At 68.0% G+C, this 54141-nt stretch carries 58 protein-coding genes and 1 tRNA gene (2 of these 59 only partly in view); 36 read left to right on the top strand and 23 right to left on the bottom strand.

The features are described 5' to 3' along the window. From AC3EF3_RS13765 to AC3EF3_RS13745, 5 genes are all read right to left on the bottom strand, one after another. A protein-coding gene (locus AC3EF3_RS13765; protein WP_488532716.1) for a prepilin peptidase crosses the window boundary here: on the bottom strand, positions 1-840 show its 5' portion. 3 nt of this gene lie to the left of the window's left edge; 840 of the gene's 843 nt are visible here — the first part of the coding sequence; it begins with the start codon at positions 838-840; its stop codon lies off the left edge, out of view. Next, a complete protein-coding gene (locus AC3EF3_RS13760; protein WP_488532715.1) occupies positions 840-2054 on the bottom strand; it encodes a type II secretion system F family protein in 1215 nt (404 codons plus the stop codon). Before AC3EF3_RS13760 ends, AC3EF3_RS13765 begins: the two co-directional genes overlap by 1 nt. Positions 2055-2077: 23 nt before the next feature. Further along, positions 2078-3811 carry a type IV-A pilus assembly ATPase PilB gene (pilB, locus tag AC3EF3_RS13755; protein ID WP_488532714.1) on the bottom strand — a complete coding sequence of 578 codons (1734 nt, stop codon included), beginning with the start codon at positions 3809-3811 and terminating at the stop codon, positions 2078-2080. A 151-nt stretch (positions 3812-3962) separates the two neighbouring features. Then, a tRNA-Pro gene (locus AC3EF3_RS13750) sits at positions 3963-4039 on the bottom strand. 33 nt (positions 4040-4072) lie between these two features. Continuing rightward, positions 4073-5056 (bottom strand): polyprenyl synthetase family protein, encoded by a 984-nt coding sequence (locus AC3EF3_RS13745; protein ID WP_488532713.1) that lies wholly within the window; start codon positions 5054-5056, stop codon positions 4073-4075. Between the two features lie 135 nt (positions 5057-5191). Between AC3EF3_RS13745 and rplU the strand changes: the two genes are divergently transcribed. From rplU to proB, 4 genes are all read left to right on the top strand, one after another. Beyond that, complete coding sequence (gene rplU, locus AC3EF3_RS13740; RefSeq protein WP_488532712.1) at positions 5192-5503, top strand: 50S ribosomal protein L21; 312 nt, start codon at positions 5192-5194, stop codon at positions 5501-5503. Between the two features lie 12 nt (positions 5504-5515). Then, entirely contained in the window at positions 5516-5773 is a 258-nt protein-coding gene (gene rpmA / locus AC3EF3_RS13735; protein ID WP_488532711.1) for a 50S ribosomal protein L27, read from the top strand. A 65-nt stretch (positions 5774-5838) separates the two neighbouring features. Beyond that, entirely contained in the window at positions 5839-6900 is a 1062-nt protein-coding gene (gene cgtA / locus AC3EF3_RS13730) for an Obg family GTPase CgtA (protein WP_488532710.1), read from the top strand. Then, positions 6893-8035 (top strand): glutamate 5-kinase, encoded by a 1143-nt coding sequence (proB, locus tag AC3EF3_RS13725; protein ID WP_488532709.1) that lies wholly within the window; start codon positions 6893-6895, stop codon positions 8033-8035. Before cgtA ends, proB begins: the two co-directional genes overlap by 8 nt. Here the strand turns inward: proB and AC3EF3_RS13720 are convergent. Beyond that, positions 7940-8554: a CNP1-like family protein gene (locus AC3EF3_RS13720; protein WP_488532708.1), complete on the bottom strand. Its 615-nt coding sequence runs from the start codon at positions 8552-8554 to the stop codon at positions 7940-7942. The two genes, proB and AC3EF3_RS13720, sit on opposite strands and share 96 nt — an antisense overlap. Next, the gene (locus tag AC3EF3_RS13715; protein WP_488532707.1) at positions 8544-9194 is read right to left on the bottom strand and encodes an RNA pyrophosphohydrolase; all 651 of its coding nucleotides are present in this window, start codon (positions 9192-9194) and stop codon (positions 8544-8546) included. Before AC3EF3_RS13715 ends, AC3EF3_RS13720 begins: the two co-directional genes overlap by 11 nt. Before the next feature lie 96 nt (positions 9195-9290). On the opposite strand from AC3EF3_RS13715, the gene AC3EF3_RS13710 reads away from it, so the two are divergent. Both AC3EF3_RS13710 and AC3EF3_RS13705 read left to right on the top strand, forming a co-directional pair. Beyond that, positions 9291-11048 carry a proline--tRNA ligase gene (locus AC3EF3_RS13710; protein WP_488532706.1) on the top strand — a complete coding sequence of 586 codons (1758 nt, stop codon included), beginning with the start codon at positions 9291-9293 and terminating at the stop codon, positions 11046-11048. Further along, a complete protein-coding gene (locus AC3EF3_RS13705; RefSeq protein ID WP_488532705.1) occupies positions 11045-11680 on the top strand; it encodes a lytic transglycosylase domain-containing protein in 636 nt (211 codons plus the stop codon). The genes AC3EF3_RS13710 and AC3EF3_RS13705 overlap by 4 nt, the downstream gene beginning before the upstream one ends. Here the strand turns inward: AC3EF3_RS13705 and AC3EF3_RS13700 are convergent. The 5 genes from AC3EF3_RS13700 to hemA form a co-directional block, all read right to left on the bottom strand. Further along, positions 11670-12668 carry an AAA family ATPase gene (locus AC3EF3_RS13700; RefSeq protein WP_488532704.1) on the bottom strand — a complete coding sequence of 333 codons (999 nt, stop codon included), beginning with the start codon at positions 12666-12668 and terminating at the stop codon, positions 11670-11672. The two genes, AC3EF3_RS13705 and AC3EF3_RS13700, sit on opposite strands and share 11 nt — an antisense overlap. Positions 12669-12795: 127 nt before the next feature. Beyond that, positions 12796-13119 carry a Grx4 family monothiol glutaredoxin gene (gene grxD, locus AC3EF3_RS13695; protein WP_488532703.1) on the bottom strand — a complete coding sequence of 108 codons (324 nt, stop codon included), beginning with the start codon at positions 13117-13119 and terminating at the stop codon, positions 12796-12798. Between the two features lie 32 nt (positions 13120-13151). Then, the gene (gene prmC / locus AC3EF3_RS13690; protein WP_488532702.1) at positions 13152-13970 is read right to left on the bottom strand and encodes a peptide chain release factor N(5)-glutamine methyltransferase; all 819 of its coding nucleotides are present in this window, start codon (positions 13968-13970) and stop codon (positions 13152-13154) included. After that, positions 13967-15046 carry a peptide chain release factor 1 gene (gene prfA, locus AC3EF3_RS13685; protein WP_488532701.1) on the bottom strand — a complete coding sequence of 360 codons (1080 nt, stop codon included), beginning with the start codon at positions 15044-15046 and terminating at the stop codon, positions 13967-13969. Before prfA ends, prmC begins: the two co-directional genes overlap by 4 nt. 4 nt (positions 15047-15050) lie before the next feature. Then, a complete protein-coding gene (hemA, locus tag AC3EF3_RS13680; RefSeq protein ID WP_488532700.1) occupies positions 15051-16310 on the bottom strand; it encodes a glutamyl-tRNA reductase in 1260 nt (419 codons plus the stop codon). 66 nt (positions 16311-16376) lie between these two features. Here hemA and AC3EF3_RS13675 point away from each other — a divergent pair, with 66 nt between their 5' ends. From AC3EF3_RS13675 to queF, 4 genes are read left to right on the top strand one after another with little or no spacing between them, the layout of a single operon-like run. Continuing rightward, positions 16377-16637 (top strand): hypothetical protein, encoded by a 261-nt coding sequence (locus tag AC3EF3_RS13675; RefSeq protein WP_488532699.1) that lies wholly within the window; start codon positions 16377-16379, stop codon positions 16635-16637. Positions 16638-16667: 30 nt separating this feature from the next. Next, positions 16668-17528 (top strand): 2OG-Fe(II) oxygenase, encoded by an 861-nt coding sequence (locus AC3EF3_RS13670; RefSeq protein ID WP_488532698.1) that lies wholly within the window; start codon positions 16668-16670, stop codon positions 17526-17528. Positions 17529-17538: 10 nt separating this feature from the next. Then, complete coding sequence (locus AC3EF3_RS13665; protein WP_488532697.1) at positions 17539-18423, top strand: alpha/beta fold hydrolase; 885 nt, start codon at positions 17539-17541, stop codon at positions 18421-18423. Then, a complete protein-coding gene (gene queF, locus AC3EF3_RS13660; RefSeq protein WP_488532696.1) occupies positions 18420-19265 on the top strand; it encodes an NADPH-dependent 7-cyano-7-deazaguanine reductase QueF in 846 nt (281 codons plus the stop codon). The genes AC3EF3_RS13665 and queF overlap by 4 nt, the downstream gene beginning before the upstream one ends. Here the strand turns inward: queF and AC3EF3_RS13655 are convergent, their stop codons facing one another. The 3 genes from AC3EF3_RS13655 to AC3EF3_RS13645 form a co-directional block, all read right to left on the bottom strand. Beyond that, positions 19266-20096, bottom strand: a complete 831-nt coding sequence (locus AC3EF3_RS13655; RefSeq protein WP_488532695.1) for an enoyl-CoA hydratase-related protein — start codon at positions 20094-20096, stop codon at positions 19266-19268. Positions 20097-20142: 46 nt separating this feature from the next. Continuing rightward, positions 20143-20412 (bottom strand): hypothetical protein, encoded by a 270-nt coding sequence (locus AC3EF3_RS13650; protein WP_488532694.1) that lies wholly within the window; start codon positions 20410-20412, stop codon positions 20143-20145. Between the two features lie 155 nt (positions 20413-20567). Continuing rightward, positions 20568-21584: a hypothetical protein gene (locus AC3EF3_RS13645; RefSeq protein ID WP_488532693.1), complete on the bottom strand. Its 1017-nt coding sequence runs from the start codon at positions 21582-21584 to the stop codon at positions 20568-20570. A 126-nt stretch (positions 21585-21710) separates the two neighbouring features. Here AC3EF3_RS13645 and AC3EF3_RS13640 point away from each other — a divergent pair, with 126 nt between their 5' ends. Next, positions 21711-22151 carry a DUF1569 domain-containing protein gene (locus AC3EF3_RS13640; RefSeq protein WP_488532692.1) on the top strand — a complete coding sequence of 147 codons (441 nt, stop codon included), beginning with the start codon at positions 21711-21713 and terminating at the stop codon, positions 22149-22151. A gap of 3 nt (positions 22152-22154) precedes the next feature. Here AC3EF3_RS13640 and AC3EF3_RS13635 read toward each other — a convergent pair whose 3' ends face one another. Then, positions 22155-23336, bottom strand: coding sequence for a Y-family DNA polymerase (locus AC3EF3_RS13635; RefSeq protein WP_488533791.1), 1182 nt, complete (start codon positions 23334-23336; stop codon positions 22155-22157). Positions 23337-23481: 145 nt separating this feature from the next. On the opposite strand from AC3EF3_RS13635, the gene AC3EF3_RS13630 reads away from it, so the two are divergent. After that, complete coding sequence (locus AC3EF3_RS13630; protein WP_488532691.1) at positions 23482-24375, top strand: c-type cytochrome; 894 nt, start codon at positions 23482-23484, stop codon at positions 24373-24375. Here AC3EF3_RS13630 and AC3EF3_RS13625 read toward each other — a convergent pair whose 3' ends face one another. Both AC3EF3_RS13625 and argH read right to left on the bottom strand, forming a co-directional pair. Beyond that, entirely contained in the window at positions 24376-25521 is a 1146-nt protein-coding gene (locus AC3EF3_RS13625) for an alpha-hydroxy acid oxidase (protein WP_488532690.1), read from the bottom strand. Between the two features lie 104 nt (positions 25522-25625). Then, on the bottom strand, positions 25626-27053 hold the full coding sequence (gene argH / locus AC3EF3_RS13620; RefSeq protein ID WP_488532689.1) for an argininosuccinate lyase: 1428 nt from the start codon (positions 27051-27053) through the stop codon (positions 25626-25628). Between the two features lie 29 nt (positions 27054-27082). Between argH and AC3EF3_RS13615 the strand changes: the two genes are divergently transcribed. From AC3EF3_RS13615 to AC3EF3_RS13605, 3 genes are read left to right on the top strand one after another with little or no spacing between them, the layout of a single operon-like run. Then, positions 27083-28114: a sensor histidine kinase gene (locus tag AC3EF3_RS13615; protein WP_488532688.1), complete on the top strand. Its 1032-nt coding sequence runs from the start codon at positions 27083-27085 to the stop codon at positions 28112-28114. Then, entirely contained in the window at positions 28111-28842 is a 732-nt protein-coding gene (locus AC3EF3_RS13610; RefSeq protein WP_488532687.1) for a LytR/AlgR family response regulator transcription factor, read from the top strand. Before AC3EF3_RS13615 ends, AC3EF3_RS13610 begins: the two co-directional genes overlap by 4 nt. A gap of 4 nt (positions 28843-28846) precedes the next feature. Continuing rightward, entirely contained in the window at positions 28847-29929 is a 1083-nt protein-coding gene (locus AC3EF3_RS13605; protein WP_488532686.1) for an AI-2E family transporter, read from the top strand. A 2-nt stretch (positions 29930-29931) separates the two neighbouring features. On the opposite strand, the gene ppc is transcribed toward AC3EF3_RS13605, so the two are convergent. Continuing rightward, the gene (ppc, locus tag AC3EF3_RS13600; protein ID WP_488532685.1) at positions 29932-32742 is read right to left on the bottom strand and encodes a phosphoenolpyruvate carboxylase; all 2811 of its coding nucleotides are present in this window, start codon (positions 32740-32742) and stop codon (positions 29932-29934) included. 61 nt (positions 32743-32803) lie between these two features. On the opposite strand from ppc, the gene hemC reads away from it, so the two are divergent. The 4 genes from hemC to AC3EF3_RS13580 are packed head-to-tail and all read left to right on the top strand — an operon-like array spanning position 32804 to position 36798. Continuing rightward, on the top strand, positions 32804-33721 hold the full coding sequence (gene hemC / locus AC3EF3_RS13595) for a hydroxymethylbilane synthase (protein ID WP_488532684.1): 918 nt from the start codon (positions 32804-32806) through the stop codon (positions 33719-33721). Between the two features lie 10 nt (positions 33722-33731). Next, a complete protein-coding gene (locus AC3EF3_RS13590; protein ID WP_488532683.1) occupies positions 33732-34490 on the top strand; it encodes a uroporphyrinogen-III synthase in 759 nt (252 codons plus the stop codon). Continuing rightward, positions 34487-35539, top strand: coding sequence for a uroporphyrinogen-III C-methyltransferase (locus tag AC3EF3_RS13585; protein ID WP_488532682.1), 1053 nt, complete (start codon positions 34487-34489; stop codon positions 35537-35539). Before AC3EF3_RS13590 ends, AC3EF3_RS13585 begins: the two co-directional genes overlap by 4 nt. A 5-nt stretch (positions 35540-35544) precedes the next feature. Next, on the top strand, positions 35545-36798 hold the full coding sequence (locus AC3EF3_RS13580) for a heme biosynthesis HemY N-terminal domain-containing protein (protein ID WP_488532681.1): 1254 nt from the start codon (positions 35545-35547) through the stop codon (positions 36796-36798). 15 nt (positions 36799-36813) lie between these two features. Here the strand turns inward: AC3EF3_RS13580 and AC3EF3_RS13575 are convergent, their stop codons facing one another. Together AC3EF3_RS13575 and AC3EF3_RS13570 are read right to left on the bottom strand one after the other, a co-directional pair. After that, complete coding sequence (locus tag AC3EF3_RS13575) at positions 36814-39597, bottom strand: Rne/Rng family ribonuclease (RefSeq protein WP_488532680.1); 2784 nt, start codon at positions 39595-39597, stop codon at positions 36814-36816. 93 nt (positions 39598-39690) lie between these two features. After that, positions 39691-39906 carry a hypothetical protein gene (locus AC3EF3_RS13570; RefSeq protein ID WP_488532679.1) on the bottom strand — a complete coding sequence of 72 codons (216 nt, stop codon included), beginning with the start codon at positions 39904-39906 and terminating at the stop codon, positions 39691-39693. 158 nt (positions 39907-40064) lie between these two features. Here AC3EF3_RS13570 and AC3EF3_RS13565 point away from each other — a divergent pair, with 158 nt between their 5' ends. The 4 genes from AC3EF3_RS13565 to AC3EF3_RS13550 are packed head-to-tail and all read left to right on the top strand — an operon-like array spanning position 40065 to position 43061. Then, complete coding sequence (locus tag AC3EF3_RS13565; RefSeq protein WP_488532678.1) at positions 40065-41045, top strand: RluA family pseudouridine synthase; 981 nt, start codon at positions 40065-40067, stop codon at positions 41043-41045. Then, entirely contained in the window at positions 41017-41685 is a 669-nt protein-coding gene (locus tag AC3EF3_RS13560) for an HAD family hydrolase (protein WP_488532677.1), read from the top strand. Before AC3EF3_RS13565 ends, AC3EF3_RS13560 begins: the two co-directional genes overlap by 29 nt. Beyond that, entirely contained in the window at positions 41682-42053 is a 372-nt protein-coding gene (locus AC3EF3_RS13555) for a Rieske (2Fe-2S) protein (protein WP_488532676.1), read from the top strand. The genes AC3EF3_RS13560 and AC3EF3_RS13555 overlap by 4 nt, the downstream gene beginning before the upstream one ends. A gap of 18 nt (positions 42054-42071) precedes the next feature. After that, positions 42072-43061: a S49 family peptidase gene (locus AC3EF3_RS13550; protein ID WP_488532675.1), complete on the top strand. Its 990-nt coding sequence runs from the start codon at positions 42072-42074 to the stop codon at positions 43059-43061. Between the two features lie 8 nt (positions 43062-43069). Here the strand turns inward: AC3EF3_RS13550 and AC3EF3_RS13545 are convergent, their stop codons facing one another. Together AC3EF3_RS13545 and AC3EF3_RS13540 are read right to left on the bottom strand one after the other, a co-directional pair. Then, positions 43070-43834 (bottom strand): SAM-dependent methyltransferase, encoded by a 765-nt coding sequence (locus tag AC3EF3_RS13545; RefSeq protein ID WP_488532674.1) that lies wholly within the window; start codon positions 43832-43834, stop codon positions 43070-43072. Then, complete coding sequence (locus AC3EF3_RS13540) at positions 43831-44433, bottom strand: Maf family protein (RefSeq protein WP_488532673.1); 603 nt, start codon at positions 44431-44433, stop codon at positions 43831-43833. Before AC3EF3_RS13540 ends, AC3EF3_RS13545 begins: the two co-directional genes overlap by 4 nt. A gap of 26 nt (positions 44434-44459) precedes the next feature. On the opposite strand from AC3EF3_RS13540, the gene AC3EF3_RS13535 reads away from it, so the two are divergent. The 13 genes from AC3EF3_RS13535 to AC3EF3_RS13475 form a co-directional block, all read left to right on the top strand. After that, on the top strand, positions 44460-45011 hold the full coding sequence (locus AC3EF3_RS13535; protein ID WP_488532672.1) for a YceD family protein: 552 nt from the start codon (positions 44460-44462) through the stop codon (positions 45009-45011). Between the two features lie 115 nt (positions 45012-45126). Continuing rightward, the gene (gene rpmF, locus AC3EF3_RS13530) at positions 45127-45309 is read left to right on the top strand and encodes a 50S ribosomal protein L32 (protein ID WP_488532671.1); all 183 of its coding nucleotides are present in this window, start codon (positions 45127-45129) and stop codon (positions 45307-45309) included. Between the two features lie 76 nt (positions 45310-45385). Continuing rightward, entirely contained in the window at positions 45386-46435 is a 1050-nt protein-coding gene (plsX, locus tag AC3EF3_RS13525; protein ID WP_488532670.1) for a phosphate acyltransferase PlsX, read from the top strand. After that, a complete protein-coding gene (locus AC3EF3_RS13520; RefSeq protein ID WP_488532669.1) occupies positions 46435-47412 on the top strand; it encodes a beta-ketoacyl-ACP synthase III in 978 nt (325 codons plus the stop codon). Before plsX ends, AC3EF3_RS13520 begins: the two co-directional genes overlap by 1 nt. A 40-nt stretch (positions 47413-47452) precedes the next feature. Then, on the top strand, positions 47453-48394 hold the full coding sequence (fabD, locus tag AC3EF3_RS13515; protein ID WP_488532668.1) for an ACP S-malonyltransferase: 942 nt from the start codon (positions 47453-47455) through the stop codon (positions 48392-48394). Continuing rightward, the gene (gene fabG / locus AC3EF3_RS13510) at positions 48394-49137 is read left to right on the top strand and encodes a 3-oxoacyl-ACP reductase FabG (protein ID WP_488533790.1); all 744 of its coding nucleotides are present in this window, start codon (positions 48394-48396) and stop codon (positions 49135-49137) included. The genes fabD and fabG overlap by 1 nt, the downstream gene beginning before the upstream one ends. 83 nt (positions 49138-49220) lie before the next feature. After that, positions 49221-49460 carry an acyl carrier protein gene (gene acpP / locus AC3EF3_RS13505; RefSeq protein ID WP_145895081.1) on the top strand — a complete coding sequence of 80 codons (240 nt, stop codon included), beginning with the start codon at positions 49221-49223 and terminating at the stop codon, positions 49458-49460. 8 nt (positions 49461-49468) lie between these two features. Beyond that, the gene (gene fabF / locus AC3EF3_RS13500; RefSeq protein ID WP_488532667.1) at positions 49469-50716 is read left to right on the top strand and encodes a beta-ketoacyl-ACP synthase II; all 1248 of its coding nucleotides are present in this window, start codon (positions 49469-49471) and stop codon (positions 50714-50716) included. Positions 50717-50731: 15 nt separating this feature from the next. After that, positions 50732-51196 carry a hypothetical protein gene (locus AC3EF3_RS13495; protein ID WP_488532666.1) on the top strand — a complete coding sequence of 155 codons (465 nt, stop codon included), beginning with the start codon at positions 50732-50734 and terminating at the stop codon, positions 51194-51196. Beyond that, positions 51193-51831, top strand: a complete 639-nt coding sequence (gene rpoE / locus AC3EF3_RS13490) for an RNA polymerase sigma factor RpoE (protein WP_488532665.1) — start codon at positions 51193-51195, stop codon at positions 51829-51831. The genes AC3EF3_RS13495 and rpoE overlap by 4 nt, the downstream gene beginning before the upstream one ends. A 23-nt stretch (positions 51832-51854) precedes the next feature. After that, a complete protein-coding gene (locus tag AC3EF3_RS13485; RefSeq protein WP_488532664.1) occupies positions 51855-52430 on the top strand; it encodes a sigma-E factor negative regulatory protein in 576 nt (191 codons plus the stop codon). An 11-nt stretch (positions 52431-52441) separates the two neighbouring features. Continuing rightward, entirely contained in the window at positions 52442-53464 is a 1023-nt protein-coding gene (locus AC3EF3_RS13480) for a MucB/RseB C-terminal domain-containing protein (RefSeq protein WP_488532663.1), read from the top strand. Positions 53465-53505: 41 nt separating this feature from the next. After that, positions 53506-54141: the start of a DegQ family serine endoprotease gene (locus AC3EF3_RS13475; protein ID WP_488532662.1), read on the top strand. 843 nt of this gene lie beyond the right edge of the window; only the first 636 of its 1479 coding nucleotides appear in the window; its start codon is at positions 53506-53508; its stop codon lies off the right edge, out of view.

The following is a 54141-nucleotide window of genomic DNA, read 5'->3' as shown; positions in this document are numbered from 1 at the left end:
AAGTCCGATGGCGGAGAGGATCGAGGCAGGGCCGAAGATCATCGCCGTCAGCCCCGCCGCGGCGAGGAACGGGCCGAAGGGCACGTAGCCGCCCTCGCGCAATCCGCTGGAGAACTTCATCGCGATGCCGATGATCGCGCCGATCACGGAAGCCATGAGGATGATGGGGATGAGTGCCTGCCAGCCGAACCAGGCGCCGAGCGCCGCGAACAGCTTGAAGTCGCCATAGCCCATGCCTTCCTTGCCGGTGAGCAGCCTGAAGGCGTGATAGACGAGCCAGAGCGACAGATAACCCGCTACTGCGCCCCACAGCGCCTGGGTCAGGGGCAGCGGAGTGAAGCGCAGCGTCGCGGCCAGCAGGCCGGCCCACAACAGCGGCAAAGTGATGTCGTCCGGCAGGAGTGTCGTGTCCCAGTCGATGAAGGCGAGCGCCACGATGGCCGCCGAAAAGAGGCACCAGGCACCCGCCTGGGCCGTCACGCCCCAGCGGTGGACCGCGAAGAAGAAGAGGGCGCCGGTCGCGAGTTCGACCAGCGGGTAGCGCGGCCCGATCGCGGTGCCGCACTGGGAACACTTGCCGCGCAACGCCAGATAGCTCAGGACCGGGATGTTCTCGTACCACCGGATCACGTGGCCGCATTTCGGGCAACGCGAACGCGGGCGCATGAGGTCGAGCGCCTCACCTTGGGGCGGGGCCGTGCCGGCCAGCTCGGCGCATTCGGCGGCCCATTGCCGCTCCAGCATCTTCGGCAGCCGGTGGATCACCACGTTGAGGAAGCTGCCCACGAGCAGCCCGAAGACGCCGCCCAGGGCGGCGTCCACCAGGGGCGACACGATCATCAGACGACTTGGCCCAGCTTGAAGATAGGCAGGTACATGGAAACGACGATACCGCCGATGATGGTCCCCAGGAAGACGATGATGATAGGCTCCATGAGGCTCGACAGACCCGCGACCATGTCGTCGACCTCGGCTTCGTAGAAGTCGGCGGCCTTGCCCAGCATGTGGTCCAGCGCGCCGGACTCCTCGCCGATCGCGCACATCTGCAGCACCATGTTCGGGAAAACGTTCGCGTTCGTCATCGCAGCCGTCAGGCTGGTGCCGGTGGCGACCTCCGTCTGGATCTTCTCGGTGGCGGTGAGGTAGACGTGGTTGCCTGAAGCGCCGCCCACGGAATCGAGCGCCTCCACGAGCGGCACGCCCGCGGCGAACATGGTCGAGAGCGTTCGCGTCCAGCGCGCGATCACCGACTTGTAGATCAGGTCGCCGAAGACCGGAAGCTTGAGCAGCAGGCGATCCATGAAGATCTGCATCTTCTCGTTGCGCTTCCAGGCCTGGAAGAAGAAGTACAGGCCACCGCCGACGCCGCCGAAGATCAGCCACCACCACTTCACGAAGAACTCGCTCATGCCGATCACGAACAGCGTGGGCGCGGGCAGGTCGGCGCCGAAGGACGTGAACACCTCCTTGAACGCCGGGATCACGAAGATCATGATGACCGACACGACGACGAAGGCCACGACCAGCACGGAGGTCGGGTACATCAGCGCCGACTTGATCTTGGACTTGATGGCCTCGGTCTTTTCCATGTAGACCGCCAGCCGGTCCAGCAGCGTCTCCAGGATACCGGCGGCTTCGCCGGCCTCGACCAGGTTGCAGTACAGGTTGTCGAAGTACAGCGGGTACTTGCGGAAAGCTCCCGAAAGCGACGTGCCGGTCTCGACGTCGGTGCGCACGTCATTGAGCAGCTTGGCCACGCTCGGGTTGGAGTTGCCGCGGCCGACGATGTCGAAGGCCTGTAGCAGCGGCACGCCCGCCTTCATCATCGTCGCGAGCTGGCGCGTGAAGATGGCGATGTCCTTCGGCTTGATCTTCGCACCTGCGCGCATCTTGCGCTTCTTGACCTTGGCGGGCGTGATGCCCTGCCGGCGCAGGAAGGACATGACCTGGTTTTCGCCGGCCGCGCGGGTTTCTCCGCGCACGGCCTTGCCATTGCGGTCGCGGCCTTCCCATTCGAAGACGAACTCGGTGACTTTTGCGGCTGCAGTTGCCATACGCGACTCCTCTGACTCCTCACCTACACATTCGTGCAGCCCAGCACCTCTTCGAGCGAGGTGACGCCGAGCCTGACCTTGCTGAGGCCCGACTGCCGCAGGCTCTTCACGCCTTCGGCCTCGGCCTGCCTCGCGATGTCCAGTGCGCTGCCATCCGCGAGGATGATGCGCTGGATTTCCTCGCTGATCGGCATCACCTGGTAGATGCCGACGCGACCCTTGTAGCCGTTGTTGCACGCCGAGCAGCCCACCGGGCGATAAGGCGTCCAGGTGCCGTCGACGTCTTCTTCCTTGAAGCCGGCGTCCAGCAGCGTTTCGTGCGGAATGTCGGCCGGCGCCTTGCAATTGGGGCACAGGCGCCGCGCCAGGCGCTGCGCGGTGATCAGGATCACGCTCGACGCGATGTTGAACGGCTGGATGCCCATGTTGCGCATGCGCGTGAGCGTGGTGGGCGCGTCGTTGGTGTGCAGCGTCGAGAGCACCAGGTGGCCGGTCTGCGCCGCCTTGATGGCGATGTCGGCCGTCTCGAGGTCGCGGATTTCACCCACCATGATCACGTCCGGGTCCTGGCGCAGGAAGGACTTGAGCGCCGCCGCGAAGGTCAGGCCGGCCTTGTCGTTGACGTTGACCTGGTTGACCCCGGGCAGGTTGATTTCGGACGGGTCCTCGGCCGTCGAGATGTTCACGCCCGGCTTGTTCAGGATGTTCAGGCAGGTGTAGAGCGACACCGTCTTGCCCGAACCCGTCGGGCCGGTGACCAGGATCATCCCGTAGGGCCGGCCGATGGCATCCAGCAGGCGGGTCTTCTCTTCCACCTCGTAACCCAGCGCGTCGATACCGAGCTTGGCGCTGGACGGGTCGAGGATACGGATCACGATCTTCTCGCCGAAGAGCGTCGGCAAGGTGCTCACGCGGAAATCGATCACGCGATCGGGCCCGACCTTGAGCTTCATCTTGCCGTCCTGCGGCACGCGCTTCTCCGAGATGTCCATCTTGGAGATCACCTTGATGCGCGAAGCCAGCTTTTCCTTGATCGCGACCGGCGGCGACGCGATCTCGCGCAGCTCGCCGTCGATGCGGAAGCGCACGCGGTACGTGAACTCGTAGGGTTCGAAGTGCAGGTCCGACGCGCGCATGGAGAACGCGTCGAGCAGCATCTTCTGCAGGAACTTGACGACCGGAGCGTCCTCGACTTCGGATGTCGCGGCCTCGGTTTCCTCGTTCGCCGTCTCGATCGACGATTCGTCGAACTCGAAATCCTCGCCGACGATGCTCTCCATCGCCTCGCTCGCCGTGGTCGCGTTGGCCTCGACCATCTTCGTGAGCTTGTCGTACTCGGCGATGATCCAGTCCACGCCCATCTGCGTGGAGAACTTGATCTTCTCGGCGGCCTGCTGGTCGGACGGGTCGGCGGTGGCAACGATCAGGCGGTTGTTGCGCTTGGCGAGCACGACCACGCGCAATGCCTGGCACAACTTGGTGTCGAGCAGGTTCCTGGGCAGGCGTTGGGGGTCCACCGCGGACAGATCCAGCAGCGGCGCGCCGAACGCCGTGGACATCGTGTGGGCGAGGTCTGCGGCGGACACGGCACCCGAGCCCACCAGCTCGGCAATGAAGCTCGCGCGGTTCGCCTGGGCCTTGCGCGAAATGTCTTCGGCGGACTTCTGGCCGAGCTTTCCTGCAGAGATCAGGGCCCGGGCCAGGCCCGGCAGCGCCATCTTGGAGGGTTCGGTAATGACGGAATCGACAGCGGCCATGGGCGATGTAGGCAGTCAAAAGCCTGCTTCACCAAGCTCAGCAGGGGCTGCTGGATCATCGCCGATTGACCCGGGGCTGTAAATCTTTGCAGCCCGCGTATCTGTAACGCAGTTGGTACGAAGACACGCGGGGAAGTACGGAGGGAAAAACTGGTCGGGGTGAGAGGATTCGAACCTCCGGCCTCTACGTCCCGAACGTAGCGCTCTACCAGGCTAAGCTACACCCCGTCTGCTCGACTCGTCCGGCAGTCCCGATGGGCATCAGGCGCGGCGCGAAAGCAGTTGAGCCGCCAATTGTAGCAGGCCCTCGCTGTACGAATTCACCGGCAGGTGACGAGCCGCATCCATCGCGCGTGCCGCCTCCGCCGCGGCCGCCTCGCGCGTCACCTCCAGCGCACCCGTGGAACGCACGATCGCGACGATCGCATCGAGTTCCTCCGCACCGCCGGTCTCGATCGCGTGCCGGACCAGCGCGGACTGCTCGCGCGTGCCGCGTTGCATGGCAGCGATCAGTGGCAGCGTGGCCTTGCCCTCGCGCAGGTCGTCGCCCAGGTTCTTTCCCATCTCGTCGGCGTCGCCGTCGTAATCGAGCACGTCGTCGATCACCTGGAACGCGGTGCCCAGGGCCTGGCCATACGTCGCGCAAGCATCTTCGAGTTGCGCGTCCGCGCCGGCGAGCACGGCGCCCAGGCGCGCGCTGGCCTCGAACAGCTTCGCCGTCTTGGAACGGATGACGCGCAGGTAGGCCGCTTCGTCCAGGCCCGCGTCGTGCATGTTCATCAGCTGGAGCACTTCGCCCTCGGCGATCACGTTGGTGGCGTCGGCCAGGATCTCCATGATGCGCATCTGGCCCGCCCCGACCATCATCTGGAACGCGCGCGAATAGAGGAAGTCGCCCACCAGCACGCTCGCCGGGTTGCCGAAACGCTCGTTCGCCGTCTCGCGTCCGCGCCGCATCGTGGACTCGTCGACGACGTCGTCGTGGAGCAGCGTCGCGGTGTGGATGAACTCGACCACCGCCGCGAGGTTGAAGCGCTGCTCGCTTCGGCAGTCCAGGGCGCCGCACACGAGCAGCAGCAGGGCCGGGCGCAGGCGCTTGCCCCCGGCGCTGATGATGTATCGGCTGACCTCGCCGACCAGCGGCACGCCCGAATCGAGCCGCCGCGCGATCACGGCATCCACCTCGGCCATGTCTTTGGCGATCAGGGAGAGCACGGAGGCGGTGCTGGCGGAAGAGGCGGTCACGGTGCACCGATTATAGGAAGCGGGTTGCACCCCCTCGGGCCCACCGGAGGCGGTCCGGTGAGTAACTGCAAACTATGCTATCATCGCGGGCTCTCCGGGAATCCGCCTGGGGAGACTCATTTTCTCGAGGTCAACATGTACGCGGTCATAAAAACCGGGGGCAAGCAGTATCGCGTTGCTTCCGGCGAAAAAATCAAAGTAGAACAGATTGCTGCGGACGTAGGCCAGGAAATCGTGATCGACCAGGTGCTCGCCGTCATCGACGGCGACAGCCACAAGGTCGGCACTCCCCTGGTGTCCGGTGCGACTGTCAAAGCCACCATCCTGGCCCATGGCCAGCACGACAAGGTGCGCATCTTCAAGATGCGCCGTCGCAAGCACTACCAGAAGCGCCAGGGCCATCGCCAGCAGTTCACGGAACTGCAAATCGGCGCAATCGCCGTTTAAGGAGCAGGACACATGGCACAGAAAAAAGGCGGCGGCTCTACGCGCAACGGGCGGGATTCCCAGCCCAAGATGCTCGGCGTGAAGGCGTTCGGCGGTGAGCTGATCAGCGCCGGCTCCATCATCGTGCGCCAGCGCGGCACCAAGTTCCATCCCGGAACGAACGTCGGCATCGGCCGCGACCACTCGCTGTTCGCGCTGGTCGACGGCCACGTGAAGTTCCAGACCAAGGGTGCGCTGAACAAGCACACCGTCAGCGTCGAGCCGGCGTAAGCCCCAGGTCTTCAACCGAAGGCCCTGCGCAAACACGCAGGGCCTTTTTGTTTTAATCGACGATCATGAAATTCGTGGACGAAGCCTTCATCGACATCGCCGCCGGCGATGGCGGGAACGGCTGCGTCTCGTTCCGGCACGAGAAGTACAAGGAGTTCGGCGGCCCGAACGGCGGTGACGGAGGCCGCGGCGGCCACGTGTACGCCTTCGCGGACCCAAACCTCAATACCCTGGTCGATTACCGCTATTCGCGCCGCCACGAGGCCAGGCGCGGCGAGCACGGCATGGGTTCGGACATGTTCGGCGCGGCCGGCGACGACATCGTGCTGAAGATGCCCGTGGGCACGATCATCAGCGATGCCGAGTCCGGCGAGGTGCTCTACGAGCTGCTCCAGCCCGGCGAGATGGTGATGATCGCCAAGGGCGGCGACGGCGGCTTCGGCAACATGCGGTTCAAGAGCTCGATCAACCGTGCGCCGCGCCAGAAGACGCCCGGCTGGCCCGGCGAGAAGAAGCAACTGAAGCTCGAGCTGAAGGTGCTGGCCGACGTCGGCCTGCTCGGCATGCCCAATGCCGGCAAGTCCACGCTGATTTCGGCGATCTCGAACGCCCGGCCGAAGATCGCGGACTACCCCTTCACCACGCTTCACCCGAACCTCGGGGTCGTGCGTGTGGGGCCGGAGCAGAGTTTCGTCGTCGCCGACGTGCCGGGCCTGATCGAAGGCGCGGCCGAGGGCGCGGGCCTGGGCCACCAGTTCCTGCGCCACCTGCAGCGCACGCGCTTGCTCCTGCACCTCGTCGACATCGCGCCTTTCGACGAAGGTGTGGACCCCGTGGCACAGGCCAAGGCCATCGTCGCCGAGCTGAAGAAGTACGACCCGGCCCTGTACGAGAAGCCCCGCTGGCTCGTGTTGAACAAGGTCGACATGATCCCGGCCGACGAGCGCGAGGCGCGCGTGAGGGATTTCGTCAAGCGCTTCAAGTACAAGGGCCCGGTGTTCCAGATTTCGGCGCTCACGCACGAGGGCTGCGACACGCTCGTCAAGTCCGTGTTCGAGCATGTGCATGCACTCCAGCTCTCGGAGCAGCCGCCGGTCGAAGTCGACCCGCGCTTCACCGATGCCTGATCAAGCCCGGTCCCAGTCCCCCGTGCTGCGCGACGCGCGGCGCATCGTCGTCAAGGTCGGCTCCAGCCTGGTGACGAACGAAGGCCGCGGCCTCGACGAGCAGGCCATCGGGGAATGGTGCCGCCAACTCGCCGCACTGGCCCGTGAGGGGCGCGAGGTGATCATGGTGTCCAGCGGCGCGATCGCCGAAGGCATGAAGCGCCTGGGCTGGACCACCCGACCGCACGACGTCAGCGAATTGCAGGCTGCCGCCGCCGTCGGGCAGATGGGACTCGCGCAGATGTACGAGACCAAGCTGCGCGAGCAGGGCATGGGCTCGGCCCAGGTGCTGCTCACGCATGCGGACCTGGCCGATCGCGAGCGCTACCTCAATGCACGATCGACGCTGCTCACGCTGCTGCGCCTGAACGTCGTGCCGGTGATCAACGAGAACGACACGGTGGTCAACGACGAGATCAAGTTCGGCGACAACGACACGCTGGGCGCGCTCGTGGCGAACCTCGTCGAAGCCGACGCGCTCGTGATCCTCACGGACCAGAAGGGCCTGTACACGGGCGACCCGCGCAAGGACCTGGGTGCGACTTTCGTGCACGAGGCGCGCGCCGGCGATCCTGCGCTGGAGGCGATGGCCGGCGGGGCGGGATCGACCATCGGCAAGGGCGGCATGATCACGAAGGTACTGGCCGCCAGGCGCGCGGCCGGATCGGGCGCTTCCACCGTGATCGCGTGGGGCCGGGAGCGTGATTGCCTGCTGCGTCTCGCGCGCGGGGAGGCGATCGGCACCCTGCTGGTCGCGCCCACGCAAAAGAGCCAGGCCCGCAAGCGCTGGATGGCAGACCACCTTCAGCTGCGCGGTGCCGTCACGGTGGATGAGGGCGCGGCCGAAAAGGTGCGCGCCGAAGGCAAGAGCCTGCTGCCGATCGGCATGACCGCGGTGGAGGGCGAGTTCTCGCGTGGCGACGTGATCGCGGTGCGCGACCCGGCCGGCCGCGAGATCGCCCGGGGCCTCGCGAACTACGCGAGCGCGGAAGCGCGGCTGCTATGCCGCAAGCCTTCGGCCGAAATCGAGAAGCTGCTGGGGTACGTGGCGGAGCCGGAGATGATCCACCGCACGAACCTCGTGGTCACGCGCTAGTGCCACAGCGCTAAGGCGCGCCCCGGCCACCGAGCATCCGGTCCGGCGTCGCGCCCAGATTGCGGACGATCTGGGCGGCCGACGTCCCGCTCGGGGAATGACCGAGCAGACGCCGGCGCGCGCCACTGTGCGCACGTGCACGGCTTCGAGGCCTTCCTTGAGCGACTTCCAGTCGCCTTCCACGGCACGCCAGCCCTGGCCGGGCGTGTGGCGCGCGAAGACACGGTATTCGCCGCGGTCGCAGAGGATGCCTTCGTACATCGCGTTGACGGCGCCCGAACGGCTTTGCGCGACGACGACGTAGCGCACGACGCGGTCCGCGCCGAGGCCGACCGACGCGGGATCGATGCCCCACCGCAGTGCGGAGCCGCCCATGTCGATCGGGACCAGTCCTTCGGTTCGCACGGGGGGCGGAGGCGGCACATGCAGCTCGCGCCAATCGGGACCGCGCGGCACGAGTTGCGCGAAGGCCGCCGAGCCGAGCGACGCTGCGATGAACGCAACGGCGCTACGGCGCATGCTTGTCCTTGGCGCGGTTCTGCAGCGCGGCGTCCGCTTGCGGATCCGGCTCGAACGTCGCGCCGGGCGGCAGCTCGAACCCCGCCGCCGGCATGTGCTCCGGCGCGTGATCGTGCTCATGCTCGCGGGCCCGCATGCCGCTGCGCAGGTAGCGGTTGCGGTGGTCGTGCCGCGGCACGTAGCGCGCGAGCTCCGTCAACGCCATCTCGTACACGCCGCGCTTGAATTCGACGACGACGTCCAGCGGCACCCAGTACTCGTTCCAGCGCCAGGCGTCGAACTCCGGATGGTTGGTGGCGCGCAGGTTCAGGTTCCAGTCGTGGCCGATCAACTGGAGCAGGTACCAGATCTGTTTCTGGCCCTTGTAGTGCCCGCGCGCGTCGCGGCGGATGTACCGGTCCGGCACCTCGTAGCGCAACCAGTCGCGGGTGCGGGCGATGATTCGCACGTGTTCGGGCATGAGCCCGATCTCCTCGTGCAATTCCCGGAACATCGCCTGCTCCGGGGTTTCGCCCCGGTCGATGCCGCCCTGCGGAAACTGCCAGCTGTGGGTGCGAATGCGCTTGCCCCAGAACACCTGGTTTTTCTGGTTGAGCAGGATGATGCCGACGTTGGGCCGAAAGCCGTCCCGGTCAAGCATAATCAAACCCCGATTCTTAAACTGAGTTCATTATGCACGGCGCCACGCGGCGCCGCCACGGGCTCAGCGGCAGTGGTTACCCGCTCCACAACTCGAATGAAAGCCTCCCAGTTCCTCATTTCCACCCAGAAGGAAGCCCCCGCCGACGCCGAAGTGACCAGCCACAAGCTGATGATGCGAGCCGGCATGATCAAGAAGCTCGGCGCCGGCATCTACACCTGGATGCCCATGGGCCTGCGCGTCGTCCGCAAGATCGAAGCGATCGTGCGCGAGGAGATGAACCGCGCCGGGGCCGTGGAGCTGCTGATGCCGGTGATCCAGCCGGCGGAGTTCTGGCAGGAAACCGGCCGCTGGGACAAGATGGGCCCCGAACTGCTGCGGCTGAAGGACCGGCACGAGCGCGATTTCATCGTGCAGCCGACCAGCGAGGAAGTCGTGACGGATGTCGCACGGCAGGAGCTGCGAAGCTACAAGCAGCTGCCGAAGAACCTGTACCACATCCAGACGAAGTTCCGCGACGAGCGCCGGCCGCGCTTCGGCGTGATGCGCAGCCGCGAGTTCATCATGAAGGACGCGTACAGCTTCGACCGCGACGAGACCGGCGCGAAGCAAAGCTACCAGGTGATGGCGAAAGCGTACCGCGCGATCTTCGACCGCTTCGGCTTGCGCTACCGCGCCGTCGCGGCGGACAGCGGCGCGATCGGCGGCGACCTCTCGGAGGAATTCCAGGTGATCGCCGCGACGGGTGAGGATGCGATCGTCTACAGCCCGGCGAGCGATTACGCGGCCAACATGGAAAAGGCCGAGGCGCTCGCTCCTGCGGGGCCGCGTCCGGAGGCACGTCGGGCCATGCAGAAAACGCCCACACCGGGCAAGAGCACGTGCGAGGACGTGGCGGCGCTGCTGGGCGTGCCGCTGCAGACGACGGTGAAATCCATCGTGCTCGCCACCGATGAATTGAACGAGCGTGGTGAAGTGGCCAAGACGCAGGTGTGGCTGTTGCTGCTGCGCGGCGACCATGACCTGAACGAAGTCAAGGCGGGCAAGGTGCCGGGCCTGAAGAACGGTTTCCGCTTCGCGACCGTCGGCGAGATCGTGGACCACTTCGGCACGAAGCCGGGCTACCTCGGCCCGATCGGCCTGAAGAAGCCGGTGAGGATCGTCGCCGACCGCGAAGTCGCGGTCATGGCCGACTGGATCTGTGGCGCCAACGAGGAAGACTTCCACACCACCGGCGTGAACTGGGGCCGCGACCTGCCCGAGCCCGATCTCGTGGCCGACATCCGCAACGTGGTCGAAGGCGATCCCTCGCCGGACGGCAAGGGTAAGCTCGCGATCGAACGCGGCATCGAGGTCGGCCATATCTTCTTCCTCGGTGCCAAGTACAGCGCGCCGATGAACGCCACCTTCCTCGATGAAAGCGGCAAGCCGCAGCTGATGCAGATGGGGTGCTACGGCATCGGCATCACGCGCCTGCCCGCGGCGGCGATCGAGCAGAACAACGACGAGCGCGGGATCATCTGGCCGGACGCGATCGCGCCGTTCACCGTAGTGGTCTGCCCGATCGGCATGGACCGCAGCGCCGACGTGAAGGCGGCCGCGGAGAAGCTGCACGGGGAACTGCTCGCGGCCGGTGTCGACGCCATCCTGGACGATCGGGGCGAGCGCCCCGGCGCGATGTTCGCCGACTGGGAATTGATCGGGGTGCCGCACCGCGTGGTCATCTCCGATCGCGGGCTGAAGGAAGGCGTAGTCGAATACCAGCATCGCCGCGATACCGCGACGAATGGGACGGCGACCAAGGTGGCGGCGAGCGAAGCGTTCGGCTTCGTGAAGGGCCGCTTGCAGGCGTGATCGGCCGCCGCGCCTGCCTTCGCGCGGCACCGTTCGCGCTCCTCGCGCCGGCGCGGATGGCACTCGCCGGCGCGCAGGTCGAGGAGCCCATCGCCGAGAGTGCGCTCACCGGCTTGCGCTCCGCGATCGCGGGCGATCCTGTCGAATTCCATCGCATCCCGCAACCTTATTTTTCTGACACCGACGCACGCCTGTCCTACCTGCGCTGGCTCGGCGCGATGAGCAAACGGCTCGTGCGCTGGATGGACTGGGAGCAGCGGCGCGACTTCCTGCAGACCGTCTGGTACGAAGCCCGCCGTGCGAGCCTGGAGCCGGCGCTCGTCATGGGGTTGATCCAGGTCGAGAGCAACTTCAACAAGTTCGCCTTGAGCCGGGTCGGCGCGCGCGGCTACATGCAGGTGATGCCGTTCTGGCCGCGCCTGATCGCAGGCACCGATCCCTCGGTGCTGTTCCACATGCAGACCAACCTGCGCTTCGGCTGCGTGATCCTGCGCTACTACCTGCGCGATCGCGAGGGCGGCGACCTGTTCATGGCGCTGGGTCGCTACAACGGCAGCCGTGGCCAGGCGCAGTACCCGCGCGCCGTGCTCGCTGCGCGCCGCGCATGGGAGTGGAAGGACGCTACTGGATGAAGCCGACCTTGCCCTTGCCCGACGCGGGTTTGGGCAGGTCGTCCACCAGGATCTCGCCGCGCGATTCAAGCCGCGCATTGCCGAACCCGGTCATCAGCGCGCGGCGCATGTCGCGCGGTGCGAGCTCCGCGAGCTGGTCCAGCACGTCGTCGCGCGGCTGCGGCTCGAAGTGCCCGCCCCAGCCATGTTCGCGGCGGATCGCCATGTAGAGATTGCGTGCGATCACGCGCGCCATGTCGAGGGAGGGAGCCTCGACCTCGAACACGTTCATCCGGTTCAGGATGGGCTCGGGAATCATCCGGTCGTCGTTGGCCGTCATGATCCAGATCACCTGGCTCGCGTCGATCGCGACTTCGGCGAATTCGTCCATGAAGGCGCCGGCGGTGTCGTGCTCCAGCAGCGAGTACATCGCGCCCAGCGGGTCGTACTGCGCGTCGGCGCTGGCCTTGTCGATTTCGTCGATGACGATCACCGGGTTCGCGTACTGGCCATCGACCAGCGCTTCGAACACCTTGCCCGGCTTCGCACCCTTCCACTGCGATGATGCCCCGGAGAGCAGCCAGCCCGCAGTCATGGAACTCATGGGCACGAGGTTCATGCCGGTGCCGAGCAATTCGGCGAGCTTGCGCGCGAAGTGCGTCTTGCCGATGCCCGGCGGGCCGAGCAGCAGCATCGGCGTGACTTCCAGCCCGTCGCGCGAATCCTGCGACAGCGCGACGTGGCGCCTCACGTCATCGAGCGCCTCGGTGAAGTTGGGCAGTTCCTCGTAGAGGTGCGCCATGTCCGGGAGCCCACTGGGCTTGACCTGGAAGCGCTCCGGCCCGCGCTCGAGCATGCGCTCGTAGGTGGTGCGAAGGCTTTCGTGGTCGCGCGGCGGCAGCTTGGCCAGCTTGCGTTCGACCTCGTGCGGGCGGAACACGTCGCGCAGGTTCGCGATCGGCAGCTTGAAGGACGATGATTGATGAGGAACGAGACTGCGTGTTTCCATGACCACCTCCGCTGTCCATTCCAGCATAAGGTGTGCCGCTCATCAACAGATGGCCGTGGAAGCTCGAGGTATTGTCAGTTCCTGCCGACAGGAACAGCAGCCGCATGCGGCGGCTGCCAATGCGCGATCAGGCGGTGGTACCGAGGACCTGCTGCAGTTCGCCGCTCTGGTACATCTCCATCATGATGTCCGAGCCGCCGACGAATTCGCCCCGCACATAGAGCTGCGGGATCGTCGGCCAGTTGCTGTACTCCTTGATGCCCTGGCGGATCTCGTCGTCCTCGAGCACGTTCACGGTGGTGACCGCCTTCGGGTCCACGCCGCAGGCCTTGAGGATCTGGATCGCGCGGCCCGAGAAGCCGCACATGGGAAAGCTGGCGCTGCCCTTCATGAACAGCAGGATGTCGTTGCCCTTGACCAGTTGGGCTATGCGTTCTTGCACGTCGCTCATACGAATCTCCGAATTGGGGAACATTATCCCAGTTAGGGCCACGTGCCGCCCGAGCAGCGCTCGATACCCGCAAGGTCCCTGCGGCTGGCCACGCGGGCGAAACCGGCCGACCGCAGCAGCTCCCGCACGGGCGTTGCCTGGTCCCAGCCGTGTTCGAGCAGCAGCCAGCCGCCGGGCGCGAGCCGCGCCGGCGCCTGTGCGACGATCCGGCGAATGTCGGCCAGGCCGTCGGCGCCCGAGACGAGGGCGGACGCGGGCTCGTGGCTCAGCGCGGGCAGGTGCGGGTCGCGCTCCGCGATATAGGGAGGATTGGAGACGATCAGGTCGAAGCGGCCTTCAGCACTGTCGAGCCAGGACGCCTGTCGGAACTTCACATCGAGGGCGAGGCGATGCGCGTTCGCGCGGGCCACGTCGAGTGCGGCGGCGCTCGCATCCGTGGCTTCGGCGACGGCCTGCGGGCGGGCCTTCTTGATCGCCAGCGCGATCGCGCCGCTGCCCGTGCCGAGATCGACGATGCGCGGCGCTTCGAGGGCCTGCGCGATCTCGATCGCCCAGTCCACCAGCGTCTCCGTGTCCGGCCGCGGCACCAGCACGCGCGGATCGACCTGCAGGTCCAGGCCGTGGAATTCCTTGTGGCCGACGATGTAGGCGAGCGGCTCGCCCGCGGCGCGCCGCTCGCAGGCGGCGACGTATGCGTCCCGTGCCGGCGCAGGCACGTCGTCCGTGTCGTGCGCGAGCAGCCAGCCGCGGTCGGTTTCGCTGCGGCCGAGTGCGTGCAGGAGGAGCAACTGCGCATCGAGCCGCTCGAGGCCCAGTGCGGCCGCGGCCGAAAGCGCTTGCGCCACGTTCATGCGAGGCCCAGTTCCTCGAGCTGTTCGGCCTTGCGCGCGAGCAGCAGCGCCTCGATGACTTCGTCGAGCTCGCCTTCCATGACCATCGCCAGCTTGTACAGCGTGAGGTTGATGCGGTGGTCGGTGAGCCGCCCCTGCGGGAAGTTATAGGTGCGGATGCGGTCGCTGCGGTCGCCGCTGCCGATCAGGCCCTTGCGGGTGGCGGCTTCCTTGGCGGCGCGCTCGGACCGCTCCTTCTCCTGGATGCGCGCGGCCAGCACCTGCATCGCCTTGGCCTTGTTGCGATGCTGCGACCGGTCGTCCTGGCATTCGGCGACGATGCCGGTCGGGATGTGCGTGATGCGGACGGCCGAATCGGTCTTGTTGATGTGCTGGCCGCCCGCGCCGGAGGCGCGAAAGGTGTCGATGCGCAGGTCGGCCGGGTTGATCTGCACGGCCTGCGCTTCGTCGGGCTCGGGCAAGGCGGCCACGGTGCAGGCGCTGGTGTGGATGCGGCCCTGCGTTTCGGTCGTGGGCACGCGCTGGACGCGGTGGCCGCCCGATTCGAATTTGAGCTTGCCGTAGGCGCCCTCGCCCATCACGCGGACCACGACCTCCTTGAAGCCGCCGACTTCGCCCGGGCTCTCGCTCATGAGCTCGGTGCGCCAGCCCTGGCGCTCGGCGTACTTCGTGTACATGCGCAGCAGGTCGCCGGCGAAGAGCGCCGCCTCGTCGCCGCCCGTGCCCGCGCGGATTTCGAGGAAGCTGTTGCGCGCGTCGTCCGGGTCCTTCGGGATCAACAGGCGCTGCAAGTCGTCCTCGAGTTGCGGCAGCTCCGCTTCGATCGCCGCGATCTCCTCGCGCGCCATCTCCGCCATCTCGGCGTCGCCTTCCATGTCGCGTGCCGCGGCGAGGTCGCTCTCGCGCTGCAGGTACTGGTTGTACCGGTCCGCGATCTCGCTCACTTCCGCATGCTCGCGCGTGAGCGCGCGGTAGCGCTCCATGTCGTTCGCGATCTCCGGCTGCTGCAGGAAGAAATCAAGTTCCTGCAGGCGGACGGGGTAGCGTTCGAGTTGCTGGCGGAGGAAGGGTTTCAACGAGCTAGCGCTCTTTGCGAAGGAAGAAGTGCTGGATCGCGCTCATCGCGCGTTCGCGCGAGGCGGGATCGGCGCTGTGAAGTTCGGCCATCGCGCCGTGCAGCATCTTCTGCGTGAGGCCCTTGGACATGGCCTCGAGCACCGCGTCGACGTTGTCGCCGCGGGCGATCAGCTTTCGGGCGCGCGCGAGTTCGGCGGCACGCCACTCGTCGGCCTGCGCGTTGAGCTGCAGGATCAGGGGCACGTTGCCCCGCTGGTCCAGCCAGTGCAGGAAGCTCTGGACACCGGCGTCGATGATCGCTTCGGCCTGCGCGACGGCGGCCTCACGGTTCTCGCGCCCGGTCTGGACGACGGCGGCGAGGTCATCCACCGTGTACAGGTACACGTCCTCGAGCGCCTTCACTTCCGGCTCGATGTCGCGGGGTACGGCGAGGTCCACCATGAACATCGGCCGGTGCCGGCGTGCTTTCACCGCGCGTTCCACCGCGCCCAGGCCGATGATCGGCAGCGTGCTCGCGGTGCAGCTGATGACCGCGTCGAATTCGTGCAGGCGCGCCGGCAAGTCCGCCAGGCGCATCACTTCGGCGCCGAAGCGCGTCGCGAGCTTCTCGCCGCGCTCCAGCGTGCGGTTGGCGATCGCCATGCCCCTGGGCTCGCGCGCGGCAAAGTGCGTGGCGGCCAGCTCGATCATCTCGCCGGCGCCGACGAAGAGCACGCGGATCTTGTGCAGGTCCTCGAACAGCTGGCTGGCCAGGCGCACGGCGGCGGCGGCCATGCTGATCGAATGGGCGCCGATCTCGGTGGAGGTCCGCACCTCCTTGGCCACGGCGAACGAGCGCTGGAACAGCTGGTTCAGGGTGGTGCCCAGCGCGCCGGCCTGGTCGGCCACGCGCACGGCGTCCTTCATCTGGCCGAGGATCTGCGCTTCGCCCAGCACCATCGAATCGAGGCCGCTGGCGACACGGAACGCGTGACGGGCCGCATGCGCGTCCTTGAGGGTGTACGCGTGCGAGCGCAGCAGGTGGGGCGAGACGCCGCCGGAATGCGCGAGCCAGTCGAAAGTGCGCTCGATATCGCTGTGCTCCCCGGCACAATAGATTTCGGTGCGGTTGCAGGTGGACAGGATCGCGGCCTCCGGCTTGCGGGCCAGCGCGTCGCGCAGGGCGCCCAAGGTGGGCTCGAGCTGGTCGATGGCGTAGGCGAACCGCCCGCGCAGGTCGAGCGGCGCGGTGGTGTGATTGATGCCCAGGGTCCAGACCGCCATGGCCGTGATTATAAAATTTGTCGAAATTTCAAGCACTTGCGGTACCGCAAATGCCCCCCGGTTGACATGCTGCTGCACTTTGTTGGTTTCGTCGCGCCGGCGTTCTTCGTCTCACTGGCCGTGGTTTTTGGCGCACGGCTGGTCATGGGCGGGGCGCCGCCGTTGCCCTGGTGGACGCAGTTCGGGATCAATTTCACGGTCGGCATCGCGGTGCTGGCCGCAGGCCTGTGGCACTTCGGGGTCGACGGCAAGATGGCGACCTATGCCGCGCTGGTCGTCACCGTCGCCTCCGCCCAATGGCTGGGCAGCCGCGCCTGGAAACCTTGAGTTCGTGCGCGCAGGACGCACAATGATTCCATGACGACCGCCCAAAGACAGCAAATCACCCCCCAGCTGCGGCAGTGGATCATCGAGCAGGCCCAGGCTGGCCACAGCGCCGAGTCGGTCCTGAAGTCGATGCTGGCCTCCGGCTGGAGCGAGGACGTGGCCATCGAAGCCATGGAAAGCACCTTGCGTGGGCACCTCGAACAGCAGGCAGTGGCTCAGGGCCTGCCGCCGGCGGCGCGCGTCCCCGAGCCGCCACTGGATGAATCGCCCTTGTACATCGATGCGGGCGACCGCCGCGTGAGCGTGCTGCAGGCCATGTACAACCCGCGGGTCATCGTGTTCGGCGACCTGCTCTCAAGCCAGGAATGCGACGAGCTCATCGCCCTCGCGACGCCGCGGCTGGCCCGTTCGCTCACGGTGGCGACGAAGACCGGCGGCGAGGAGGTCAATGCCGACCGGACGAGCAACGGCATGTTCTTCCAGCGCGGCGAGAACGAGCTCGTGCGGCGCATCGAGGCGCGGATCGCGCGCCTCCTGGGCTGGCCGGAGGAAAACGGCGAGGGCCTGCAGGTGCTGCACTACACGCCCGGCACCGAATACAAGCCGCACTACGACTATTTCGACCCGAAGGAGCCCGGCACGCCGACGATCCTGCGCCGCGGCGGGCAACGCGTCGCCACGGTGATCATGTACCTGCATGAGCCGGAAAAGGGCGGTGGCACGAGCTTCCCCGACGTCCACATGGAAGTCGCACCCAAGCGCGGCAACGCCGTGTTCTTCAGCTACGAGAGGGCGCATCCGTCCACGAAGACGCTGCATGGTGGCGCGCCGGTGCTCGCAGGGGAAAAGTGGATCGCGACCAAGTGGCTGCGCGAGCGGCGGTTCGAGTGAAACGCTGCGAATGAGGGTGCGCGCCAACGGCATCGCCATCGAAGTCGAGGACACGGGGCCGGCGGATCGCCCGGCGGTCCTGCTGGTCATGGGCCTGGGCATGCAGCTGGTCGCGTGGCCCGATGCCTTCGTCGACGCGCTGGTCGATGCAGGCTTTCGCGTCGTGCGCTTCGACAACCGCGACGTCGGCTTGTCGCAGCATTTCGACCACCTGGGCGTTCCCAACATCGTGTGGGAAAGCTTCAAGCACCGCTTCGGCCTCGCCGTGCATGCGCCTTACAGCGTGCAGGACATGGCGGCCGACACGCTCGGCGTGCTGGATGCGCTGGGCATAGCGCATGCGCACGTGGTCGGCGTGAGCATGGGCGGCATGGTGGCGCAACGCGTCGCCCTGGCCGCGCCGCAACGTGTGCTGTCGCTCGCGAGCATCATGAGCTCGAGCGGCGCGCGCTACCTGCCGGGCCCGAAGCCGCAGGTGATGCAGGCCTTGCTGTCCCGCCCCGAGGGCCGCGGCGAGGCTGCCATCGTCGAGCACTATGTGCGCTTCTTCCGCGTGGTCGGCAGCCCGGGTTTCCCGATGGACGAGGCACAGCTGCGCGAGCGGATCCTCCTGTCGACCCGCCGCAGCCATCACCCGGCCGGCACCTTGCGCCAGATCACCGCCGTCGCGGCCGACACCCGCCGCGCCGACGAACTGCCTCGTATCAAGTCGCCCACGCTCGTGCTTCACGGACGGGCCGACCCGCTGGTGCCCTTGGCCTGCGGGCACGACACGGCACGGCGCATCGGCCGCGCGAAATTCCACGTCATCGACGGCATGGGGCACGATCTGGTGCCGGGCGTGGTCCAACACCTGCTCGAATACCTGGTGCCCCACCTGCAAGCCGCGTCATGAACACGCCCGAACAGTCACAACTCGGCAAGCCCGCGACTTACGCGGACCACTACGATCCGTCGCTGCTGTACCCGATCGCGCGTGAGCCCAAGCGGCGCGAGATCGGCCTGTCCGGCGCGCTGCCGTTCTTCGGTGCCGACCTCTGGACGGCCTACGAGTTGTCGTGGCTCACGCTGCGCGGCAAACCGCAGGTGGCCATCGCCCACGTCACCGTGCCGTGCGAGACGCCCAACATCGTCGAGAGCAAGTCCTTCAAGCTGTACCTGAACAGTTTCAGCAACACGCCGTTCGCCGGCAGCGACGAGGTGCGCGAGCGCATCCGCGCCGACGTGAGCGAGGCCGTATGGCGCGGTGCCGCGACGCGATCCAGCGTCGGCGTGCGCATCCTGATGCCCGAGGAGTTCGATGCCGAACCGATTCACGAACTGGATGGCCTGAGCCTGGACCGGCTGGACATCGAGTGCACGCAATACACGCCGGCACCGGGGTTGCTGAAGGCCGCCGTCGGTGAACAGCCGGTGCAGGAGACGCTCGTGAGCAACCTGCTGAAGAGCAACTGCCTCGTGACCGGGCAGCCCGACTGGGGCAGCGTGCAGGTGAGCTACAGCGGGCCGCAGATCGACCAGGGGTCACTGCTGCAGTACCTCGTGAGCTTTCGCAACCACAACGAGTTCCACGAGCAATGCGTGGAGCGGATCTTCATCGACCTGTGGACGCGCTGCCGCCCGACCCGGCTTGCGGTGTATGCGCGCTACACGCGGCGCGGCGGACTGGACATCAACCCGTTCCGCAGCAGCCACCCGATGGCAGCGCCGAAGAACGTGCGCACCGCGCGGCAGTAATCAGCCCCGTTCGAAGAATGACGGCAGGGGAGTGAGCGGCGGGAAGTCCCCCGCGCGCTTGTCCTTGCCCGCGGCGATCGCCTCCTGCACGTGCGCCGTGCTCCAGACCGCGCCTTGCACCCAGCCCATCTGCTTCAGTGCATCGTCGACGCCATGATCGCGTGCGTAGTGGATGACCTGCTTCGTGCCCCATATCGCGACCGGCGGCTTGGCCGCGATCTCGTTCGCGCATTGCATCGCGGCGGCGAGCATCGCTTCCTGCGACTCGAACACCTCGTTGACCAGCCCGCAGGCCAGCGCCCGCTGTGCGCCCAGCCGGCGGCCGGTGTAGGCCAGCTCCTTCACGATGCCCAGCGGCACGAGTTTGGGCAGCCGCTGCAGCGTACCGACATCGGCGACCATGCCGATGTTGATCTCCTGGATGCAGAAGAACGCGTCGGCCGTCGCGTAGCGGATGCAGCAGGCCGTCACGAGGTCCACCGCGCCGCCGATGCAGCCGCCATGGATCGCGGCGATCACCGGGATGCGCAGCGTCTCGAGCTTGCTGAACGTCGCCTGCAGTTCGGCCACGACGTCGGCCACGGCGGCGCGTCCTTCCGGCGTGCGGTCGTCGAGCAGCGCGTCGCCGAAAGTGTCCAGCGCCATGCCGGCCGAGAAATGCTTGCCGGTGGACGAGATCACGAGCGCGCGGGCCGTGCCCTCGCGATGCAGGCGGGCCAGGACTTCGTCGAGTTCACGCCAGAACGCCGGGCCCATCGTGTTGAGGGCCTGCGGGCGGTTCAGGACCAGGTGCGCGACGTGGTCCTGCTCGGTGAGGGAAAAGCACTCCATGGACGCTCCTTGCGAGGAGCATCGAATGTAGCGCGCGCGGGCTCGCTCAGCGCACGGCGGCCGGTTGCCAGTCGCAGCGCAGGCGCCCCTGCCGGTGCGCCTTCAGGCGCCAGGCGACGTACAGGCTCGGGGCGGCCGTGGCCAGCGCGCACAGCGGCATGCTCCACAGCGCGTCGAAGGCGAACGCCGGCAGCCAGCCCACCCAGCCCATCACCCACAGCGTGAGCATCGCGTCCCAGGTCTGGTATTCCACGGGATGGTCGTTGCGATGCGCGACGTGCCACTTCTTGATGCGCTGCAGTTCATCGAGACTCATGATCCCTCCGGATGGGCCGCCTGTAAGTTCGGAGTAAGTTCAATGTAAGTTCCGCGTAAGCGGTCGTCAAGCTCTCTGCAGCAGCAGCTCGAATTGATCGAAGGCGTGCGGCACGGCCAGGCCGACCGCGCGCCGGCCTGGTCGCGCAGCCTGCCTCAGCCCTGGCGCTGGAACAGCACCAGCCGTGCTTCGCGGGTCACGTCGGCCTTGCGGGCCACGATGTCCACGTCGTACTTGGTGCCCGGCATCGGATACGGCGTGCGGAAGCTGAACTCGAAGAAGCCGCGCGCGTCCGCCTGGACGGTGTCGTTGAACACCTGCTGCGCCACACCGAACTGGCCGACCACCGGCGGCGCCGCCTGCACGCGCACCTGCACGTTGGCGAACGGCGCCGTGCGGCCCTGCACGCGGGCCACATCGCCCTGGATCGTGCCGTTGTTCGGGTGGCTGACGATCTCGATCGGGATGTTGGCCGGCGCCATCGCGACCAGCGGGTGGTCGAGGTTGACCGACGCGATGCGATCGCCCCAGCGCAGGTTACCGACCACCGCGCCGTTCGGGTTCAGCTGCTCGCCTCGGCGGACGGTGTAGGTACCTTCATAGAAACCGGGGCGCACTTCGCGCAGTGGCACGTTGTTGTCGATGCCCGGCAGGTCGACGTAGGCCCGGCTCGCGCCCGGGGCGCCTTCGATCGCGAAGCGCAGCACGGTGCCCGGCTCGGGGCTGTCCACCGGCGGCGCGGTGAAGCGCGTGATGCGCAGCTCCTGCGGTTGCGGCGGCAGCTGGGCCGTCGCCAGGTTGTCCGGCACGTTGTACTGCGCCACCGCCGTGCGGTTGCCGCTGCGCAGGATGGCGCGGATCGGCGCGCCCGGCTCGATGCTGTCGCTGCGCGTGATCACATATCGCCCCACGTACAGGCCGCGCTCGACTTCGCGCAGCGGGATCGGATCGCGCACGCCGCGGATGCGCACCATCGCCTGGGCGCGGGGCGTGCCTTCCATGCGGAAGCGCAGGCGCGAACCAGGCAGCAGGCCGGCGTCGCTGCGCACTTCGAGCGACTGCACCTCGGGCGCGACCTGCGCGAAGGCTGCCGTGGGCAGCGTGGAAAGCGTGACGGCTGCCGGGGCCAGCAGGAACATGGCGGCGACCGTGCTTCGCAGTTGGGCTTTCATGAGGGGCTCCTTTCCAGGAAGTCGATACACCTAGTTAACGGCGCTGCTCGGCCTTGGTTTGTAGGCAGGGCCGGGCTGCCGGGGTAGGACTCGCCTGCGCGCACCGCCTTCGATACGATGCGCGCCATGGAGAACCTGGACGATTGCCTGAAGTGGCTCGACAGCCTCGAGCGTGCCCCGTCAGTGACGGCGACGGGCGCCTGGCCTCTGTCGGCTGTGCTCGAGCATCTCGCGCAGAGCATCGAGATGAGCATGGAGGGTTTTCCGCAGTCCAGGGGTGCGCTGTTCCAGAACACGGTGGGCAAGGCTGCCTTCAGCGTGTTCCGGCTGCGCGGGCGCATGAACCATGGCCTGGCGGAGGCCATTCCCGGCGCGCCCGCCCTGTCAGGCGGTGCCGACTGGCGGCCCGCAGCGCAGCGCCTGCGTTCGTCGATCACGCGATTCGATGGGTACACGGGCCCGCTCAAGCCGCACTTCGCCTATGGCTTGCTGTCGAAGGAGGACTTCGCCCTGGCGCATCGCCTGCACATCGCGAACCACCGGGACGAGATCGTCACCGGCGCCTGAGCGTCAGAACAGGTCGAGGGTGGGCTCGCTGGCGCGATGTGCGCGGGCCGGCGCGATTTCGTCCGGCGCTTGCCGCTGCGCTTTCGCGAGCTTGCCCACGCGCACGCCGAGCAGGCGCAGCTTGCGCGAGAGGTCCACGCGCTTGAGGCACTGGCCCGCGACCTTGCGGATCGTGGGGCCGTCGGCGGTGAAGTATTCGATCGTGCTGTCGCGCGTGGCGATGCGGAAGTCGTCGTAGCGCAACTTGATGCCGATCGTCTTGCCGACGTAGCCCTTGCGCTGCAGGTCTTCGGCGACCTTCATGCACAGGTCGGTGAAGATGGCGCCGAGTTCCGCCTTGTCGCGCGCGGGATGCAGGTCGCGGTCGAAGGTGGTTTCGCGGCTCATGGAAACCGGCTCGCTCTCGGTGACCACCGGGCGGTCGTCGCGGCCCCACGCCGCCTCGTGCATCCAGGCGCCGTAGGACGGGCCGAAGTTGTCCACGAGCCATTCGCGGTCGGCCTTCGCGATGTCGCCGATGGTGTGCAGGTGCAATTTGTGCAGCTTCACCTCCGACTTCGGCCCGATCCCGTTGATCTTGCGCACCGGCAGCGGCCAGATTCTTTCCTGCACGTCCCGCTCGTACAGCACGGTGATCCCGTTGGGCTTGTTGAACTCGCTCGCCATCTTCGCGATCAGCTTGTTCGGCGCGACACCGATCGAGCAGGTGAGGCCCGTGCGCTCGAAGATGGCTTTCTGGATCAGCCGCGCGAGCACGCGGCCGCCCTCGCGCTGCCCGCCCGGCACTCCCGTGAAATCGACGTAGACCTCGTCGATGCCGCGGTCCTCGATCACCGGCGCGATCTCCGCGATGGTGGACTTGAACGCACGCGAGTACCGGCGCACCTCGTCGAAATCCACCGGCAGCACGATGGCCTGCGGGCACAGCTTGGCCGCCTTCATCATGCCCATCGCGGAACCGACGCCGAACTGGCGGGCCGGGTAGGTCGCGGTTGTGATCACGCCCCGGCCGACGTAGTCCTTCAGCAGCGGGAAGGCTTCGGCAGGGACCTCCGCGAGCGGCCGGCCGGCAAAGCGCTCGCGCACCATCTCGTCGACGCGCCGCCGCCCGCCGCCGATCACCACGGGCAGGCCCTTGAGCTGCGGGTAGCGAAGCAGCTCGACGGACGCGAAGAACGCGTCCATGTCCAGGTGCGCGATGCGGCGGATGGGCGTCACGCCAGCGATTTTGCCCGGCGCCCGTCCGCTCCCCGTCCCTTGTGCGGCAGATCACTGACGGATTCCGGGCGCGTGCCGAAAATGCGCGGTTCAGAGGAGCGCGGAGGTGGGCATGAAACCCTGGCTGAAATGGACCTCGGGCGTCATCGGCGGCCTGGTGGTGCTGGTCCTTGCAGCGGCGGCCGTCGGCTGGCAGATGGCCGATGCGAGGATGACGCGCAGGATCGAGATTGCGCCGCAGCCGGTCGCGTACGCCGAGGACAGGCAAACGCTGGAGCGCGGGCGTTACCTGTTCGAGTCGCGCGGTTGCGCCGACTGCCACGGCGCCAACGGGGCCGGCCACCTGTTCATCGACGACGGGGCCCTGAGGGTCGCGGGGCCGAACATCACGAGCGACGGCGTGACGGCGCGCTACCAGCCGGCCGACTGGGAGCGCACGATCCGCCACGGCGTGAAGCCCAGTGGCCGGCCGCTCATGGTCATGCCCAGTGAAGACTACAACCGGCTCACCGATGCGGACCTGGCGGCGATCGTCTCGTACGTGAAGCACCTGCCGCCGCAGCAGGGCGGCGAGGCCGTCCTGCAGTTGCCGCCCCCCGTGCGCATCCTCTACGGCTTCGGCGCGATCAAGGATGCGGCCGCGAAGATCGATCACAGCCTGCCGCCTGCGCAGCCGGTGGAGGCGGGCGTCAACGTGCGGCACGGCGCCTACGTGGCCAACATGTGCATCGGCTGCCACGGCGAGCATCTCTCGGGCGGCAAGATCCCGGGCGGTCCGCCCGCGTGGCCTGCGGCCGCCAACCTCACTCCGGGCGAAGGCTCGGTGATGACCCGCTACAAGGACCCAGCCGCGTTCATCGGCATGCTGCGCTCGGGCAAGCGTCCGGACGGCAGCGCGATCCAGGTGATGCCGTTCGGCGCGTTGTCCAAACTGAGCGATGTCGACGCCCAGGCGCTGCATGCCTACCTGCAGACCGTCCCGCCGCGGCCCGCAGGCGGCCGCTGATCAGCGGCGCTTCATCAGGATGCTGCGGTCCACCTTATTGATGTCGGTGCGGCCGCAGAAAGCCATGGAGAGGTCCAGCTCCTTCTGGATGATCTGCAGGGCCTTCAGCACGCCTTCCTCGCCCATCGCGCCCAGGCCGTAGATGAACGAGCGGCCGATGTAGGTGCCCCTGGCGCCCAGCGCCATCGCCTTGAGCACGTGCTGGCCGGAGCGGATGCCGCCGTCCATGTGCACCTCGATCCGGTTGCCCACGGCATCGACCACATCGGGCAACGCATTGATCGACGACTCGGCGCCATCGAGCTGGCGGCCGCCGTGGTTGGAGACGATGATCGCGTCGGCGCCGGTTTCCACGGCGAGCTTCGCGTCCTCGACATCCTGGATGCCTTTGAGGATCAGCTTGCCGCCCCAGCGGCTCTTGATCCACTCGACGTCCTTCCACGTGAGCGCCGGGTCGAACTGTCGGGCCGTCCATTCGGACAGCGAGCCCATGTCCGACACGCCCTTCACGTGGCCGACGATGTTGCCGAAATCGCGCCGCTTCGTGCCCAGCATGTGCCAGCACCAGTAGGGTTTCGTCGCGAGGTTCACCAGGTTGCGCAGCGTCGGCTTGGGCGGCGTGGAGAGGCCGTTCTTCAGGTCCTTGTGGCGCTGCCCGAGGATCTGCAGGTCCAGCGTCAGCACCAGCGCCGAGCAGTTGGCCGCCTTGGCGCGGTCGATCAGGCTGTTGATGAAGTCGCGGTCGCGCATCACGTACAGCTGGAACCAGAACGGGTGGCCGTCGGTGCCCCGGGCGACGTCCTCGATCGAGCAGATGCTCATGGTCGACAGCGTGAACGGCACGCCGAATTGCTTGGCCGCGCGCGCCGCGAGGATCTCGCCGTCGGCGTGCTGCATGCCGGTCAGGCCCACCGGCGCCAGCGCCACCGGCATGGCGACGTCCTGGCCGACCATCTTCGTGCGCGTGGTGCGCTTGTCGATATCCACCGCCACGCGCTGGCGGAACAGCCAGTTGTCGAAATCCGCCTCGTTCGCGCGGTAGGTGCTGCCGGTCCACGAGCCCACGTCGGCGTAGTCGTAGAACATGCGCGGGACGCGTTGCTGCGCGAGCACGCGCAAATCTTCGATGCAGGTGATGACGGGCACGGTGAATGTCTCCTCTTCCGTGCCTCGAATGCTACCGGCTCGCGCGAGGGCCGCGCGTGAGCGAAATTTCCGGCGGGCGGAAATTTGCTCAATCGACTGTGAAATCAGGACAGCCGGCTGCGATGCCGCGCGATTTGCGCGTGCACCTGCGCCGGCGCCGTGCCGCCCAACAGGTTGCGCGCATCGAGCGAGCCGCGCAGCGACAGATGGTCGTAGACGTCCTTGCCAATCTCGGGATGGAACTGCTGCAGCACCGCCAGCGGCAGCTCCGAAAGATCCACGTTATGCGACAGCGCGGCCTTCACGGCCTTGGCGACGACTTCGTGCGCGTCGCGGAAGGGCAGGCCCTTCTTCACCAGGTAGTCCGCGAGGTCCGTGGCCGTGGCGTAGCCTTTCAGCGCAGCCTGCTCCATGGCCGTCGCGTTCACGGTGATCCCGGCCATCATCTCCACGAAGATGCGCAGCGTGTCGCGCAAGGTATCCACCGTGTCGAACAGCGGCTCCTTGTCCTCCTGGTTGTCCTTGTTGTAGGCGAGCGGCTGGCCCTTCATCAGCATGAGCAGGCCCATCAGGTGGCCCACCACGCGGCCCGTCTTGCCGCGCGCGGTCTCGGCGACGTCCGGGTTCTTCTTCTGCGGCATGATCGACGAACCGGTCGTGAAGCGGTCGGCGATGCGGATGAAGCCGAAGTTCTGGCTCATCCACAGCACGATCTCTTCCGACAGGCGGCTCACGTGGACCATCGCGATCGAGGCGGCCGAGGTGAACTCGATGGCGAAATCGCGGTCGCTCACCGCATCCAGCGAGTTCTGGCACACGCCGTCCATGCCCAGGCCCTTCGCGACCATCTCGCGATCGAGCGGGTAGCTGGTGCCGGCCAGCGCCGCCGCGCCCAGCGGCAGCTGGTTCACGCGCTTTCGCACTTCGGCCATGCGCTGCGCGTCGCGCGCGAACATCTCCACGTAGGCGAGCATGTGGTGCCCGAAGGTGACCGGCTGCGCGACCTGCAGGTGCGTGAAGCCGGGCATCACGGTGTCGGCGTGCGTGTCGGCGAGCTCGACCAGCGCCTTCTGCAGTTCGACCAACAGCGTCGAGATCCCATCGATCTCGCCGCGCAGCCACAGCCGGATGTCCGTCGCGACCTGGTCGTTGCGGCTGCGGCCGGTGTGCAGGCGCTTGCCGGCGTCGCCCACCAGTTGTGTCAGGCGCGCCTCGATGTTCAGGTGGACGTCTTCCAGCTCCAGCTTCCATTCGAAGCGGCCGGACTCGATCTCCTGCACGATCTGCGCCATGCCTTTCTCGATCGCGGCGAGGTCTTCGGCCGAAATGATCTTGCGCGCCGCCAGCATGCGGGCATGGGCGAGCGAGCCGTCGATGTCGGCGCGCCACATGCGCTGGTCGAAGCCCACGCTCGCCGTATAGCGCTGCACCAGCTCGCTCATCGGCTCGGAAAACAGGGCGGACCACCCCTCGGACTTCTTTTCGAGTTGACTCATTCGGATGCTGGGGATTGGTGTTGGCGGCGGGTTCACCAATAATGGGCCTGGGACAGCCCATCTCGATGAACGATTCGCAAATTCTATCGACCTTCCAGGACCCGTTCCCCCGGCCGGTCGCGCCTGCGCGGGCGCTGGTGTTCGACGCCTGCCACCTGGGCGTGATCCTGCGCGCCGTGCTGTTCGTCGAAACCGTCATGGCGATCGGGGCCATGTTCGGCGCGGCCTCGCCCCAGGACTGGCTGTTGCGCATGTCCGTGCTGAGCGCCGCCGCCCTGGCGGCCGTGCTGGCCTGGCTCGTGATCGCCTGCGCGCTCAAGACCGTGCTGGAGGCGCTGCCCGCGCCCGCGCAGCATGCCTTCGGCATCGTGCTCGGCGCCGTCGTCGGCCTGTTCGGTTGCGGCCTGGTGGGGGCGATCGGCTTCACCGACCGGCCGCCCTGGGTCGCCTGCGCGTTCACCGGGGCGCTGCTGGCCGCCGCCCTCGTGATCGCGCTCGTGTTCCGGGCCAAGGCCCGCACGCCGGCCGATACCGCCGCACGCCTGTCCGAGCTGCAGGCGCGCATCCGGCCGCACTTCCTGTTCAACACCCTGAACAGCGCGATCGCCCTGGTTCGGGAGGATCCCGCGCGCGCGGAGGCCATCCTCGAGGACCTCAGCGACCTGTTCCGCCACGCGCTGGTCGATCCGGGCGAATCGGTCACGGTCGCCGACGAGATCGCACTGGCCCGGCGATATCTGGATATCGAGCAGGTGCGCTTCGGCGAGCGGCTGCGGATCGAATGGGCGATCGACCCGCAGGCCGGCACCGCGCGCGTGCCGCCGCTCGTGCTGCAGCCGCTGGTCGAGAACGCGGTGAAGCACGGGGTCGAGCCCAGCGATGCCGGCGCCCAGGTGCGGGTGTCGACCAAGCGCCGCGGCGACACCGTCGTGATCAAGGTGACCAACACCGTTCCGTCCGGCCAGGGCCGCCCCGGGCATGGCGTCGCGCAGGCGAACGTGCGCGAGCGCCTGCGCCTGCTGCACGACGTGCAATGCCGGTTCCAGGCGATCCTCAAGGACGGCGTGTACCAGGTCCGCATGGAGGTGCCGGCATGAGCACGAGCCTTCAGTTGTTGATCGTCGACGACGAGCCGCTGGCGCGCTCGCGCCTGCGAACCCTGGTGGGAAGCTGTGAAGGCGTCGATGTCGCAGGCGAGGCGGCCAGTGCGGCCCAGGCGATGGAGCAGCTCGGGCGCAAGGCCTTCGACGCCGTCCTGCTGGACGTGCAGATGCCGGGCGCCGACGGGCTGAACCTCGCGCGGGCGCTGCGCGAATCGGCGCATCCGCCGGCGATCGTCTTCGTGACGGCGCACGCGGAGCATGCGGTCGCGGCCTTCGAGGTGGAGGCCGTGGATTACCTGACCAAGCCGGTGCGGCTCGAGCGGCTGCAGGCTGCGCTGGAAAAGGTCGAGCGGCGCGTGCGGGCCGCGGCACCCGCACCCGATCCCGAGGTGCTGCTGATCCAGGACCGCGGCCGCACGGAGCGCGTACCGGTGCCGGAAGTGCTCTACCTGAAGGCTGAACTCAAGTACGTGACGGTGCGCACCGCGAACCGCAGCTACATCCTCGATGCTTCGCTGGCGGAACTCGAGGAGCGGCACCCGGGGCTCTTCCTGCGCGTGCATCGCAACGCGCTCGTGGCGCGCCGCGCGGTGCGGGCACTCGAAAAGCACTACGACCCCGAGGAGGGCGAGGGCTGGGCCGTGCGCCTGACCGGCATCGACGAAGTGGTCGCGGTGTCGCGGCGGCAATTGAGCGCGGTGCGCGAAGCGCTGGCGTCGTGACACCATGATGCGAACACCGAGCATCGCGCTCGCCATCCTGGCCAGCCTGCTGAGCGTGGCGATGCTGCGCTGGGCCAGCGCCTTCTTCATCCCGCTGATGGTCGGCCTGCTGCTCAGCTACGCGCTGTCTCCGGTGGTGGAAGCATTGCAGCGCGTCCGGGTGCCGCGCTCGATCAGCGCGGGCGTCCTGATCATCGGCCTGCTGGGGGTCGCCGCCGGATCGCTGTACTCGTTCAGCGACGATATCAATACGCTGATCGACTCGCTGCCCGCGGCCAGCACGAAGCTGCGGACGGAGATCCGCTCCCGGCTGTCGGGTGGGTCGGCCCTCAACACGGTGCAGAAGGCCGCGCAGCAGCTCGAGCAGGCGACGCAGGAGGCCGGGCCCAACGCGCCACCGGCCCGCGGCGTGCAGCGGGTGATCGTGGAGAAGCCGCGGTTCGACCTGCGCGAACACCTGTGGACCGGCACCGTCGGCCTGGTGGGCCTGGTCGGGCAGGTCGTGGTGGTCAGCTTCCTCACCTTCTTCCTGCTGCTGTCGGGCGACACCTTCCGTCGCAAGCTGGTGAAGCTGGCGGGCGAGAACTTCGCCGCCCGGAAAATCACCGTGCAGACGCTCGATGACATCACGGGGCAGATCCAGCGCTACCTGCTGGTGCAGTTGCTCGCCAGCATCATCGTCGGCATCGCGACCGGGCTGTCATTCTGGGCGCTGGGCCTGAACCACGCGGGTGCGTGGGCGTTCTTCAGCGCGCTGCTGAACCTGATTCCGTATGTCGGCGCGGCAGTCCTGACGGGCGCGTCGGGCCTCGGCGCGTTCATGCAGTTCGGCGACCTGCGCCATGTCGCTTACGTGGTCGGCGCTTCGCTCGCGATCCATACCGTGGTGGGAAACCTGCTCGTGCCCCTGTGGACCAGCCGCGCCGGCCGCATGAACCCGGTGGCCGTCTTCATCGGCGTGCTCGCCTGGGGCTGGCTGTGGGGCGTGTGGGGGCTGCTGCTGGGCATCCCGATCCTGATGATGGTGAAGTCCGTGTGCGACCGCGTGGAGCCGCTCCGGGGGCTCGGCGAGCTGCTCGGGGAGTAGTTCTATCCGGTATTGCGCAACCCCGCCGCGATCCCGTTGATCGAGATGTGGATGCCGCGCCGCGAGCGGTCGTCCAGCTCGCCTTCGCGATAGCGCCGCACCAGTTCCACCTGCAGGTGGTGCAGCGGATCGATGTAGGGGAAGCGGTGGCGGATCGAGCGCGCGAGCGCCGGGTTGCCCGCCAGGCGCTGCTTGTCCCCCGTGATCATCTGCAGGGCGTCGACGGTGCGGTGCCACTCGGCCTCGATAAGGGCGAAGATGCGCTTGCGCAGCTTGGCATCGCCGACCAGCTCGGCGTAGCGCGAGGCCAGCGCCAGGTCGCTCTTGGCCAGCACCATGTCCATGTTGGACAGCAGCGCGCGGAAGAACGGCCATTGCTTGTTCATCTTCTGCAGCAGGGCCAGGTGCTCGCGCTTCGATTCGCCCAGGAACCCGTGCACGGCCGAGCCGAACCCGTACCAGCCCGGCAAGGTCAGGCGGCACTGGCCCCAGCTGAAGCTCCAGGGAATCGCGCGCAAGTCCTCGATGCGCTGCGTGGACTTGCGCGATGCCGGGCGCGAGCCGATGTTCAGCTCCGCGATCTCGCGGATCGGGGTCGAGCCGAAGAAGTATTCGGTGAAGCCGGGCGTTTCGTAGACCAGTGTGCGGTAGGCCTGCATGCTCGCTTGCGACAGCGATTCCGCGGCCAGCAGGAATTCCTTGGGCGCGCTTTTGGAAGGCTGCAGCAGCGTGGCTTCCAGCGTCGCCGCCACCAGCGTCTCGAGGTTGCGCCGGCCGATCTCCGGGTTGGCGTACTTCGAACCGATCACCTCCCCCTGTTCGGTGAGGCGGATCTGCCCGCGCACGGTCCCGGGCGGCTGGGCGAGGATGGCCTGGTAGCTGGGACCGCCGCCACGGCCCACCGTGCCGCCGCGGCCGTGGAACATGCGCAGCTGGATGTTGTGGCTGTTCGCGAGCTGATCGAAGAGTTGGACCAGCGCCGTGCCGGCGCGATACAGCTCCCAGTTGCTGGTGAAGATGCCGCCGTCCTTGTTGCTGTCGCTGTAGCCCAGCATGATGTCCTGCTCCGCACCCGAGCGCTGCACCAGCTTCGCCACACCCGGCAGGCCGTAGAACTCGCGCATGATGCGCGGGGCGGCGCGCAGGTCGCCGATCGTCTCGAACAGGGGGACCACGATCAGGTCGGCCGTGCCTTGATCGTCCAGCGTGCCGCGCATGAGGCCCACTTCCTTCTGTAAGAGGAGGACTTCGAGCAGGTCGGAGACCTCTTCGGTGTGGCTGATGATGTAGTGGCGGATGGCCTGCGACCCGAAGCGCCTGCGCAGCGCGAGCGCCGCCTCGAAAATGGCCAACTCCTTTTGCGCCAGTTCGCTGTAGTCCGCGCCGATCACGCGCAGCGGGCGGGCGTCGCACAGCAGCTTCACGAGCAGGGCGCGCCGGGCCTGTTCTTCCAGCTTGCCGTAGTGCGGCTCGATGCGGGCACGTGCGAGCAGTTCGGCGACGACGGCTTCATGCTGGTCGGAGCTCTGGCGCAGGTCCACGGTCGCGAGATGGAAGCCGAACACCTCCACGGCGCGCAGCAACGGATGCAGCCGCTGCTGCACGATCGCGTCGCCGTGGTGCGACATCAACGATGTCTCGACCGTGCGCAAGTCGGCGAGGAACTCCTCGGCGTGTGCGTACGGGTTCTGCGGCGGCACGGCATGGCGCGCCGCCTCGCCGCCGGTCAGCTCCTTCAGCGTGGCGGCCAGCCGGGAATAGATGCCCGTGAGCGCCCGTCGGTAAGGCTCGTCGAGGCGATGCTCCGTCATGTCGGGCGAGCGGTCGGCCAGCGCGCGCATCTCGGGCGTGACCTGCACCAGCAGCGCCGATTGGGACAGGTCGCCGCCCAGGTAGTGCACTTCGGTCAGGTAGTGGCGCAGCGCCACTTCGCATTGCCGGCGCAGCGCATAGTCCAGCGTCGCGGACGTGACGAACGGGTTGCCGTCGCGGTCGCCGCCGATCCACTGGCCCATTCGCAGGAAGTTCGCGACCGGCTGCTGGCCGAGTTCGCGCTCGATGTGGGCGTACAGCTTGGGGATCTCGCGCAGGAAGGTCGCTTCGTAGTACGAGAGCGCGTTCTCGATCTCGTCGGCCACCGACAGCTTGGTGGCGCGCAACAGGCGCGTCTGCCACAGCTGCAGCACGCGCGCGCGGATCTGCGATTCGTTCGCCGCCAGCTCGCGCGGCGCGAGCGCGTCTTTCGGCAATGCGCGGGCCTTGATCTCGTCGCGTGCGGTGAGCAGGTTGGCGATCATGCGCTCGGCATCGAGGATGCTCTTGCGCTGCACTTCGGTCGGGTGCGCGGTGAGCACGGGCGAGACATAGCTGTGCGCCAGCGTCTGGGCCACGGCCCGCGGCGTGATGCCCGCCCAGCGCAGGCGCGACAGCGCCACCTCGATGCTGCCTTCCTGCTGGTCGCCGGCGCGTTCGTGGATCATGCGGCGGCGGATGTGGTGCCGGTCCTCGGCCAGGTTGGCGAGGTGCGAAAAGTAGGTGAAAGCGCGGATGACGCTCACCGTCTGGTCGCCCGACAGCGACTTGAGGATCGCCTTCAGCGAGCGGTCCGCCTCGTGGTCGGCATCGCGCCGGAACGCCACCGACAGCTTGCGGATGCGCTCGACCAGCTCGAACGCCTCGACGCCTTCCTGCTCGCGGATGACGTCGCCGAGAATGCGGCCGAGCAGGCGGATGTCCTCGATCAGGGGCTTTTCATTCTCGCGCGCGCGGCGCGAAGGCGTGCTCGAGGTCGGCTCGGCGGGAGTCGGCGGCATGGCTTCCAGTCTCGGGGGTGCCCAGAATTTAGGCAAGCTGCATGCTAGCATCGACCCGAGAATGACGAAGATGACCCCGGTCAAGTTGGTGATCGCCACGCGCGAAAGTCGCCTCGCCTTGTGGCAGGCCGAACACGTCAAGGGCCTGCTCGAAGGGCGCGGGCACGAGGTCTCGCTCCTGGGCATGACCACGCGCGGCGACCAGATCCTGGACCGATCGCTCAGCAAGGTCGGCGGCAAGGGCCTCTTCGTGAAGGAGCTCGAAGTCGCGCTCGAGGAGGGCCGGGCCGACCTGGCCGTGCATTCGCTCAAGGACGTGCCGATGGAGCTGCCCGAGGGCTTCGGGCTGGCCTGCGTGATGGAGCGCGAGGACCCGCGCGATGCCTTCGTGTCCAACCGGTACGCGTCACTCGACGACCTTCCGCAAGGCGCGGTCGTGGGCACCTCGAGCCTGCGCCGCGTGGTGCTGCTGCGCTCGCTGCGGCCGGACCTGAAGATCGAGCCGCTGCGCGGCAATCTCGACACCCGCCTGCGCAAGCTGGACGAGGGCCAGTACGACGCGATCGTGCTCGCTGCAGCGGGGCTGAAGCGCCTGGCGCTCGCGAACCGCATCAAACAGGTTTTCGAGACGGATGCGATGCTGCCTGCGGCGGGGCAGGGCGCTCTGGGCATCGAAGTGCGAGCGCACCGGCGCGACCTGTTCGACGCGCTCGAGCCGCTGGCGCACCATGCGACCTGGCTGGCGGTGGCGGCCGAGCGCGAGGTCAGCCGCGCGATGGGCGGCAGCTGCTCGATGCCGCTGGCGGCCCACGCCACGTTCTCGGGCGAGTACCTGCAACTGCGAGCGGCCTGGGGCGACGCCGAGAAGCCGGGCCCGCTGGTGCGCGCGCAGTCTGCGGCCGCCGTGGCCGATCTCGCGCAGGCGGTGCAGCTCGGCGCCGATGTCGCGGCGCGCCTGCGGGCCGCCGGCGCTCACTAGAGAGCTCGCCGTGCGCGTGATCGTCACCCGGCCGGCGACGGAAGCGGCGGAGTGGGTTCGTGGCCTGGACGCCCACGGCTTCGAGGCCGTGCCCTTGCCCCTGATCGAAATCCGGGGCGCGAGCGATGCGGCGCCGCTTCACGGCGTCTGGTCACGCATCGGCCGCTATCGCGCCGTGATGTTCGTCAGCGCCAATGCCGTGCGTGCGTTCTTCGCGGCGCGCCCGGCCGGGCTACCGTTCCGGCCGCGCGCCTGGGCAACGGGGTCGGGCACGCGCGCTGCCTTGCAGACTGCCGGCGTGGCGGATATCGATGCGCCGGCTGCCGACGCGCTTCAATTCGACTCCGAAGCCCTGTGGGAGATCGTGCAGCCGCAGTGCGGGCGCGGCGACCACGTGCTCATCGTTCGCGGCGGCGAATCGGGACTGGAAGGCGTGATGGGCCGTGACTGGCTGGCCGAGCGATTGGCTGCTCATGGCGTGCAGGTCGACCAGGTCCTGGCATATGTGCGCGCCCGTCCATCCTTGACGCCGGCGGACCGCGAGCTCGCTGCCTCGGCCGCGCGGGACGGCAGCGTGTGGCTTCTCAGCAGTTCTCAAGCGATCGCGAACCTCTGCGAGTGCCTGCCTGGCGTGGACTGGTCGGCCGCACGTGCCGTCGCCACGCATCCGCGCATTGCAGAGGCGGCGCGCGCTGCCGGCTTCGGTGTTGTTTGCGTGTCACGACCGCCGATGGAGGCAGTGATCGGCGTCCTAGAATCGCTCGGATGAGTTCCGAGCCGCAAGACCCGCCCCTCGCTTCGAGCCAGGCTCCGGTCGCGGAGCCGGCGGGCGCGCCGGGCGCCGTCGTCATCCCTCGCGCGCTGATGTACGCGCTGATCGTCATCGCTGCCGTGTCGCTCGTGGTGAGCGGCATCCTGTGGCAGAAGCTGTCGAACATCCAGGAGCAGCTCGCGCGACAGAGCCAGGAGTCCGGCAACACCGCCACCGAGGCGCGCCTGCTTGCGAAACAAGCGCAGGACCTCGCCCGGGAAACGGCGGCGCGCCAGGCCGTGCTCGACACGCGGCTGGCGGAGGTCGCGTTGCAGCGCAGCCAGATCGAAGAACTGGTCCAGAGCTTGTCCCGATCGCGCGACGAGAACATGCTGGTGGACGTCGAATCGGGCCTGAAGCTCGCGCAGCAGCAGGCGCAAGTGACCGGCAGTGCCGAACCCTTGCTCGCGGCCCTGCGCAGCGCCGACCAGCGGCTTGAGCGCGGCGGCCAGCCCCGTCTGGCCCGTGTGCGTTCGGCGGTGCTGCGCGACATCGATCGCATCAAGTCGGCACCGGCGAGCGACGTGCCCACCCTGCTGGCGCGCATCGACGAGATCGCGCGCCAGATCGACGAGCTGCCGCTGGCCAACGCCGTCGCATCGCCGCCCGCTGCGGCGCAGCGCAAGGACGCGCCTGCCAGGCCTTCGTGGTGGGCGCGGATCCTCGCCGACATTCGCGACGAGGCCCGCAGCCTGGTGCGCGTGAGCCGCGTCGATGAACCCGAGGCGGTGCTGCTCGCGCCGGACCAGGGCTTCTTCGTGCGCGAGAACCTCAAGTTGAAGCTGCTCAATGCGCGCCTCGAAGTGCTGTCGCGGCAGATGGATTCGGCGCGCGCCGACCTCACTTCCTGCGGCGCGGCGCTGCGCAAGTACTTCGACCCGAATTCGCGCAAGGTGCAGGGCGTGCAGGCGCAACTGCAGCAGGTGCAATCGCAACTGCGCTCGGTGGAACTGCCGCGCATCGACGAAACCCTCGCGGTGCTCGCTACCGCCGTCGCGGGGAAATAGGCCGGATGCGCGCTGCCCTGTGGCTATTGGCCCTGTTCGGCGTCGCCGTGGCGATCGCCTTGTTCGCCGGCAACAACCAGGGGACGGTGACCCTGTTCTGGCCGCCGTGGCGCGTAGATCTTTCGCTCAACCTCGTGTTGGTGGCGCTCCTCGCCGCGTTCGTGCTCCTTTACGCCGCACTCGGTGCCCTGGCCGCGCTGTTCGATATGCCGCGCCAGGCGCTGCGCTGGCGCACCCAGCAAAAGGAGCGCGCCATGCACGCGTCGATGCTCGACGCGATCTCCCACCTGCTGGCCGGCCGCTTCATCCGTGCCCGCAAGGCGGCCGAGGCGGCCCTGGGCCAGGAACAATCCCTGGCCACGGGCGGACAGCCCCCGGCCAACGGGGCCCAGCTGCGCACTCTGGCCCACCTGCTGGCCGCCGAGAGCGCGCAATCGCTGCAGGACCGGAACGCGCGCGAGGAGCACCTCAAGCAGGCGCTCGAAGCGGGCACGGGCCGCGACGCGCAGGAGACCCGTGAAGGGGCGCTGATGCGGGCGGCGCGCTGGTCCCTCGATGACCGCGACCCCGAAGGCGCGATGGGCTGGCTGAAGGAATTGCCGCAAGGCGCGGCGCGCCGGACCCTGGCGCTTCGAACCAAGCTCAAGGCCGCGCGGCTCGCACGCCAGACGGCCGATGCGCTCGAGACGGCGCGGCTGCTCTCCAAGCACCGCGCTTTTTCGCAGGCGGCCGCCCAGAGCATCGTCCGCGGCCTCGCGATCGACCTGCTCAATGGCGCGCACGACGCGCAGCAGTTGCAACGCACCTGGCTGTCGCTCGAGCCGGCCGAACGCGCCATGCCGGAGCTCGCGATCCATGCGGCGCAACGCCTCATCGCCTTGGGCGGGGATGCGCAGGTCGCGCGCGAATGGCTGCTGCCCGTCTGGGACAGGCAGCACCTGCTCGGCGAGTCGCTCAAGGTGAAGCTGGTGCGCGCGCTGGAGACGGGGCTGGACAGCATCGACGCCGACTGGCTCGCGCGCATCGAGGGCGCGCAGCGCGCCAACCCGCGTGACGCCACGCTGCAGTACCTGGCCGGCGTCGCCTGCATGAAGAGGCAGCTGTGGGGCAAGGCGCAGCAGCTGATGGGACACGCGGCCATGGGCTTGCAGGACCCGCGCCTGCACCGCAATGCCTGGCGCGCGGTGGCGCAATTGGCGGAACAGCGCGGCGACCTGGAAACCGCCGCGCAGGCCTGGAAGCGCGCCGCCACCGATTGACGGCGCGCGTCTCGCTTACTGCAGCGGCAGGTGCTGCTGCTCGAATGGCAGCTTGAGTTCGCTCAGGTCGCGGCGCGTCTCGACCAGCACCAGCGGGCCTTCGTCGATCACCACGATGGGCGGGCGCTCGCGCGGAACGTGCACGGGCTTCGGTTCCGCAGCGATGGCGGCCTGAACGGCGGCGATCTTCCCGGCGTCCGAATTCACCCATTGCAGGCCCGAGCTTTCGGCGACCTGCTGCAGCTGGTCGACCGGCAGCTGGAAGGGCGTGACCTTCGGCAGCCGGCGCGAAGGCGCCGGGGCCTGCGTCGCCGCCGCCGGGGCTGCCGCTTGTTGCTCGACCGGCTGCGTTGCCGCGATCACTTCCTCGTCCGACACGAAGCCGGTCGGGTACCGTGGGCGGCGCTCCTCGGCGCTCTCCGGCGCGACTGCGCCCTCGTCGGCCACCGGGGCGGCGCCTTCCTCGCGCGGACCGCGTTCGCGGCGGTCACGCCCGTACCGGTCGCGCGAGCGGCGCTCACGGCGCTCGTCACCATCTTCGCGACGCGCTTCGGGCTGCGCCTCGGTGGTCGTGCCCGGCAGCGGCTGCTGGTCGCCCAGCATCAGTTCCGGCGCGGGCGCCGGCTGCTGCTCGCGTGGACCGCGCTCGCGCTGCCGCTCACGGCCGCCGCGCTCGCGCCGGCCCTCGCCGCGTTCCCCGCGCTCGCCGCGTTCGCCGCGTTCTCCGCGCGGCTGCTGCTGCCGCTGCTCGCTCGCGCCCTCGGCCTGTTGGCCTTGCGCTTCGGGTTCGCGCCGCTCGCGTTGCGGCTGGCGCTCGCGCCGCTGCTGCTCGTCACGGCGCTGCTGTTGCTGCGGCTGGCCCTCAGCGCCCTCGACGCGTTCGCGCCGTTGCTGTTCGCCGCCGCGCCCGCGGCCACGATCGCCCCGCCGGCCACGCTCGCCGCGCTCGCCGCGTTCACCACGCTGCTCGCCACGGCCTTCGCGCCGCTCTTCCTTCTTCGCTTCCTGCACCGGCGCCACCGGCGCCGGGACGGGCGCGGGAGCACCCAGGCCGAACAGGTTCTTGATCCACGCGGCAAAGCCGGACTCGGCAGGCACCGCCGGCGCCGGGGCGGGCGAGGGCGCAGGCGCCGCCTTCGCCACCGGTTGCACCGGCTGCTTCACGGGCTCGGGCCGCGGCACCGGCATCGGTGCGGGAGCATCGGGCAGCACGCCCTTGATCACGGGCTCCTGCCTGTTCGTGCGCTCGTGCGAGCGGCGCGTGACCTCGGTCGGGTCCTCGAACTCCTCGGCCATGTGGTAGCTGGCCTGCAGGTTGTCCAGGCGCGGGTCGTCGTGCTTCAGGCGCTCCAGCTTGTAGTGCGGCGTCTCGAGCGTCTTGTTCGGCACCATCAGCACGTTGATGCGCTGCTTCAGCTCGATCTTCGCGATCTCGGTGCGCTTTTCGTTCAGCAGGAAGGACGCGACCTCCACCGGCACCTGCACGTGCACGGCGGCCGTGCCGTCCTTCATCGATTCTTCCTGGATGACGCGCAGGATCTGCAGCGCGGAGCTTTCCGTGTCGCGGATGTGGCCGTGGCCGCCGCAGCGCGGGCAGGGGATCGATGCACCTTCCGATAGGGCCGGGCGCAGGCGCTGGCGGCTCATCTCCATCAGGCCGAACTTGCTGATCGTGCCGAACTGCACGCGGGCGCGGTCCTGGCGCAGCGCGTCGCGCAGGCGGTTCTCCACCTCGCGGCGGTTTTTCGACTCTTCCATGTCGATGAAGTCGATGACGATCAGGCCGCCCAGGTCGCGCAGGCGCATCTGGCGCGCCACTTCGTCGGCGGCTTCGAGGTTGGTGCGCGTGGCGGTCTCCTCGATGTCGCCGCCCTTGATGGCGCGCGCGGAGTTGACGTCGATGGACACCAGCGCCTCGGTGTGGTCGATCACGATCACGCCGCCGGAAGGCAGTTTCACTTCACGGGCGTAGGCGGATTCGATCTGGTGTTCGATCTGGAAACGCGAGAACAGCGGTGCGTCGTCGCGGTAGCGCTTCACCTTCGCCGCATGCTCGGGCATGACGTGCGACATGAACTGCTGCGCCTGTTCGTAGATGTCGTCGGTGTCGATGAGGATGTCGCCGACGTCGCTGTTGAAGTAGTCGCGGATGCAGCGGATGACGAGGCTGGATTCCTGGTAGATCAGGAACGCGCCCTTGCCGCCCTTGGCTGCGCCCTCGATGGCGGTCCACAGCTTCAGCAGGTAGTTCAGGTCCCATTGCAGTTCGGCGGCGCTGCGGCCGATGCCTGCCGTGCGCGCGATGATGGACATGCCGTTCGGGTACTGCAGCTGGTCCATCGCCTCCTTGAGCTCGGCCCGGTCGTCGCCCTCGATGCGGCGCGAGACGCCGCCGCCGCGCGGGTTGTTCGGCATCAGCACGACGTAGCGGCCGGCCAGCGAAATGAACGACGTCAGCGCGGCCCCCTTGTTGCCGCGTTCTTCCTTCTCGACCTGGACCAGGATTTCCTGGCCTTCCTTGATCACGTCGTTGATGCGCGCCTGCGACGGCGACACGTTGCCCTGGAAGTAGGACTTGGAGATTTCCTTGAACGGCAGGAAGCCGTGGCGGTCTTCGCCGTAGTCGACGAAGCAGGCTTCCAGCGACGGCTCGACGCGCGTGACGACGGCCTTGTAGATGTTGCCCTTGCGCTGCTCGCGCCCTTCGATCTCGATTTCGTAGTCGAGGAGCTTCTGCCCGTCGACGATGGCCAGGCGGCGTTCTTCAGCCTGCGTGGCGTTGATCAGCATGCGTTTCATGCGTGTCTTTCTCAAACATCAACCGCTCCATGGCGGAGCAACGATGCCGGAGGACGACGCTTCGAAACGACGGGAATTGCCGGAGGGCGGCCTTCAGGCGAGCGGTGGGCTCGACCTGCGGCGCCAGGGCACGTGGATGGGGGCGAGAAGGACGAAGCGCGGGCGCATCGCCGGCAATGCGGCGATGGGGATGCGCTTCGTGGGGTAGGAAGGCGCCCATGCGGCGGCCGGCGGGAGGCTTGTGAGCCACCGCCAGCAGGCCATGATGAACGCGATCAGCACGTTGTTCTCGCTTTGGTCCGTTCGCAAGCCGGAAGTGGCTCACGAAGCTGGTATTCCGTATCGGTGTTTCAAAGTGTCGGTCTCACCCGCGGCGACATGCAGCGGCGGCATCGACCTCCAGCGTGGCCGGTGGCTGCGCGTGGACTAAACTCCAAGGCAAATCAACCACTTACAGCACTACGCTAGTGAAACGCATTATAGGGGGGAGCAAGCTCCCTGCCAACGCGCAGGTGAAATGGCTGGAGGTGGGCGAGGAGTCGGCCGGGCAGCGCCTCGATAACTTCCTGATACGCGAGCTCAAGGGCGTGCCCAAGACGCACGTCTACCGCATCATCCGCAGCGGCGAAGTGCGCGTGAACAAGGGCCGGGCCTCCGCCGATACGCGCATCGAGAACGGCGACGTGGTGCGCGTGCCACCGGTGCGTGTCTCGACCGAAACGGCGCCGCGACCCGCCCCGGCGCGCGACTTCCCTGTGCTGTTCGAGGACGACCACCTCATGGCGATCGACAAGCCGGCCGGCGTGGCCGTGCATGGCGGCAGTGGCGTGAGTTTCGGCGTGATCGAGCAGCTGCGCCAGGCGCGGCCCACGGCGAAGATGCTGGAGCTCGTGCACCGGCTCGACCGTGAGACCTCCGGCATCCTCCTGGTGGCCAAGCGCCGCTCGGCGCTCACGAACCTGCAGGACCAGTTCCGTGACCGCGAAACCGGCAAGACCTACCTGGCCCTCGTGAACGGCGCCTGGCCGGCCAACAAGAAGGTGATCGACCTGCCGCTGCACAAGTACCTGCAGGCGGATGGCGAGCGCCGGGTGAAAGTGGTCGCCAGGGACGACCCGGATGGCATGCGCGCGATCACGCTCGTGAAAGTGTCGCGCAAGCTCGAAGGTTTCACGCTGCTCGAAGTCACCATCAAAACCGGCCGCACCCACCAGATCCGGGTGCACCTCGCCGCCTCCGGCCACCCGATCGCGGGCGACGACAAGTACGGCGACTTCGAGCTCAACAAGACGCTGCAGAAGGAAGGCCTCAGGCGCATGTTCCTTCATGCGTGCCGGTTACAGTTCAACCATCCCGCGAGCGGCGAGCGCATCGAATTGCTGGCGCCGCTGCCGCCGGATCTTTCGAAATTCGTGTCCCATGTCCACCCCGAGGCCGCGCCGCTTTGACCTGATCGCGTTTGATTGGGACGGCACCCTGTTCGATTCCACGAAGATCATCATCCGCTGCATCCAGCGCGCCGTCGCCGATGTCGGCGGCACCGTGCCGAGCGACAAGGCGGCCGCCTACGTGATCGGCATGGGCCTGATGCAGGCGCTCGCGCACGCGGCCCCCGACGTGCCGGAAGAGAAGTACCCCGAACTCGGCGCGCGCTACCGCCATCACTACACGACGCACCAGAACGACCTGAGCCTGTTCGACGGCGTGCTGCCCATGCTGGACGAGCTGAAGATGCGGCACCACTGGCTGGCGGTGGCGACCGGCAAATCGCGCCGGGGACTCGACGACGCCCTGCAGCAGTCGCAATTGAAAGGCGTGTTCGACGGCTCGCGCACCGCCGATGAAACCGCCGGCAAGCCGCATCCGCGCATGCTTCACGAGCTGATGCGCGAGTTCGGCACCGAGCCCCAACGCACGCTAATGATCGGCGACACGACCCACGACCTGCAGATGGCGGTGAACGCCGGCTGCGCCTGCGTCGGCGTGAGCTACGGCGCGCACGAGCCCGGCGAGTTCGACTCGTTGAATCCGCTGTTCGTCGCCCATTCCGTCGGCGACCTGCACCGCTGGCTGGCGGAGAACGCATGAGCGAAACGGCTGCCATTGCGCTGTGCAACTCGGCCGAGCTCGTCGACGGCGGCGAGGCCGTGCCCTTCGACGTCGCCTATGGCGGGCAGACCTGTCGCGCATTCGCGATCCGCTACGAGGGCCGCGTGCATGCCTACCTCAATCGTTGCGCGCACGTGGCCATGGAAATGGACTGGCAGCCGAACCGCTTCTTCGACGACAGCGGCCGCTGGCTGCTGTGCGGCACGCACGGCGCGGCGTACCGGCCGGATACCGGCGCCTGCGCGGGCGGCCCCTGCCGCGGCGGGCTCGTGAAGATCGAGCTCAGCGAAGAAGGTGGCGTGGTGCGCTGGCATACTGACTACAACCTCACACCCGTCGAGTTCTGAACCGACGAAAGAACGAATATGGACGAACCGCAAGCCCCGGGCTTCCCGCCGGAACCCCCTCCGATTCCATCGCCCGCTCCCGCCTCCAATTGGGAGCGCGCCACGTTCGAGAAGCTGATGCTCGCGACGCTTGCGGAGCAGCGCTCGGCACGCGTCTGGCGCACCGTGCGCAGCCTGGGCTGGCTGTTGTTCTTCGCCGTGCTCCTGTGGGCGTTGCTGCACAAGGGCGGGCCGAGCACGGACAAGACCACGGCCCACACGGCGGTGATCGAAATCAAGGGCGAGATCGCCTCGGGTGGCGATGCCAGCGCGGAGACCGTCACGGCCGCCATGCGCACCGCCTTCGAGGACAGTGGCGCGCAAGGCATCGTGCTGCTGATCAATTCGCCCGGGGGCAGCCCCGTGCAGGCCGGGATCATCTACGACGAGATCAAGCGCCTGAAGGCCAAGTACAAGAAACCGGTCTACGCGGTGGTCGAAGAGTCCTGCGCGTCGGCCGCGTATTACCTCGCGACGGCGAGCGATCGCATCTTCGTCGACAAGGCCAGCATCGTCGGCAGCATCGGCGTGCTCATGGACGGGTTCGGCTTCACGGGCCTGATGGACAAGCTCGGCGTCGAGCGTCGCCTGCTCACGGCCGGCGAGAACAAGGGCTTTCTCGATCCGTTCAGCCCGCAGACCGACAAGCAGCGCGCCTTCGCCCAGCAGATGCTCGACCAGGTGCACAAGCAGTTCATCGACGCGGTGAAGGCCGGCCGCGGCAAGCGCCTGAAGGATTCGCCCGAACTCTTCAGCGGCCTGTTCTGGACCGGCCAGCAGGCCGTCGACATGGGCTTGGCGGACCAGCTGGGCAACATCGACTACGTGGCCCGCGAGGTCATCAAGGCGGAAGAGCTGGTCGACTACACGCGGCGCGAGAACGTGGCTGAGCGACTGGCGAAGAAGTTCGGCGCGGCCATCGGCGAAGGCGCGATCCACGCGCTGCACGCCGTCCCGGCACTGCGCTGATCGCGGTCTCAGCGCCCGATCGCGAACACGGCCGGAATGTCGTTCGCGACCGGGCAGTCGCGCCGCCGCCAATCGGCGACGCGCGCGCTGCGGATCGCTGCACCGGGCAAGGTCAGTCCGCTCGCGACGGCCAGCCTCGTGGCCGGCTGCAAGGTGTCGCACAGCGCCTTCCACAAAGCTGCGTTGCGATAAGGCGCTTCGATGAAGAGCTGTGTCTGGCCTTGTTTCGACGCGAGGGCTTCCAGTTCGCGCACGCGCTGCGCACGCGGCCCCGCCTCCTGCGGCACATAGCCGACGAACGCGAAGTTCTGGCCGTTCAGGCCGCTGGCCGCGAGGGCGAGCAGGAGCGACACCGGCCCGACCAGCGGCACGACATCGATGCCCAGGTCGTGCGCGCTGCGCACAACCGATGAACCGGGATCGGCGACGGCCGGCGTGCCCGCTTCGCTCAGCAGGCCGACGTCGTGGCCTTGCAGTGCCGGCGCCAGCAGCGCGGACGCGTCGAAGGGCGCGGCGTGGTCGCCCCTTTTGTGGACTTCGCGCGGAAGCTCCACGATCTGCTGATCCCGCAAGGGTGCGGACAGGCCATGGACCTCGCCGATGCGCTTGAGATACGCACGCGCCGTCTTCGCGTTCTCGCAGATCCAGTGCGTGATGGTGGCGGCTCGCGCGATCGTCGCATCGGGCAGGACCTCGGCAAGGGGCACCGCTGTGGTACAGCCGAAATCGAGCGGCGCCGGAACGAGATAAAGGCGACCCCGCGCGGCGGTCACAGCAGCTGCACCCCGGCGGCGCGCAGCAGGCGGGACGTGCGAATCAGCGGCAGGCCCACCAGCGCGCTCGGGTCGTCGTTCTCGATGGATTCCAGCAGGACGATGCCCAGGCCCTCGCTGCGCGCGCTTCCGGCGCAGTCGTAGGGCTTCTCCGCCCGCAGGTACGCCTCGATCTCTTCGTCCCCCAGGTTGCGGAAGGTCACGCGCACCGGTGCGAGATCGACCTGCTCGAAGCCCGTGGCCCGGCACACCACGGCCACCGCGGTGTGAAACACGACGACTTGCCCGCGCATGCGCCGCAGCTGCTGGATCGCGCGCTCGTGCGTGCCGGGCTTGCCGAGCGGCTCGCCGCCGAGGTCCGCCACCTGGTCGGAGCCGATCACCACTGCGTCGGGATGGCGGGCCGCGACGGCCCGCGCCTTCTCCAGAGCCAGCCGAAGCGCGATCTCGCGCGGGCTTTCGCCCGCCTGGGGCGTTTCGTCCACGTCGGGCAGGTCGATCCCGAACGGGACCTTGAGGCGCGACAGCAGCTCGCGGCGATAAGGCGAGCTCGAACCCAGCACGACGCGTCGGGTCAAGGGCGGTTGGGGCGGCGGCATGGCGCGATTCTCTTACACTGGAACGCATGCCGAGGCTGTTCTCTCCGCGCCATCTCGACGTCAGATCCTTCGCCGAAGAAGCGGGTGAACTCGCGGGCGAAGAGCCCCTGCGCGTTCACGCCCGGCTGCTGTCGGAGACGCAGGGGCGCGGTGCCGAGACGCCGGTCACGTGGTCGGCCAGCGCCGAAGTCCGCAATCCGCAGCACGTGCAGCCGCAGGTCTGGCTGCACCTGAAGGCCGGCACGACCTTGTCCCTCACGTGCCAGCGCTGCCTCATGCCGGTGGACGTGCCCGTCGCGGTCGACCGGTCGTTCCGTTTTGTCGGCGACGAGGAGACGGCGGCCGCCGAAGACGACCAGTCCGAGGAAGACGTGCTCGCGCTGAGCCGCAATTTCGACCTGGTCCAGCTGGTCGAAGACGAGCTGCTGATGGACATGCCGCTCGCGCCGCGGCACGAGACCTGCCCGCCGGTGCACCTGGAAATCGCCGACGAGAACTTCGAGGGCTCATCGGCGCGCCACGAGAACCCGTTCGCCGTCCTGGGGCGGCTCAAGACGCCCTCCGGTCGGGACGAATAGATTTGGCTATAATGGTGGGCTTCGCACCCTGCGGCCGGAGGCTGCGCGTGCCCTCGTCCCACCCTATTGACCTGCCTTGCGCCCAGCGCGGGGCCACCCCGAACAGGAGCCCACCATGGCCGTCCAGCAGAACAAGAAGTCGCCGTCCAAGCGCGGCATGCACCGCTCGCACAACGCGCTCACCACGCCCGGCATCGCGATCGAGCCCACCACGGGCGAGACGCACCTGCGCCACCACATCAGCCCCACGGGCTTTTATCGTGGCCGCAAGGTCCTCAAGACCAAGAACGAAGCCTGACGCGCACCGAACCTCGATGAAGGCCCGCCTGCTGCGCAGCGCGGGCCTTTGTTTTGCCAAGCTGTAAAGTTCAGCCATGACGATCCTGGCAGTCGATTGCATGGGAGGCGATCACGGTCCGCGCGTGACGCTCGCCGCTTGCCGGCAATTCCTGGAACAAGAACCCGGCGCGCAATTGCTGCTCGTCGGCCAGCCCGACGCGCTCGCCGCATGGGACCATCCGCGCGGGCAGGTCGTTCCCGCGAGCGAAGTCGTCGCGATGGACGATCCGGTCGAGATCGCGCTGCGCAAGAAGAAGGATTCGTCCATGCGCGTGGCGATCCAGCAGGTGAAGGACGGCAAGGCGCAGGCGGCGGTGTCGGCGGGCAACACCGGCGCGCTGATGGCGCTGGCGCGCTACCTGCTCAAGACCGTCGAAGGCATCGACCGGCCGGCCATCGCCTATCCGCTGCCCAATGCGAAGGGTGGCGCCACCACGGTGCTGGACCTGGGCGCGAACGTCGATTGCACCGAGCAGCACCTGCTGCAGTTCGCCGTGATGGGGTCTGCGTTGGTCTCTGCGTTGAAGCACGTGGACGCGCCAACGGTCGGCCTGCTCAATATTGGCGAGGAAGTGATCAAGGGCAGCGAGGTGATCAAGCGCGCCGGCGAGCTGCTGCGTTCGGCGGCGGCCAGCGGCGACCTCAATTTCCACGGCAACGTCGAAGGCAACGACATCTTCAAGGGCACCACCGACATCGTCGTGTGCGATGGCTTCGTGGGCAACGTGGCGCTCAAGACCAGCGAAGGCCTCGCCTCGATGATCGGCGGGTTCCTCAAACAGGAATTCTCGCGCAGCATCTTCACGAAGCTGGCGGCGCTCGTCGCCTATCCGGTGCTGTCCGCCTTCAAGGACCGGGTCGACTACCGCCGCTACAACGGCGCCGCGCTGCTTGGCCTGCGTGGCCTTGTCTTCAAGAGCCATGGTTCCGCCGATGCGTTTGCTTTCGAGCAGGCGCTGGTCCGCGCGTATGATGCGGCCCGAAACAACTTGCTCGATCGCGTCCAGGCCCGCATCGCCCACGCCCGCCCGCTGCTCGCGGCCGGCGAACCCGATGTCCAGCCCGCCGATGCAGTGACCTTCTGATGCAACGCTATTCCCGAATCGCCGGCACGGGCAGCTACCTGCCGCCCCGGCGCGTGACCAACGACCAGCTCGCCGCGGAACTCGCCGCCAAGGGCATCGAGACCTCCGACGAGTGGATCGTCGAGCGCACCGGCATCCGCGCCCGCCATTTCGCCGACGCCGGCGTCACGACGAGCGACCTCGGCGCGAATGCCGCGCGCCATGCCATCGAAGCGGCGGGCCTGAAGCCGCAGGACATCGACCTCATCATCGTCGCGACTTCGACGCCGGACATGGTGTTCCCGTCGGCGGCCTGCATCATGCAGAACAAGCTGGGCATCGCGGGCTGCCCGGCGCTCGACGTGCAAGCCGTGTGCAGCGGCTTCGTGTACGCGCTGACCATCGCCGATTCGATGATCCGCACCGGCTCGGCCAGCAAGGCGCTGGTCGTCGGCGCCGAAGTGTTCTCCCGCATCCTGGACTTCAACGACCGCACGACCTGCGTGCTGTTCGGCGACGGCGCCGGCGCCGTGGTGCTGGAGGCGTCCGACACGCCCGGCATCCTCGCGAGCGACCTGCATGCCGACGGCAAGCATGTCGGCATCCTGTGCGTGCCCGGCACGGTGTCCGGCGGCCAGGTGTTGGGCGACCCGCTGCTCAAGATGGACGGGCAGGCCGTGTTCAAGCTCGCCGTCGGCGTGCTTGAAGATGCGGCGCGCGCCACGCTCGAGAAAGCCGGCCGCAAGGATTCCGACATCGACTGGCTGATCCCGCACCAGGCGAACATCCGCATCATGCAGAGTACGGCGAAGAAGCTGAAACTGCCGATGGACAAGCTCGTCGTCACCGTGGACCAGCACGGCAACACATCGGCGGCCTCGATCCCGCTGGCCCTCGACGCGGCCGTGCGCGGCGGCAAGGTGAAGAAGGGCGACACGCTGATGCTCGAAGGCGTCGGCGGCGGCTTCACCTGGGGCGCCGTGCTGCTCGATTTCTGACCGCGATACCCGACGCGCCTTGCCGGCGCGCACATCCCTTATGAAACCGTTCGCTTTCGTCTTTCCCGGCCAGGGTTCGCAATCCGTCGGCATGCTCGATGCCTGGGGCGAGCATCCGGAAGTCATCGCCACGCTGCGCGAAGCCTCGGACGCCCTTGGCGAGGACGTCGGCCGGTTGATCCACGACGGCCCCAAGGAATCCCTGGCGCTCACCACCAACACGCAACCGGTGATGCTGGTCGCGGGGGTGGCAGCGTACCGCGTCTGGCGCGCCGAGGGAGGCGCCGAGCCGGCCCTGATGGCGGGCCATTCGCTGGGCGAGTATTCCGCGCTCGTGTGCGCCGGTGCGCTGGCGCTCGCGGATGCGGCACCGCTCGTGCGCTTCCGCGCGCAGGAGATGCAGGAAGCGGTGCCCGTCGGCACCGGCGCCATGGCCGCGATCCTGGGCCTGGATGCGCAGAAGGTGATCGAAGGCTGCGCTCAGGCGCAACGGCAGGCCTCGGGCGAGGTGGTCGAAGCCGTGAACTTCAACGATCCCGCGCAGACCGTGATCGCCGGCAGCAAGGCGGGCGTCGACAAGGCCTGCGAAGTGCTGAAGTCCATGGGTGCGAAGCGCGCACTGCCGCTGTCGGTGTCGGCGCCCTTCCATTCGAGCCTGATGAAGCCCGCCGCGGAGAAGCTCAGGGCGAGGCTCGCGGCAACCCCGTTCGCGAGCCCGCGCATCCCGGTCGTCAACAACATCGAGGTGAAGGTGGAGACCGATCCCGATCGCATCCGCGGCGCACTGTACGAACAAGCCTTCGGCCCGGTGCGCTGGGTCGAATGCATCCAGGCGATCAAGGCGCGCGGCGTCACCAGCGTCGTCGAATGCGGACCCGGCAAGGTGCTTGCCGGCATGTGCAAGCGCATCGATCCGGAAGTCACCGGCCTCGCGCTGTACGATCGCGCGACTCTCGCCGAGGTGAAAGGGGCGCTCGCATGATGGCAAAGCTCGAAGGACAGGTCGCACTCGTCACGGGTGCCTCGCGCGGCATTGGCGCGTCCATCGCCCATGAACTCGCGCAGCGCGGCGTGAAGGTGGTCGGCACGGCCACCTCGGCCGAGGGCGCCGCGAAAGTGACGCAAGCCCTTTCGCAATTCGCCGGCTGCAAGGGCGCGGTGCTGGACGTGAACGACGCTGCGGCAGCCGAGGCGCTGGTCGACTCGATCGCGAAGGAGCAGGGCGGCCTGCACATCCTCGTCAACAACGCGGGCATCACGCGCGACATGCTCGCGATGCGCCTCAAGGACGAAGACTGGGATGCGGTGCTGGACACCAATCTCAAGGCCGTCTTCCGCATGAGCCGGGCGGTGATGCGCACCATGATGAAACAGCGCTATGGCCGGATCGTGAACATCACGTCCGTGGTCGGCGCTTCGGGCAATCCCGGCCAGGCCAACTACGCCGCAGCGAAGGCCGGAGTCGCCGGCATGACCCGCGCCCTGGCACGCGAACTCGGCAGCCGAAGCATCACCGTGAATTGCGTGGCGCCCGGCTTCATCGAGACCGACATGACGGCCGTGCTTCCCGAAGAGCAGCAGAAAGCGCTGCTCGCGCAGATTCCGCTGGGACATCTCGGCAAGCCGGCCGACATCGCCTACGCCGTGGCGTTCCTGGCCTCGCCGCAGGCCGGCTACGTGACGGGCCAGGAAATCCACGTCAACGGCGGCATGTTCATGGCCTGAAGCTGCCTCGGCGGGGAGCCACGGGCCTCAACCCGCCAAAAGCTAGAATTGACGATTCATTCACAACCCCCTGAGGGAACCCAATGAGCGATATCGAAGCACGTGTCAAGAAAATCATCGCCGAGCAGCTCGGCGTGGAGGAGTCCCAGGTGACCAGCGAGAAGTCGTTCGTCGCCGACCTGGGCGCTGACTCGCTCGACACCGTGGAACTCGTGATGGCGCTCGAGGACGAGTTCGGCATCGAGATCCCGGACGAGGACGCCGAGAAGATCACGACGGTGCAGAACGCCATCGACTACGCCAACGCCCACCAGAAGGCCTGACCCCCAAGATGCTTCGCCGCCGTGTCGTCGTCACCGGACTCGGGTGCGTGAGCCCCGTGGGCAACACCGTTGCCGAGTCCTGGGAGAGCCTGTTGGCCGGCAAGCCCGGCATCGACCTCATCACGCAGTTCGACGCGGCCAATTTCGCGTGCCGCTTCGCGGGTGAGGTCAAGGGATTCAACATCGCCGACTACATCCCGGAGAAGGAGGCGCGCCACATGGACCGCTTCATCCATCTCGGGTACGCGGCGGCGGTGCAGGCGGTGCAGGACAGCGGCCTGCCCACCGGCGACGCGCTCAAGGGCGAAACGGCCGAGCGCATCGGCTGCAACATCGGCGCGGGCATCGGCGGCCTGCCGATGATCGAGGAGACGCATGCCGAGCTGGTGAACCGCGGCCCGCGGCGCATCTCGCCGTTCTTCGTGCCGGCGTCGATCATCAACATGATCTCGGGCCACGTCTCGATCAAATACGGCTTCAAGGGCCCGAACATATCCGTCGTGACGGCCTGCACCACCGGCCTGCACGCGATCGGCCTGTCCGCGCGCCTGATCGAATCGGGCGATGCCGACGTGATGGTCGCCGGCGGCTCCGAATCGGCCGTCTCGCCGCTGGGCATCGGCGGCTTCGCTTCGGCGCGCGCGCTGTCCACGCGCAACGACGACCCGAAGACGGCGTCCCGTCCCTGGGACAAGGACCGCGACGGCTTCGTGCTGGGCGAGGGCGGCGGCGTCATGGTGCTCGAGGAGCTGGAGCACGCGAAGGCTCGCGGCGCGAAGATCTACGCCGAACTGGTCGGCTTCGGCATGAGCGGCGACGCGTACCACATGACCGCGCCCGATGTCGACGGCCCGCGCCGCTCGATGGTCAATGCGCTGCGCAACGCGGGCGTGAATGCGGACCAGGTCCAGTACCTGAACGCGCACGGCACGTCCACGCCGCTGGGCGACATCAACGAGACGAACGCGATCAAGGCGGCGTTCGGCGATGCGGCGAAGAAGCTCGTCGTGAATTCGACGAAGTCGATGACCGGCCACCTGCTCGGCGGCGCCGGCGGCATCGAATCGGTGTTCACGGCACTCGCGGTGCATCACCAGAAGAGCCCGCCCACCATCAACATCTTCAACCAGGATCCCGAGTGCGACCTGGACTACTGCGCCAACGCCGCGCGCGACATGAAGATCGACTACGCCGTGAAGAACAACTTCGGCTTCGGCGGCACCAACGGCACGCTGGTGTTCAAGCGCTTCCAGTAAAGCGCCTTCCTGTCCATGCATAGCGCCCCGGCGGTGAATTACCCGGCGGGGCGTGCCCTGTTCGCAGGCGTTGCCGCGCTCGCCCTCTGGTCGGCCGGCGCTGTCGCCGTGGCGGCCTGGGCCGTCCAGGTGGACAGCGGGCCGGTTGTCCTCGCACTGGCGGGCGCTTGCGTCCTCGGAGCCGGCGCGATCGCCGGGCGTGCGTGGCTGCGCTCGCCCGTGGGCACGCTAGCGTGGGACGGGGAAAGCTGGACCTTGGCGGGAGCGGACGGGACGCACGCCGGCACGCCCGAAGTCGCGCTGGACGCGCAGCGGCTGCTCCTGTTGCGCTGGCGGGCGGCAGGGCGGGGCGGATGCTGGCTCTGGCTCGAGCGCAGCGCGCTTCCGGCCCGCTGGGACGACCTGCGGCGTGCGGTATATTCGCGCCCCAGCCCGCAAGCGCTGCCCGGCGCGCCAGGCGAGGGCGACGCGAAACCATGACAAGAACGCCGCCCGCTGCGACGCCCGCGCCGGCCGCCACCGACCTGATGCTCGTCGAGCGCACGGTGGCCGGGGACCAGCGCGCCTTCGAGCTGCTGGTGGTGAAGTACCAGCGCCGGATCGAGCGCCTCATAGGCCGGATGGTGCGTGACCAGGACCTGATCCAGGACATCGCCCAGGAAACCTTCATCCGGGCGTACCGGGCGCTCGCCCAGTTCCGCGGGGATGCGCAGTTCTATACCTGGCTGTACCGGATCGCCGTCAATACGGCGAAGAAGGCGCTGGTCGACCTCAAGCGCGACCCGCTGGTCTCCGAGACCGCCTTGAGGGGCGGGGGTGACGAGGAAGATGAAACTTCCGCCATGGAGAACGAACTAACCAGCGCGGAGACGCCGGAGACGGTGCTGGCCGCCAAGGAAATCGCCGCCACGGTGAACTCGGCCATGGAAGCCCTGCCCGAGGAACTGCGCCAGGCCGTGACCCTGCGCGAGATCGAGGGTTTGAGCTACGAAGAGATCGCGGAAGTGATGAATTGCCCGATCGGCACCGTCCGGTCCCGGATCTTCCGGGCCCGGGAGGCGATCTCGGCGAAGGTCAAGCCCTTGCTGGAGAACCAGTCGGGCAAGCGCTGGTGAGTGATGTGGATTCGGCGGAGCGGATGATGGAACAGATCGACAAGCGTGAAGTGATTTCGGCACTGGCCGACGGACAGTTGCACGGTGATGCGTTCGCCCGGGGTGTGGAGCTGGCCGCCACGGACGCTGCGGCGCGCGAGGCATGGCACGCGTATCACCTGATCGGGGACGTGCTGCGTTCGGGCGAACTGGCGCGTTGCGCCCCGCCGGACCAGTTCCTGGGGCGCCTGCAGGAGCGCCTGCGCGGCGAGCAAGTCGTGGCCGAGACGAATGTCCTGCCCGTGACGCGCGCACCGCGTGAAGCGGCCAACGATGGCGTCTTCCGATGGAAGCTCGTGGCGGGCGTGGCCTCGGTGGCAGCCGTGTCCGCGTTCGCGTGGACGGTCATCGCGGGCGCACCCCGGCCCGATCGGGGGCAGGTGGCTGCCGCGCCGTTGTCTCCGCCCGCCGGCACGGTGCTCACAGGCACATCGCGGGGCGTGATGATCCGCGACCCGCGCCTGGACGAATTCCTCGCGGCGCACCGCCAGCTCGGCGGCGGGGCGGTCGCGCCAGCGGGCTACCTCCGGAACGCGACGTTCGACGGCCAGGGCCGCTGATGCCAGCGCCCGTGGCCCGGACGCTCCCGTCCAAACGCACTTTCGCGCGCGGCCTGGTCGCCGTCGGCCTGGGCCTCCAGTTCGGCTGGGTACGGGGGCAGCCGGCCTCCGCGCCCGCGCGCTCCGGCGAACGCAGCGTGAGCGAGTGGCTCATGCGCATGCACGAAGCCTCCAGGCTGCGCAGCTACGCGGGAACCTTCGTCGTGTCGTCGAACGGCGGCGGCATGTCCAGCGCCCGCATCTGGCATGCATGGAATGGCGGGGTGCAGGTCGAGCGCGTGGAGTCGCTGACGGGCGCGCCGCGCTCCGTGTTCCGCCGCAACGAGCAGGTCGTCACCTTTTACCCGGACGCGCATCTCGTGCGTACCGAGAGGCGCGAGTCGCTCGGCGTCTTCACCAACCTGCTCAAGTCGAGCGACAGCTCGATCCCCGATTTCTACGTCGCCCGCCGCATGGGCACCGATCGCGTCGCCGGTTTCGAGGCCGACGTCGTGCAGCTGGCGCCGCGCGACAACCTGCGCTTCGGCTACCGCATCTGGAGCGAGAAGAAGTCGGGCCTGGTCGTGAAACTGCAGACCATCGATGCGGACGGCAGCGTGCTCGAGCAGTCGGCGTTCTCCGAACTCACGCTCGATGCGCCCGTGCGGGCCGACAGGCTCACGCAGATGATGGCCGCGCCCGCGGGCTGGCGTGTGGAGAACGCCGACGTGGTGAAGACCACCGCCGAATCCGAAGGCTGGCAGCTCAAGGCGCCGCCGGCAGGCTTCAAGCCCATCAGTTGCTACAAGCGCCCGGTGGGCGGCGGCCCGGCGCCCGAAGGCACCATGCAATGGATCTTCTCGGATGGGCTCGCGGCAGTCTCGCTCTTCATCGAGCCGTACGACGCCCGCCGGCACGCCCAGGAAGGGCTGTTCGCGAGCGGCGCCACGCAGACGCTCACGCAACGCGTGCAGGACTGGTGGCTGACGGTTGTGGGCGAGGTGCCCGCCTCGACGCTGCGCGCCTTCGCGCAAGGCCTCGAACGCCGCAAATAAGCCCACAATCCCAAGCGTTCATCCTCATTCGAAAGGTCGACATGCCCAGAACCGATTGGAAACAGTTGCGCGCCTGGAGCACGGCGCTCGCCTTCGCGCTCGCTGCCAACCTGGCGCTCGTGCCCGCGCAGCCCGCGTTCGCGCAGCCGGGGCGCAACCTTCCCGATTTCGCCGACCTCGTCGACCAGGTCGCGCCCGCCGTCGTCGGCATCCGCACGCTGGAGCGCACGCGTCCGGGCGTGCCGGGCAACATGGACGAGGAGATGCAGGAGTTCTTCCGGCGCTTCTTCGGCCAGCCGATGCCCAACGTGCCGAACGCGCCGCGCCGCCCGAACCGCCCCCAGCCGGAGGAGCAGGAGCGGGAGCAGCCGCGCGGCCTGGGCTCGGGTTTCATCCTCTCGTCCGACGGCTTCGTGATGACCAACGCGCACGTCGTCGAAGGGGCGGACGAAGTGGTGGTCACGCTCACCGACAAGCGCGAGATGAAGGCCAAGATCATCGGCCTGGACAAGCGCACCGATGTCGCCGTCGTGAAGATCGAGGCCACGGGCCTGCCGGTGATGAGGGCCGGCGACGTGAGCAAGCTGCGTGTGGGCGAATGGGTGCTCGCCATCGGCTCGCCTTTCGGCCTGGAAAGCAGTGTGACGGCCGGCATCGTGAGCGCGAAGCAGCGGGAC

The organism is Ramlibacter sp. GS1-15 (assembly GCF_057785015.1).
This window is presented reverse-complemented; position numbering and strand designations above follow the sequence as displayed.

Bases quoted from the DNA above. Each gene is read 5' to 3' on its own strand.
- prmC (WP_488532702.1), bottom strand. From the start codon at position 13,970: ATGAACGTGGCGCAAGCGCTTTCGGCCGCGGCCGCACTGGGCCTCGAG.
- AC3EF3_RS13665 (WP_488532697.1), top strand. From the start codon at position 17,539: ATGAGGGTGCGCGCCAACGGCATCGCCATCGAAGTCGAGGACACGGGG.
- AC3EF3_RS13550 (WP_488532675.1), top strand. From the start codon at position 42,072: ATGGACGAACCGCAAGCCCCGGGCTTCCCGCCGGAACCCCCTCCGATT.
- AC3EF3_RS13615 (WP_488532688.1), top strand. From the start codon at position 27,083: ATGAACGATTCGCAAATTCTATCGACCTTCCAGGACCCGTTCCCCCGG.
- AC3EF3_RS13585 (WP_488532682.1), top strand. From the start codon at position 34,487: ATGAGTTCCGAGCCGCAAGACCCGCCCCTCGCTTCGAGCCAGGCTCCG.
- queF (WP_488532696.1), top strand. From the start codon at position 18,420: ATGAACACGCCCGAACAGTCACAACTCGGCAAGCCCGCGACTTACGCG.
- cgtA (WP_488532710.1), top strand. From the start codon at position 5,839: ATGAAATTCGTGGACGAAGCCTTCATCGACATCGCCGCCGGCGATGGC.
- AC3EF3_RS13640 (WP_488532692.1), top strand. From the start codon at position 21,711: ATGGAGAACCTGGACGATTGCCTGAAGTGGCTCGACAGCCTCGAGCGT.
- acpP (WP_145895081.1), top strand. From the start codon at position 49,221: ATGAGCGATATCGAAGCACGTGTCAAGAAAATCATCGCCGAGCAGCTC.
- rpoE (WP_488532665.1), top strand. From the start codon at position 51,193: ATGACAAGAACGCCGCCCGCTGCGACGCCCGCGCCGGCCGCCACCGAC.
- AC3EF3_RS13535 (WP_488532672.1), top strand. From the start codon at position 44,460: ATGCCGAGGCTGTTCTCTCCGCGCCATCTCGACGTCAGATCCTTCGCC.
- plsX (WP_488532670.1), top strand. From the start codon at position 45,386: ATGACGATCCTGGCAGTCGATTGCATGGGAGGCGATCACGGTCCGCGC.
- pilB (WP_488532714.1), bottom strand. From the start codon at position 3,811: ATGGCCGCTGTCGATTCCGTCATTACCGAACCCTCCAAGATGGCGCTG.
- AC3EF3_RS13560 (WP_488532677.1), top strand. From the start codon at position 41,017: ATGTCCACCCCGAGGCCGCGCCGCTTTGACCTGATCGCGTTTGATTGG.
- AC3EF3_RS13520 (WP_488532669.1), top strand. From the start codon at position 46,435: ATGCAACGCTATTCCCGAATCGCCGGCACGGGCAGCTACCTGCCGCCC.
- AC3EF3_RS13700 (WP_488532704.1), bottom strand. From the start codon at position 12,668: ATGGAAACACGCAGTCTCGTTCCTCATCAATCATCGTCCTTCAAGCTG.
- AC3EF3_RS13605 (WP_488532686.1), top strand. From the start codon at position 28,847: ATGATGCGAACACCGAGCATCGCGCTCGCCATCCTGGCCAGCCTGCTG.
- fabF (WP_488532667.1), top strand. From the start codon at position 49,469: ATGCTTCGCCGCCGTGTCGTCGTCACCGGACTCGGGTGCGTGAGCCCC.
- grxD (WP_488532703.1), bottom strand. From the start codon at position 13,119: ATGAGCGACGTGCAAGAACGCATAGCCCAACTGGTCAAGGGCAACGAC.
- fabD (WP_488532668.1), top strand. From the start codon at position 47,453: ATGAAACCGTTCGCTTTCGTCTTTCCCGGCCAGGGTTCGCAATCCGTC.
- AC3EF3_RS13650 (WP_488532694.1), bottom strand. From the start codon at position 20,412: ATGAGTCTCGATGAACTGCAGCGCATCAAGAAGTGGCACGTCGCGCAT.
- AC3EF3_RS13495 (WP_488532666.1), top strand. From the start codon at position 50,732: ATGCATAGCGCCCCGGCGGTGAATTACCCGGCGGGGCGTGCCCTGTTC.
- rpmF (WP_488532671.1), top strand. From the start codon at position 45,127: ATGGCCGTCCAGCAGAACAAGAAGTCGCCGTCCAAGCGCGGCATGCAC.
- AC3EF3_RS13580 (WP_488532681.1), top strand. From the start codon at position 35,545: ATGCGCGCTGCCCTGTGGCTATTGGCCCTGTTCGGCGTCGCCGTGGCG.
- AC3EF3_RS13655 (WP_488532695.1), bottom strand. From the start codon at position 20,096: ATGGAGTGCTTTTCCCTCACCGAGCAGGACCACGTCGCGCACCTGGTC.
- rpmA (WP_488532711.1), top strand. From the start codon at position 5,516: ATGGCACAGAAAAAAGGCGGCGGCTCTACGCGCAACGGGCGGGATTCC.
- AC3EF3_RS13720 (WP_488532708.1), bottom strand. From the start codon at position 8,554: ATGCGCCGTAGCGCCGTTGCGTTCATCGCAGCGTCGCTCGGCTCGGCG.
- AC3EF3_RS13645 (WP_488532693.1), bottom strand. From the start codon at position 21,584: ATGAAAGCCCAACTGCGAAGCACGGTCGCCGCCATGTTCCTGCTGGCC.
- AC3EF3_RS13610 (WP_488532687.1), top strand. From the start codon at position 28,111: ATGAGCACGAGCCTTCAGTTGTTGATCGTCGACGACGAGCCGCTGGCG.
- AC3EF3_RS13555 (WP_488532676.1), top strand. From the start codon at position 41,682: ATGAGCGAAACGGCTGCCATTGCGCTGTGCAACTCGGCCGAGCTCGTC.
- fabG (WP_488533790.1), top strand. From the start codon at position 48,394: ATGGCAAAGCTCGAAGGACAGGTCGCACTCGTCACGGGTGCCTCGCGC.
- AC3EF3_RS13670 (WP_488532698.1), top strand. From the start codon at position 16,668: ATGACGACCGCCCAAAGACAGCAAATCACCCCCCAGCTGCGGCAGTGG.
- AC3EF3_RS13635 (WP_488533791.1), bottom strand. From the start codon at position 23,336: ATGGACGCGTTCTTCGCGTCCGTCGAGCTGCTTCGCTACCCGCAGCTC.
- AC3EF3_RS13760 (WP_488532715.1), bottom strand. From the start codon at position 2,054: ATGGCAACTGCAGCCGCAAAAGTCACCGAGTTCGTCTTCGAATGGGAA.
- AC3EF3_RS13710 (WP_488532706.1), top strand. From the start codon at position 9,291: ATGAAAGCCTCCCAGTTCCTCATTTCCACCCAGAAGGAAGCCCCCGCC.
- hemC (WP_488532684.1), top strand. From the start codon at position 32,804: ATGACGAAGATGACCCCGGTCAAGTTGGTGATCGCCACGCGCGAAAGT.
- AC3EF3_RS13485 (WP_488532664.1), top strand. From the start codon at position 51,855: ATGATGGAACAGATCGACAAGCGTGAAGTGATTTCGGCACTGGCCGAC.
- AC3EF3_RS13540 (WP_488532673.1), bottom strand. From the start codon at position 44,433: ATGCCGCCGCCCCAACCGCCCTTGACCCGACGCGTCGTGCTGGGTTCG.
- rplU (WP_488532712.1), top strand. From the start codon at position 5,192: ATGTACGCGGTCATAAAAACCGGGGGCAAGCAGTATCGCGTTGCTTCC.
- AC3EF3_RS13575 (WP_488532680.1), bottom strand. From the start codon at position 39,597: ATGAAACGCATGCTGATCAACGCCACGCAGGCTGAAGAACGCCGCCTG.
- AC3EF3_RS13630 (WP_488532691.1), top strand. From the start codon at position 23,482: ATGAAACCCTGGCTGAAATGGACCTCGGGCGTCATCGGCGGCCTGGTG.
- AC3EF3_RS13715 (WP_488532707.1), bottom strand. From the start codon at position 9,194: ATGCTTGACCGGGACGGCTTTCGGCCCAACGTCGGCATCATCCTGCTC.
- proB (WP_488532709.1), top strand. From the start codon at position 6,893: ATGCCTGATCAAGCCCGGTCCCAGTCCCCCGTGCTGCGCGACGCGCGG.
- hemA (WP_488532700.1), bottom strand. From the start codon at position 16,310: ATGGCGGTCTGGACCCTGGGCATCAATCACACCACCGCGCCGCTCGAC.
- ppc (WP_488532685.1), bottom strand. From the start codon at position 32,742: ATGCCGCCGACTCCCGCCGAGCCGACCTCGAGCACGCCTTCGCGCCGC.
- AC3EF3_RS13675 (WP_488532699.1), top strand. From the start codon at position 16,377: ATGCTGCTGCACTTTGTTGGTTTCGTCGCGCCGGCGTTCTTCGTCTCA.